This is a genomic window from Corticimicrobacter populi, from assembly GCF_003123725.1.
GTDB classification, from domain to species: Bacteria; Pseudomonadota; Gammaproteobacteria; order Burkholderiales; family Burkholderiaceae_B; genus Corticimicrobacter; species Corticimicrobacter populi.
Genome location: NZ_QETA01000001.1, coordinates 801108 through 857474, shown reverse-complemented (window position 1 = coordinate 857474; position 56367 = coordinate 801108). Strand labels below are relative to the sequence as shown.

Annotated in this window: 56 protein-coding genes, 1 tRNA gene and 2 pseudogenes (2 of these 59 running past the window's edge); 15 read left to right on the top strand and 44 right to left on the bottom strand. The window is 60.5% G+C overall.

Annotated features, from left to right (window positions below):
* The 12 genes from fabZ to rpsB all read right to left on the bottom strand — a co-directional run.
* Window positions 1-447: the 5' portion of a 3-hydroxyacyl-ACP dehydratase FabZ gene (fabZ, locus tag DD235_RS04100; protein ID WP_109060734.1), read on the bottom strand. Its footprint begins 6 nt before the window's first position; 447 of the gene's 453 nt are visible here — the first part of the coding sequence; its start codon is at window positions 445-447; its stop codon lies beyond the left edge, outside the window.
* 87 nt (window positions 448-534) lie between these two features.
* Window positions 535-1659 (bottom strand): UDP-3-O-(3-hydroxymyristoyl)glucosamine N-acyltransferase, encoded by a 1125-nt coding sequence (gene lpxD, locus DD235_RS04095; protein ID WP_109060733.1) that lies wholly within the window; start codon window positions 1657-1659, stop codon window positions 535-537.
* A gap of 4 nt (window positions 1660-1663) precedes the next feature.
* A complete protein-coding gene (locus DD235_RS04090) occupies window positions 1664-2245 on the bottom strand; it encodes an OmpH/Skp family outer membrane protein (protein ID WP_109060732.1) in 582 nt (193 codons plus the stop codon).
* A 67-nt stretch (window positions 2246-2312) separates the two neighbouring features.
* Entirely contained in the window at window positions 2313-4619 is a 2307-nt protein-coding gene (gene bamA / locus DD235_RS04085; RefSeq protein ID WP_162300401.1) for an outer membrane protein assembly factor BamA, read from the bottom strand.
* A gap of 71 nt (window positions 4620-4690) precedes the next feature.
* Window positions 4691-6022 carry an RIP metalloprotease RseP gene (gene rseP / locus DD235_RS04080; protein ID WP_109060731.1) on the bottom strand — a complete coding sequence of 444 codons (1332 nt, stop codon included), beginning with the start codon at window positions 6020-6022 and terminating at the stop codon, window positions 4691-4693.
* A 12-nt stretch (window positions 6023-6034) separates the two neighbouring features.
* A complete protein-coding gene (locus DD235_RS04075; protein WP_109060730.1) occupies window positions 6035-7222 on the bottom strand; it encodes a 1-deoxy-D-xylulose-5-phosphate reductoisomerase in 1188 nt (395 codons plus the stop codon).
* 5 nt (window positions 7223-7227) lie between these two features.
* Window positions 7228-7905 carry a phosphatidate cytidylyltransferase gene (locus DD235_RS04070; RefSeq protein ID WP_109060729.1) on the bottom strand — a complete coding sequence of 226 codons (678 nt, stop codon included), beginning with the start codon at window positions 7903-7905 and terminating at the stop codon, window positions 7228-7230.
* A 7-nt stretch (window positions 7906-7912) separates the two neighbouring features.
* Entirely contained in the window at window positions 7913-8671 is a 759-nt protein-coding gene (gene uppS, locus DD235_RS04065; RefSeq protein WP_109060728.1) for a polyprenyl diphosphate synthase, read from the bottom strand.
* 22 nt (window positions 8672-8693) lie between these two features.
* Window positions 8694-9254 carry a ribosome recycling factor gene (gene frr / locus DD235_RS04060; protein WP_109060727.1) on the bottom strand — a complete coding sequence of 187 codons (561 nt, stop codon included), beginning with the start codon at window positions 9252-9254 and terminating at the stop codon, window positions 8694-8696.
* 20 nt (window positions 9255-9274) lie between these two features.
* Window positions 9275-9991, bottom strand: coding sequence for a UMP kinase (gene pyrH / locus DD235_RS04055; protein WP_109060726.1), 717 nt, complete (start codon window positions 9989-9991; stop codon window positions 9275-9277).
* Between the two features lie 135 nt (window positions 9992-10126).
* The gene (gene tsf / locus DD235_RS04050) at window positions 10127-11005 is read right to left on the bottom strand and encodes a translation elongation factor Ts (protein ID WP_109060725.1); all 879 of its coding nucleotides are present in this window, start codon (window positions 11003-11005) and stop codon (window positions 10127-10129) included.
* Window positions 11006-11160: 155 nt separating this feature from the next.
* On the bottom strand, window positions 11161-11916 hold the full coding sequence (gene rpsB / locus DD235_RS04045; protein WP_109060724.1) for a 30S ribosomal protein S2: 756 nt from the start codon (window positions 11914-11916) through the stop codon (window positions 11161-11163).
* A gap of 222 nt (window positions 11917-12138) precedes the next feature.
* Here rpsB and map point away from each other — a divergent pair, with 222 nt between their 5' ends.
* The 3 genes from map to DD235_RS04030 are packed head-to-tail and all read left to right on the top strand — an operon-like array spanning window position 12139 to window position 16088.
* A complete protein-coding gene (gene map / locus DD235_RS04040) occupies window positions 12139-12948 on the top strand; it encodes a type I methionyl aminopeptidase (protein WP_109060723.1) in 810 nt (269 codons plus the stop codon).
* Between the two features lie 27 nt (window positions 12949-12975).
* A complete protein-coding gene (locus tag DD235_RS04035) occupies window positions 12976-15591 on the top strand; it encodes a [protein-PII] uridylyltransferase (RefSeq protein WP_109060722.1) in 2616 nt (871 codons plus the stop codon).
* A gap of 5 nt (window positions 15592-15596) precedes the next feature.
* Complete coding sequence (locus DD235_RS04030; RefSeq protein WP_162300416.1) at window positions 15597-16088, top strand: disulfide bond formation protein B; 492 nt, start codon at window positions 15597-15599, stop codon at window positions 16086-16088.
* A 51-nt stretch (window positions 16089-16139) separates the two neighbouring features.
* Here the strand turns inward: DD235_RS04030 and purF are convergent, their stop codons facing one another.
* The 5 genes from purF to DD235_RS04005 form a co-directional block, all read right to left on the bottom strand.
* Window positions 16140-17654, bottom strand: coding sequence for an amidophosphoribosyltransferase (gene purF, locus DD235_RS04025; protein ID WP_109060720.1), 1515 nt, complete (start codon window positions 17652-17654; stop codon window positions 16140-16142).
* Between the two features lie 12 nt (window positions 17655-17666).
* Window positions 17667-18188 (bottom strand): CvpA family protein, encoded by a 522-nt coding sequence (locus tag DD235_RS04020; protein WP_109060719.1) that lies wholly within the window; start codon window positions 18186-18188, stop codon window positions 17667-17669.
* Window positions 18185-19105, bottom strand: coding sequence for an SPOR domain-containing protein (locus DD235_RS04015; protein ID WP_109060718.1), 921 nt, complete (start codon window positions 19103-19105; stop codon window positions 18185-18187). Before DD235_RS04015 ends, DD235_RS04020 begins: the two co-directional genes overlap by 4 nt.
* Window positions 19106-19165: 60 nt before the next feature.
* Entirely contained in the window at window positions 19166-20494 is a 1329-nt protein-coding gene (gene folC, locus DD235_RS04010) for a bifunctional tetrahydrofolate synthase/dihydrofolate synthase (RefSeq protein WP_109060717.1), read from the bottom strand.
* Window positions 20495-20576: 82 nt separating this feature from the next.
* On the bottom strand, window positions 20577-21296 hold the full coding sequence (locus DD235_RS04005) for an ABC transporter ATP-binding protein (protein ID WP_109060716.1): 720 nt from the start codon (window positions 21294-21296) through the stop codon (window positions 20577-20579).
* Between DD235_RS04005 and DD235_RS04000 the strand changes: the two genes are divergently transcribed.
* Window positions 21295-21936 (top strand): arylesterase, encoded by a 642-nt coding sequence (locus tag DD235_RS04000; RefSeq protein ID WP_109060715.1) that lies wholly within the window; start codon window positions 21295-21297, stop codon window positions 21934-21936. The genes DD235_RS04005 and DD235_RS04000 overlap by 2 nt on opposite strands.
* 21 nt (window positions 21937-21957) lie before the next feature.
* On the opposite strand, the gene DD235_RS03995 is transcribed toward DD235_RS04000, so the two are convergent.
* On the bottom strand, window positions 21958-23919 hold the full coding sequence (locus DD235_RS03995; RefSeq protein ID WP_109060714.1) for a SurA N-terminal domain-containing protein: 1962 nt from the start codon (window positions 23917-23919) through the stop codon (window positions 21958-21960).
* Between the two features lie 62 nt (window positions 23920-23981).
* On the opposite strand from DD235_RS03995, the gene ugpQ reads away from it, so the two are divergent.
* Window positions 23982-24731, top strand: a complete 750-nt coding sequence (ugpQ, locus tag DD235_RS03990) for a glycerophosphodiester phosphodiesterase (RefSeq protein ID WP_109060713.1) — start codon at window positions 23982-23984, stop codon at window positions 24729-24731.
* A gap of 31 nt (window positions 24732-24762) precedes the next feature.
* On the opposite strand, the gene DD235_RS03985 is transcribed toward ugpQ, so the two are convergent.
* Entirely contained in the window at window positions 24763-25494 is a 732-nt protein-coding gene (locus DD235_RS03985; protein ID WP_109060712.1) for a pseudouridine synthase, read from the bottom strand.
* 27 nt (window positions 25495-25521) lie between these two features.
* On the opposite strand from DD235_RS03985, the gene DD235_RS03980 reads away from it, so the two are divergent.
* Window positions 25522-26094 (top strand): chorismate--pyruvate lyase family protein, encoded by a 573-nt coding sequence (locus tag DD235_RS03980; protein WP_420810442.1) that lies wholly within the window; start codon window positions 25522-25524, stop codon window positions 26092-26094.
* Window positions 26095-26420: 326 nt separating this feature from the next.
* A complete protein-coding gene (locus DD235_RS03970; RefSeq protein WP_109060710.1) occupies window positions 26421-27119 on the top strand; it encodes a hypothetical protein in 699 nt (232 codons plus the stop codon).
* A gap of 18 nt (window positions 27120-27137) precedes the next feature.
* On the opposite strand, the gene DD235_RS03965 is transcribed toward DD235_RS03970, so the two are convergent.
* The 7 genes from DD235_RS03965 to DD235_RS03935 form a co-directional block, all read right to left on the bottom strand.
* Window positions 27138-27674, bottom strand: a complete 537-nt coding sequence (locus DD235_RS03965) for a WG repeat-containing protein (protein ID WP_146193420.1) — start codon at window positions 27672-27674, stop codon at window positions 27138-27140.
* 74 nt (window positions 27675-27748) lie between these two features.
* Window positions 27749-28426, bottom strand: a complete 678-nt coding sequence (locus DD235_RS03960; protein WP_146193418.1) for a hypothetical protein — start codon at window positions 28424-28426, stop codon at window positions 27749-27751.
* Window positions 28427-28431: 5 nt separating this feature from the next.
* The gene (locus DD235_RS03955) at window positions 28432-28809 is read right to left on the bottom strand and encodes a Rap1a/Tai family immunity protein (protein WP_109060707.1); all 378 of its coding nucleotides are present in this window, start codon (window positions 28807-28809) and stop codon (window positions 28432-28434) included.
* A gap of 145 nt (window positions 28810-28954) precedes the next feature.
* Complete coding sequence (locus DD235_RS03950) at window positions 28955-29350, bottom strand: hypothetical protein (RefSeq protein ID WP_109060706.1); 396 nt, start codon at window positions 29348-29350, stop codon at window positions 28955-28957.
* A gap of 7 nt (window positions 29351-29357) precedes the next feature.
* Entirely contained in the window at window positions 29358-29696 is a 339-nt protein-coding gene (locus DD235_RS03945; protein WP_109060705.1) for a P-II family nitrogen regulator, read from the bottom strand.
* A gap of 66 nt (window positions 29697-29762) precedes the next feature.
* Window positions 29763-31559 (bottom strand): NAD+ synthase, encoded by a 1797-nt coding sequence (locus DD235_RS03940; protein ID WP_109060704.1) that lies wholly within the window; start codon window positions 31557-31559, stop codon window positions 29763-29765.
* Entirely contained in the window at window positions 31556-32881 is a 1326-nt protein-coding gene (locus DD235_RS03935; RefSeq protein WP_420810439.1) for a mechanosensitive ion channel family protein, read from the bottom strand. The genes DD235_RS03940 and DD235_RS03935 overlap by 4 nt, the downstream gene beginning before the upstream one ends.
* Window positions 32882-32946: 65 nt before the next feature.
* Here DD235_RS03935 and argH point away from each other — a divergent pair, with 65 nt between their 5' ends.
* Window positions 32947-34368 carry an argininosuccinate lyase gene (gene argH, locus DD235_RS03930; protein WP_109060702.1) on the top strand — a complete coding sequence of 474 codons (1422 nt, stop codon included), beginning with the start codon at window positions 32947-32949 and terminating at the stop codon, window positions 34366-34368.
* A gap of 368 nt (window positions 34369-34736) precedes the next feature.
* On the opposite strand, the gene DD235_RS03925 is transcribed toward argH, so the two are convergent.
* Window positions 34737-35279: a hypothetical protein gene (locus tag DD235_RS03925; protein ID WP_146193416.1), complete on the bottom strand. Its 543-nt coding sequence runs from the start codon at window positions 35277-35279 to the stop codon at window positions 34737-34739.
* A 79-nt stretch (window positions 35280-35358) separates the two neighbouring features.
* Window positions 35359-35607: pseudogene (locus DD235_RS03920) on the bottom strand (integrase core domain-containing protein); the annotation flags it as partial.
* A gap of 82 nt (window positions 35608-35689) precedes the next feature.
* On the opposite strand from DD235_RS03920, the gene DD235_RS03915 reads away from it, so the two are divergent.
* A protein-coding gene (locus tag DD235_RS03915; protein ID WP_109060700.1) for an IS3 family transposase occupies window positions 35690-36837 on the top strand; the annotation gives its coding sequence in 2 pieces (ribosomal slippage) (window positions 35690-35930 and window positions 35930-36837; 1149 coding nt in all).
* A 13-nt stretch (window positions 36838-36850) separates the two neighbouring features.
* On the opposite strand, the pseudogene DD235_RS16955 reads toward DD235_RS03915, so the two are convergent.
* The 9 genes and pseudogenes from DD235_RS16955 to DD235_RS03870 form a co-directional block, all read right to left on the bottom strand.
* Window positions 36851-37279: pseudogene (locus tag DD235_RS16955) on the bottom strand (site-specific integrase); the annotation flags it as partial.
* A gap of 545 nt (window positions 37280-37824) precedes the next feature.
* Window positions 37825-39162 carry a 23S rRNA (uracil(1939)-C(5))-methyltransferase RlmD gene (rlmD, locus tag DD235_RS03905; RefSeq protein WP_109060699.1) on the bottom strand — a complete coding sequence of 446 codons (1338 nt, stop codon included), beginning with the start codon at window positions 39160-39162 and terminating at the stop codon, window positions 37825-37827.
* A gap of 14 nt (window positions 39163-39176) precedes the next feature.
* Complete coding sequence (locus tag DD235_RS03900) at window positions 39177-40451, bottom strand: lytic murein transglycosylase (protein WP_109060698.1); 1275 nt, start codon at window positions 40449-40451, stop codon at window positions 39177-39179.
* A 12-nt stretch (window positions 40452-40463) separates the two neighbouring features.
* Window positions 40464-40985: a peptide deformylase gene (gene def, locus DD235_RS03895; protein WP_109060697.1), complete on the bottom strand. Its 522-nt coding sequence runs from the start codon at window positions 40983-40985 to the stop codon at window positions 40464-40466.
* Window positions 40986-40990: 5 nt separating this feature from the next.
* Window positions 40991-43447 carry an endopeptidase La gene (gene lon / locus DD235_RS03890; protein WP_109060696.1) on the bottom strand — a complete coding sequence of 819 codons (2457 nt, stop codon included), beginning with the start codon at window positions 43445-43447 and terminating at the stop codon, window positions 40991-40993.
* A gap of 172 nt (window positions 43448-43619) precedes the next feature.
* Window positions 43620-44945, bottom strand: a complete 1326-nt coding sequence (gene clpX, locus DD235_RS03885; RefSeq protein ID WP_109060695.1) for an ATP-dependent Clp protease ATP-binding subunit ClpX — start codon at window positions 44943-44945, stop codon at window positions 43620-43622.
* 33 nt (window positions 44946-44978) lie between these two features.
* Complete coding sequence (gene clpP / locus DD235_RS03880; protein ID WP_109060694.1) at window positions 44979-45635, bottom strand: ATP-dependent Clp endopeptidase proteolytic subunit ClpP; 657 nt, start codon at window positions 45633-45635, stop codon at window positions 44979-44981.
* Window positions 45636-45637: 2 nt separating this feature from the next.
* A complete protein-coding gene (gene tig / locus DD235_RS03875; RefSeq protein WP_109060693.1) occupies window positions 45638-46948 on the bottom strand; it encodes a trigger factor in 1311 nt (436 codons plus the stop codon).
* A 72-nt stretch (window positions 46949-47020) separates the two neighbouring features.
* Window positions 47021-48079 carry an AI-2E family transporter gene (locus tag DD235_RS03870; RefSeq protein ID WP_109060692.1) on the bottom strand — a complete coding sequence of 353 codons (1059 nt, stop codon included), beginning with the start codon at window positions 48077-48079 and terminating at the stop codon, window positions 47021-47023.
* Between the two features lie 170 nt (window positions 48080-48249).
* Here DD235_RS03870 and DD235_RS16795 point away from each other — a divergent pair, with 170 nt between their 5' ends.
* Complete coding sequence (locus tag DD235_RS16795) at window positions 48250-48423, top strand: hypothetical protein (protein WP_155574606.1); 174 nt, start codon at window positions 48250-48252, stop codon at window positions 48421-48423.
* 103 nt (window positions 48424-48526) lie between these two features.
* Window positions 48527-48721 (top strand): putative motility protein, encoded by a 195-nt coding sequence (locus DD235_RS03865; protein WP_109060691.1) that lies wholly within the window; start codon window positions 48527-48529, stop codon window positions 48719-48721.
* A gap of 126 nt (window positions 48722-48847) precedes the next feature.
* On the opposite strand, the gene DD235_RS03860 is transcribed toward DD235_RS03865, so the two are convergent.
* The 7 genes from DD235_RS03860 to DD235_RS03830 all read right to left on the bottom strand — a co-directional run bounded on the left by DD235_RS03860 (window position 48848) and on the right by DD235_RS03830 (window position 52397).
* Window positions 48848-49285, bottom strand: a complete 438-nt coding sequence (locus tag DD235_RS03860) for a GFA family protein (protein ID WP_239990018.1) — start codon at window positions 49283-49285, stop codon at window positions 48848-48850.
* Window positions 49282-49683, bottom strand: a complete 402-nt coding sequence (locus DD235_RS03855) for a DUF1090 domain-containing protein (protein ID WP_109060689.1) — start codon at window positions 49681-49683, stop codon at window positions 49282-49284. The genes DD235_RS03860 and DD235_RS03855 overlap by 4 nt, the downstream gene beginning before the upstream one ends.
* 127 nt (window positions 49684-49810) lie before the next feature.
* The gene (locus DD235_RS03850; RefSeq protein ID WP_109060688.1) at window positions 49811-50329 is read right to left on the bottom strand and encodes a TIGR00645 family protein; all 519 of its coding nucleotides are present in this window, start codon (window positions 50327-50329) and stop codon (window positions 49811-49813) included.
* Between the two features lie 175 nt (window positions 50330-50504).
* Window positions 50505-50969 carry a S8 family serine peptidase gene (locus DD235_RS16900; RefSeq protein WP_204524183.1) on the bottom strand — a complete coding sequence of 155 codons (465 nt, stop codon included), beginning with the start codon at window positions 50967-50969 and terminating at the stop codon, window positions 50505-50507.
* 53 nt (window positions 50970-51022) lie between these two features.
* Complete coding sequence (locus DD235_RS03840; protein ID WP_109060687.1) at window positions 51023-51481, bottom strand: 6-pyruvoyl trahydropterin synthase family protein; 459 nt, start codon at window positions 51479-51481, stop codon at window positions 51023-51025.
* Between the two features lie 7 nt (window positions 51482-51488).
* Window positions 51489-52124: a 7-carboxy-7-deazaguanine synthase gene (gene queE / locus DD235_RS03835; RefSeq protein WP_109060686.1), complete on the bottom strand. Its 636-nt coding sequence runs from the start codon at window positions 52122-52124 to the stop codon at window positions 51489-51491.
* 186 nt (window positions 52125-52310) lie between these two features.
* Window positions 52311-52397, bottom strand: a tRNA-Leu gene (locus tag DD235_RS03830).
* Window positions 52398-52478: 81 nt separating this feature from the next.
* On the opposite strand from DD235_RS03830, the gene dapC reads away from it, so the two are divergent.
* The 4 genes in view from dapC to DD235_RS03810 are tightly spaced (at most 24 nt apart) and all read left to right on the top strand, a layout consistent with a single transcriptional unit that may run on beyond the window.
* Window positions 52479-53684: a succinyldiaminopimelate transaminase gene (gene dapC / locus DD235_RS03825; RefSeq protein ID WP_109060685.1), complete on the top strand. Its 1206-nt coding sequence runs from the start codon at window positions 52479-52481 to the stop codon at window positions 53682-53684.
* Between the two features lie 24 nt (window positions 53685-53708).
* Window positions 53709-54530, top strand: a complete 822-nt coding sequence (gene dapD, locus DD235_RS03820) for a 2,3,4,5-tetrahydropyridine-2,6-dicarboxylate N-succinyltransferase (protein ID WP_109060684.1) — start codon at window positions 53709-53711, stop codon at window positions 54528-54530.
* A gap of 2 nt (window positions 54531-54532) precedes the next feature.
* Complete coding sequence (gene prmB, locus DD235_RS03815) at window positions 54533-55423, top strand: 50S ribosomal protein L3 N(5)-glutamine methyltransferase (RefSeq protein WP_239990017.1); 891 nt, start codon at window positions 54533-54535, stop codon at window positions 55421-55423.
* A gap of 12 nt (window positions 55424-55435) precedes the next feature.
* On the top strand, window positions 55436-56367 hold the 5' portion of the coding sequence (locus tag DD235_RS03810) for an ATP-binding cassette domain-containing protein (protein ID WP_109060682.1). It continues 1015 nt past the right edge of the window; only the first 932 of its 1947 coding nucleotides appear in the window; it begins with the start codon at window positions 55436-55438; its stop codon lies off the right edge, out of view.

The window sequence follows — 56367 nt, the reverse complement described above, 5'->3', positions numbered from 1 at the left end:
GGAAAGAGAGCGGATTGCACACATCAGCTTGGCCTCGGCCACGACCTGACCATCGACCAGTGCCTTGCCGCGGTATTTGCACATGACACGACTGATGCGCTCGGCCTCGACCTCAAGGCGCAACTGGTCGCCTGGCACAACAGGCCGACGGAAACGGGCCTCGTCAACGCCGACCAGATAGTAGGCCGTATCCTGGCCCGCATCGTCGGAACCGCTGACCTCGGGGAACGAGAACAGCGCCGCTGCCTGGGCCAGGGCTTCGATGATCAGCACGCCCGGCATGACCGGCATATGCGGGAAATGGCCCTCAAAGAAAGGTTCGTTGATCGAAACGTTCTTGATGGCAATGACCCGTTCACGCGGCACCAATTCGAGCACGCGATCGACCAGCAGCATCGGGTAGCGATGCGGCAAACGTTTCTGAATTTCCTTGATGTCCAGTTCCATGGTATGCACTCTATTTTAATTATGGCAGGGGAGCCGCCAGCTGTACGTTCTGCACAGCATGATGGCGGGCTCCCGCCGCAATGATGATCACGATTCCGAGGATGCGCCCTGCTCCAGGCTGCGCACCCTGCGCCGGATCTGGGCAAGTTGCTGCAGAACGGCGGCATTGCGCTGCCAATCGGCATGCTCGGCATAGGGAAAGACGCCAGTGTAGCGCCCGGGCTTGAGGATGTCGGACGTTACGGCGGTACCACCCGAGATATGGACGTCGTCGCCCACGGTCAGGTGACCGGAGAACATGGCGGCCCCTCCAAGGGTACAACGCTGGCCGATAGTGGTTGAGCCTGCAATGCCCACGCAGGCGGCAATGGCGGTGTGGTCGCCAATCCGGCAGTTGTGGCCGATCATGATCTGGTTGTCGATCTTGACGTCGTTGCCGATCACGGTGTCTTCGAGCGCGCCACGGTCGATCGTGGTGTTGGCACCGACTTCGACATCATCGCCCAGCACCACTCTGCCGAACTGCGCAATCTTGCTCCAGCCACCGCGAGCCTGATGGTGGTCGGGCGCAAAACCAAAACCATCGGCTCCCAGGACCACTCCGCTATGAAGAATCGCGCGGGCACCGATCTGCACGCGCGCATACAGCGTAACCCGGGGGTGCAGCAGAGAGTCTTCGCCGATATCCACATCGCGACCGATGAGGCAGGCGGCTTCCAGCACTGTGCGGGCACCGATTTTCGCGCCCTCTTCCACCACGCAACCTGGTCCGATGCGAACACCTTCGCCAAGCTCGGCCGTGGGTGCCACGACAGCAGTAGCGTGTATGGCCGGCGCTGAGGCATCTACAACAGGCTGGCGTGCACGCTCGAACCATTGCGTCAGACGTGCATAGAGCAGGTAAGGATTGTTGCAAAGCACGCGAACACGGTCGAACCAGCCAGGCTCTGCCTCCAGGCAGGCCTGGTCGATCTCGGGCGTGACGATGACTGCGCAGGCCTGGCTGGTCAGCAACGCCTGCAGATACTTCTTGCTGACGGCAAAGCTGATTTCGCTTTCACCGGCACCAGCCAGCGAACCAATACCAGCGATTGTCGGCCAGGCACTCTGTGCGGCATGTCCCTGCAGGCTCCATTCGAGCCCCCGGGTATCGGTTTCAGCCATCAGGCGGTCCAGTGCAGGCGCCGCCGACAGGTTGAGCAGCAACGGCATGTGATTACTTGTCCAGCGCCTGAATGATCCGGTCGGTAATATCGATGCGCGGATTGACCGTAACGGCATCCTGCACGATCAGGTCGTAGTTGTCCTGCTCGGCAATCTGCTTGATCGCAGCATTGGCCTTCTCGACGATGGCCGAGAACTCTTCGTTGCGGCGACGGTTGAAGTCTTCCTGGAACTCACGGCGCTTGCGCTGCAGATCCATATCCAGATTGGAGAGTTCTCGCTGACGGCGCACCCGATCCGACTCGGACAGGACGGGACCATCCTTTTCGAACTTTTCGGCTTCACTGCGGAGGTTGTTGGCCAGACGCTGGAGTTCGGTGTCGCGGCGGCTGAATTCGGACTCGATCTTGGCCTGCGCATCCTTGGCCGGTTTGGAGTCACGCAGAATCCGCTCGGTGTTCACGAAGCCGACCTTGGCGCCCTGCGCATGTGCCGGAGCAGTCATCATGCCCGCCGACACGGCCAGGGCACACGCTGCCAGCAGCCCGCGCCCGCCAGCCGACAGGAGGCCGGTCCGGCGACCGGGCTGCGATGCGGCGGACTGATTGGATTGCAGGGTAATTGCTGACTTCATAAAAGTATTCACCTTTGAAAAAGATGTTTTTAGGCTAAACGCTTATTGTGCCACCATTCGGGTCGCATCAGAAGGCGGTACCGATCTGGAATTGGAAACTCTGCTTTTCATCGCCATCCTTGGCGTTGAGCGGCTGGGCCCACGAGATCTGCAGAGGTCCCATTGGAGAGCTCCATGACAAGCCCAGGCCTGCCGAGTAGCGCAGCTCACTAAACTCAACCTTCTGTCCATTACCGTAGACCTGACCGCCATCGGCGAAGGCAAACCAGCGCAGCGTACGGTCGCGCCCTGCCCCCGGGATGGGCAGATAGAGTTGAATGTTACCGACGATACGCTTGGAGCCCCCCAGGTAGGTTGTACCGCTCCAACTGCCGGTACGTTCTTCCTTGGGCCCCAGCGACGAACCCTCGTAACCGCGCACGGTACCCATGCCGCCGGCATAGACGTTCTTGATCAGCGGGTAGCTCTTGCCACCGTAGCCATTGCCCCAGTCCACCAAGCCGTTGAAGGCCAGCGTGTAGTCACGCCCCAGCGGCAGGTAGTACTGCTGCTGTGCGCTCAGCATGGTGTACTTCAGATCCATCGTCGACAGGTCAGCCTTCAGGCGGGTGTACGAACCCTCGTTCGGTACCAGTGCGCTGTCGCGGGTATCGTTGGACCAGCCCACCGAGAAGATAATGGCATTGGCCTTGTTGCCATACTCCTGCACGAACTGTTCATACGACGGTGGCGAATCCGTGTAGGTCGTGATCTCGTTGCGCTCGAAATCAGCACCCACGAAGACACGATCGTTTTCGGAAATCGGCACGCCGAAATGCATGCCCAGGCCCATGGATTTGATGCGGTAGTTACCGTCGTTGTTGTACAGCGGTTCGGTCTGGCGATAGAACAGCGACGTGGTGCGGCTGATGCCATCCAGCGTCCAGTACGGATCGGTATGCGAAATGACGGCGGCGCGGTTCGACTTGCTGGTGTTGAACTGGAACGTCAGGTTGGTGCCGCTGCCGAATACGTTGTCTTCACTGATCCCGGCCGACAAAATCGCCTTTTCGGACGAGCCGTAGCCAACGCCGAGGTTGATCATGCCAGTCGGCTTTTCCTTGACGTTGACGTTGACATCGACCTGGTCGGGAGAGCCCGGTACAGGTTCAGTGGTGACGTTGACATCCTGGAAGTAGCCCAGGCGATCGACACGGTCGCGCGAGTTCTTGATGTCTGCGGCGTCGTACCAGGCCGCTTCCTGCTGACGCATTTCACGCCGGATCACACGATCGCGAGTACGCGTATTGCCACCGATGTCGATACGGCGCACATAGACACGGCGGCTCGGATCGACATAGAACGTCAGGTCGGCCGTGTTGTTGTCGCGATCCAGAACCGGATTGGGATTGACGTTGGCAAAAGCATAGCCGAGATCACCCAGGTAATCGGTGATGCTCTTCGAAATCTCGTTGGTCTTGGCAGCCGAGAAGGTTTCGCCCGGCTTGACCGTGATCAGCTGCTGGATTTCCTCGTTCAGGCCCAGGAGTTCGCCAGCCAGCTTGACGTCGCTGAGGGTATAGGGCTTGCCCTCGTGGATCGTCACGGTGATATGGATTTCCTTGCGATCCGGCGAAATGGCCACCTGTGGCGGCTCGACCGTGAACTCAAGATAGCCGCGATCCAGATAGTAGGAGCGCAGGTTTTCGATATCGCCCTCGAGTTTTTCGCGGGAATACTTGTCGGCATCTGTATACCAGGTCAGCCAGCCCGGCGTGCTCAACTGGAAAGTGTCGAGCAGGTCGCTTTCGGAGAAAGCCTCGTTGCCGACGATGCTGATGCTGCGGATGCGGGCGACATCGCCTTCGAAGACGTCGAATTTGATGCCGACGCGGTTGCGTGGCAACGGCGTGATCGTGGAGGTGATTTCGACGCCGTACTTGCCCTTGGAGAGGAACTGCTGTTTGAGTTCGAACTCGGCACGTTCCAGCATCGAGCGATCAAAAATCCGCCCCTCTCCGAAACCCACGCCCTTGAGCGATTCGGTGATCGCCTTGGTATCGAAGGATTTCATGCCCTCGAACTCGATGGCTGCGATAGTCGGGCGTTCCTGGACCACCACGACCAGCACGTCATCGGTCGTATTGATCTGGACATCGCTGAAGAAGCCGGTAGCGTAAAGCTTGCGGATGGCATCGGCAGCATCGTCCTCGGTGAAGGACTCGCCGACCTTGACCGGAAGGTTCGCGAAGATGGTGCCGGCGTCAGTACGCTGCAGCCCCTCGACCCGGATATCGCGCACCACGAAAGGCTCGAATCCGTATGAGGGCAGCGGGGCCAGCACTGCGGCCGCAAGCGCCAGTATGGTTGCCTTGCGCCGGAATTGGTAGAACATCCTGTCGATCCTTCTTGGTCGTCAATATGAATGTGAATGGATATGGTCGGCGATTTTAAGCCAGAACACGGTCAACTTAAAAGACGCGTAAAGTCGTTGAACAGTGCCAGCATCATCAACGCTATCAGCAGCGACAGGCCGATACGCTGACCAATATCTATCCAGCGATCCGGCGGCGGGCTGCCCCGGACGATTTCGATCAGATAATACAGCAGATGCCCGCCGTCGAGCATCGGAATGGGCAAGAGATTGAGTACGCCCAGGCTGATGCTGACCAGCGCCAGGAAGGAAACGTAGGATGCCAGCCCTATCTTGGCACTCTGACCGGCATAGTCCGCGATGGTGACCGGACCACTGATATTGCGCCAGGAAACATCGCCAAGCAGCATGCGTCCCAGCATGCGCAACGAAAAGATTGCCGTATCCCAGGTACGCTGAACACCCATCAGCACAGCATCGATCGGTCCATAGCGTACGTCCACCATCGGCACGTCTGCCCCAAGGCTGGCACCGATCCGTCCCACGGCCTCACCCTGCCCGTCGAGCGCTTCGCGCGGTACGATGGTCAGCGTCATGGGCGCGCCATCGCGCAGAATATCGAAGCGCATGGATTCACCGGGGCGTGCCTGGATGGCAGTGACCAATTGCCCGACCGTAAATTCACCGCTGTCGATCGCATCCGTGCCCACGATGGTGTCTCCCTCGCGCAGGCCCGCCTCTGCCGCCGCTGAGTCATCGAAGACCTCCTGTACCCTGGGGGTGGCACGCAGGCGAATGCCTGCCTCGGCAAGAATGTCCTCATCGGCACGATCATGCCAACCCGGCAATGGTGCCAGGGAAACGTCGTAGCTGCGTTCTTCGGGGGAAACCAACGTCAGCCGTGCGTCCTGGTCCGCCGTCCAGGCATCCAGCATGGCCCAGCGGACTTCATCCCAGCTGCGAATATCACGATTATTGATCTGCTCGATGCGCGAGCCCGGCAGTATGCCCACCTGCGCAGCACTGCTGCCGGCAACCGGGGCCGCCAGAATGGGCTGGGGTTGTTGCGTACCGGCCAGATTGAGGCCCGCATAGAGAAAAACAGCCAGGATCAGATTGAAGACCGGTCCGGCTGCGACGATGGCGATCCGCTGCCAGACCGACTTGGTGCGAAAGGCACCATCCGGCCCAGGCAGTGACGGGTCAGGATCGTCCTGCATCTTGACATAGCCGCCCAGTGGAATGGCAGACAGCGCCCACTCGGTGCCATTGCGATCCGCCCGCTGCCAGAGTACAGGTCCGAAACCGACCGAGAAACGCAGTACGCGTACTCCGCACCAGCGGGCCACACTGTAGTGGCCGAATTCGTGAAACGTAACAAGAATGCCGATGGCAACGGCAAAGGCAGCAAGCGTCGTCAGCATTCAGAATGTCGCTCAGGCAAGGCCCAGATTACCAGCGTAATGGCGGGCACGTTTATCGAACTCAAGAATATCTTCCAGGGATCCCAGTTGCACTTGCGACAGCCCAGCCTGCCATTCGAGCACAGCCTCAAGCACACGTGCGATCCAGGTGTAACGCAGATTGCCTGCCAGGAAAGCCTCGACAGCGATTTCGTTGGCGGCATTCAGGGCAATGCAGGCCGCCTGACCGGCACGCAGTGCCTGCATGCACAGTGACAGGCATGGAAACCGCAGCGGGTCCGGCTGCTCGAAATCCAGTCGGCCTGCCGCCGCCAGATCCAGCAGCCCCACACCACTGGCAATGCGATCCGGGTAGGCCAGTGCCTGGGCGATGGGCGTACGCATATCAGGATTGCCAAGTTCAGCCAAAACCGAGCCATCGTCATATTCGACCAGAGAATGAATCAGGCTTTGCGGATGGATCAACACTTCCAGGCGGTCAGCGGGCATGCTGAACAGCCAGTGTGCCTCGATCACTTCCAGCCCCTTGTTGACCATGGTGGCCGAATCGACGGAAATCTTGCGACCCATGCTCCAGTTCGGATGGGCGCAGGCCTGCTCAGGTGTGACCCCTTCAAGCTGCTCAGGCCAGAAACGCCGAAACGGCCCGCCCGATGCAGTCAGTACCAGACGCTTCACGCCGGGTGCCGGCACGGTTGCCGAACAATCGGCATGTTGCGCCGGCAGGCATTGAAAAATGGCGTTGTGCTCGCTGTCGATGGGCAACAGGGTTGCACCATGTTCGCGCACGGCCTGCATGAACAGGTTGCCGGCAGCAACCAGCGCCTCTTTGTTGGCCAGCAGGATGCGTTTTCCGGCACGCGCTGCGGCCATCACTGAAGGCAGGCCTGCCGCACCCACGATGGCGGCGACAATCGTGTCGCTGGCGGGATCGGCGGCAACATCGGCAAGTGCCTGTACACCCACGCGGATTTCAGGCAATACTCCGCCCGGCCAGGACTGACGGAAAGCATCTGCAGCGGCCGCGTCGGGCACCGCGACCACACGGGCCCGGCTGGCGGCAGCTCGCTGGGCCAGGATATCCATGCGGCGATGACCGCTCAGCGCATGAATGGTGAAACGGTCGGGATGGCGGGCAATCACATCCAGCGTACTGGCACCGATCGAGCCGCTGGCTCCCAGAATAGTAACGTGACGCATACTGCTCAATGACTCCAGATGCTCAGCACCCATGCCAGCGGTGCGACCGGCAGAATGGCATCGATACGATCCAGCACGCCGCCATGCCCGGGCAGCAGCCGGCTGGAATCCTTGGCTCCGGCACGCCGCTTGAGCCAGGACTCGAACAGATCGCCGGCAATCGACAGGGCCGCCAGCACGACGGCCAGTACGATAGTCAGGGTGACCCCGAAACGTGCCACCAGCGCTGCGCCAAAGGTTTCCTGACTCCAGAGCGCCGTCAGCAACACCCACAGCACGGCAGCGGCAATACCTGCCACTGCACCCTCGCGTGTTTTTCCGGGGCTGATGGAGGGAGCCAGCTTGTGCCGACCGAACGCCTTGCCGGCGAAATAGGCACCGATATCGGCGATCCATACCAGCGCCAGCACGGACAGCAGATAGATCGCTCCATGACGGCTGTACATGAAGTACAGGGCGCAGCCCGCAAAGGTCAGCACGGGCACCGCCAGCATGCCCAGCGGCACACTGTAATAGGCGGGTCGAGGATACGTTGTCAGGCCGGTCAGGCGCAGCCATTCCCACAGGGCGCAGCCGATGGTCAGCAGAATGAAGGCCGCCAATGCCAGCGTGCCCGGAGCCGCCAGCACGGCTGCCACGATGGCAAGCAGAATGATGGCGGTAATGACTCGTTCTCGCAGCATGAAAGCCTCAGGGAGAATGTTTCAATTGTGCACTGGTACGGCCAAACCGTCGTTCACGCGACGCATACCAGTCGAAGGCGCGCTGCAATTCATCACGATCAAAATCTGGCCAGTAGGCATCCGTGAAATACAGCTCGGTATAGGCCAGTTGCCAGATCATGAAATTGGAAATGCGCTGCTCGCCACCTGTACGGATGAACAGGTCGGGTTCCGGTGCCCAGGGCATCGCCAAATGTGGCAACAAGGCAGCCTCATCCAGCAGCGAAGGATCGGCAGCCAGCTCCGGGCGCTCTGCCAGCACAGTGCGCATGGCATTGAGAATGTCCCAGCGACCACCATAATTGGCTGCGATGGTGAGATGCATGCGCGTATTGTCGCGCGTGAGGTTCTCGGCCGCTGCTATGCGCTGACGCAACGAGGCGTCGAAGGCACTGAGGTCGCCGATTACATGCAGGCAGACCCCCTGCTCGTGCAGGCGCCCGACTTCGCGATCCAGCGCCTGCATGAAGAGGCGCATCAACAGCGTGACTTCCTCGATCGGCCGGCGCCAGTTTTCGGAACTGAAGGCGAACAACGTGAGATGCTGCACGCCCTGCCGTCCGCAGGCTTCGACGATACGGCGCACGGCCTGCACGCCCTTGGCATGACCTGCCGTGCGCGGCAGATGCCGGGCGACCGCCCAGCGACCATTGCCATCCATGATGATGGCGACATGACCTGGCACCTTGCCGGTGTCGGGAATTGCCAGCGTTGAACTCTGGACCATGGCGTTCGACACCGACCGTCGCTCAGACGGTCATGATTTCAGCGTCTTTCTGGGCGACCAGCTTGTCGACTTCCTGCACGAAACGGTCGGTCAGCTTCTGGATGTCGTCCTGGGCACGACGCTCGTCGTCTTCGGAGATATCCTTGTCCTTGACCAGTTTCTTGAAGGCTTCGTTGCTGTCGCGACGCAGATTGCGCACGGCGATCTTGGCGTCCTCGCCGGTGGACTTGACCACCTTGGTGAGGTCACGACGACGCTCTTCGGTCAGGGCAGGCATCGGCACGCGAATGGTATCGCCCATCGGCACCGGGTTAAGGCCGAGGTCGGACTCACGGATGGCCTTTTCGATGGGGCCTGCCATGTTCTTTTCCCAAGGCTGCACACTCAGGTTGCGAGCATCCACCAGATTGACATTGGCCACCTGGCTGATCGGCACCGGAGAGCCGTAGTACTCGACCGTGACGTGATCCAGAATGCCGGTATGGGCGCGCCCCGTACGGATCTTGGCCAGATCCGTCTTGAGGGCTTCCAGGGTCTTGGTCATGCGGCTTTCGGCCGATTGCTTGATCTCTGCGACACTCATTGCGAATTCCTTGTCAGCTGTCAGACATGTACCAGCGTGCCCTCGTCCTCGCCACCGATGACGCGTTTGAGAGCTCCTGGCTTGTTGATGGAGAACACCTTGATCGGCAGCTTCTGGTCGCGGCACAAGGCAAACGCCGTGGCATCCATGACTTCCAGGCGACGCACGATGGCCTCGTCGAAGCTGATGCGGCTGTAGCGGGTTGCCGTGGGATCCTTGTTGGGATCGGCACTGTAGATGCCATCGACCTTGGTCGCTTTGAGGACGACCTCTGCACCGATCTCGGCACCGCGCAGGGCGGCTGCCGTATCCGTGGTGAAAAACGGATTACCTGTCCCGGCCGCAAAAATCACGACCTTGCCTTCTTCGAGGTAGCGCAGAGCCTTGGGACGGATATAGGGTTCGACCACCTGGTCGATGTTGAGTGCGGACTGCACGCGGGTATCGATCTGGCGGTGCTTGAGGGCATCCTGCAGGGCCAGCGCATTCATCACGGTGGCCATCATGCCCATATAGTCGGCGGTGGCGCGATCCATGCCCTGGGCACCGGGTGCCACGCCGCGGAAAATGTTGCCGCCGCCAATCACGATGGCCAGTTCGGTACCCTGGCTGGCGACTTCTGCGACTTCTTCGGTCATGCGCAGGATGGTGGCGCGATTGATGCCGAAGGCGTCCTCGCCCATCAGGGCCTCGCCGGACAGCTTGAGAAGGACGCGTTTATATGCTCGGGTTGTCATGTGCTTGCTCGCAGGAACCATCCAGCTTGGGAGTTTAAAACAAAAGTACGATAAAAGAATGGGCCGCCTCCAGGGCGGCCCATGCCGCGCAAGACTTTCGCGCCGGCCCACAGGCCGGCGCGAAGCAGCACGGTATTACTGAGCGGCAGCCTGGGCGGCAGCCACTTCGGCAGCGAAGTCGTCAACACGCTTCTCGATGCCTTCGCCCACGACGTAAAGCACGAAGGTCGTGATCGAGGCCGACTTTTCCTTGAGCATCTGCTCGACGGTCTGCTTGTCATTCTTGACGAAGGGTTGCGACAGCAGGGTCACTTCCTTCAGGAACTTCTGCACCGAACCCTCGACCATCTTGGCGACGATTTCTGCCGGCTTGCCGGATTCGGCAGCCTTCTGTTCGGCCACAGAACGCTCGGTGGCGATATCGGCAGCAGGCACACCAGCGGCGTCAAGCGCCTTGGGACGGGTCGCGGCGATGTGCATGGCCAGATCCTTGCCCACTTCGTCGGCACCGGCGTACTCGACCAGCACGCCAATGCGGCCACCGTGCACGTAGCTGGCCAGCTTGTTGGCCGTTTCGATGCGCTGGAAGCGGCGGATGGTGATGTTCTCACCGATCTTGCCGATCAGGCCCGAACGCACCGAGTCAACCGTGCCTTCTTCGAACGGCAGCGCCGACAGGGCAGCCACGTCGGCCGGGTTCTTGTCGGCCACCAGACGGGCGATGTCGGCGACGAACTTGACGAAGTCGTCGTTCTTCGCGACGAAGTCGGTTTCGCAATTGATTTCGATGACAGCACCCAGCTTGGCGTCGTCAGCGATGTACAGGCCAACCAGGCCTTCTGCGGTCACGCGGGCGGCAGCCTTGCTGGCCTTGCTGCCCAGCTTGACGCGCAGCAGTTCTTCGGCACGGGCCATATCGCCTTCGGCTTCGGTCAGGGCCTTCTTGCACTCCATCATGGGCGCATCGGTTTTCTCGCGCAGCGTCTTGACCATTGCGGCGGTAATTTCAGCCATGTTGACTCCATATACGTTGAGGCACCGCACCAGGGCAGTGCCGGACAATCAGGGGGCCGGGCAGATGCATGTTGCACCCACCCGACACGAAACGAGCCGGTGCACCTGTTTGGTTACCGGCTCGACATTCAGCAACCAGAATACCCTGCAGGGGCTCAGGCTTCTTCCTGGCTCACTTCGACGAACTCTTCAGCGCCGTCGTCGGCGAGTTCTTCGACCAGACCCTGCACAGCCTGTTCACGGCCGGCGATGATGGCATCAGCCACGCCACGGGCATACAGGGCGATGGCACGTGCCGAGTCGTCGTTGCCGGGAATGACATGGGCCACGCCGTCGGGCGAGTGGTTGGTATCGACCACGGCGACGACCGGGATACCCAGCGTACGGGCTTCGGCCACGGCGATCTTGTGGTAACCGACGTCGATGACGAAGATGGCGTCAGGCAGCGTGGTCATATCCTTGATGCCGCCGATCGACTTGTTCAGCTTTTCGAGTTCGCGCTGGAACAGGAGCGCTTCTTTCTTGCTCATGCGCTCGGTGCCGCCTTCTTCCTGCAGCGCTTCCATGTCTTTCAGGCGCTTGATCGAGGTCTTGACCGTCTTGAAGTTGGTCAGCATGCCACCCAGCCAGCGGCTGTCGACATAAGGCACGCCTGCACGCTGGGCTTCTTCGGCGACGATGTCGCGAGCAGCGCGCTTGGTACCGACGATCAGCACCGAGCCACCCTTGGCAGCGATCTGCTGGATGAACTTGGTGGCTTCCTGGAACTTGGCAACCGTCTGTTCGAGGTTGATGATGTGGATCTTGTTACGCTGACCGAAGATGTACTGAGCCATCTTGGGATTCCAGTAACGGGTCTGGTGGCCGAAATGGACACCGGCTTCGAGCATTTCACGCATGGACACGGACATAATGTTCTCCGAGGGTTGGGTCCTGCAACACACCCGTATCGACAAGCCTGACACAAGATCAGCCTGCGACACCCTGGTTGGTGTGCTGCGCTATTTGCCGCAAGATCGCGGCGACACTATCTGCAGCCTTTCTCTGATCGACTGCACTTTACCCACAAAAGCATGCTTTCGCAGGCAAGACTATAATTCTACTATCTTCTTTCAGAAACACTCAAGTCCATTATGTCTCTGGTTACCGATTCCGCCGAACTCGACCAAATGCGTGCCGCCTGCCAGGCTGCCGCCCAGGTTCTTGACTATATTGCGCCCTTCGTACAGCCCGGCGTCACCACGCTGGAGCTGAACGAACTGTGCCGCGCCTATATGACGGACGTGCTCAAGGTCAAATCGGCCACCATCGGCTATGCCCCGCCTGGACACACCCCCTATCCCGGCCACGTCTGCATCTCGGTCAACCACCAGATATGCCACGGCATTCCCAACGACAAGAAACTCAAAAAAGGCGACAGTCTGAACATCGACGTGACCGTCATCAAGGATGGCTGGTTCGGCGACACCAGCCGCATGTTCTATATCGGCGAACCGTCCATCCTGTGCAAGCGTCTGGTCGAGACGACCTATGACTGCATGTGGCTGGGTATTCAGCAGGTGCGTCCGGGGGCCACGCTGGGCGATATCGGTCACGCCATCCAGCAGCATGCCGAGGCCCAGGGCTTTTCAGTGGTTCGCGAATTCTGCGGTCACGGCGTGGGCCGCCAGTTCCACGAAGATCCGCAGGTACTGCACTACGGCAAGCCGGGTACCGGTGTACGCCTGCAGGAAGGCATGATCTTCACCATCGAGCCAATGATCAACGCCGGTCGCCGCGAACTGCGCCAACTGGCCGACGGCTGGACCATCGTGACCCGCGACCACAGCCTGTCGGCGCAATGGGAGCACTGCGTGCTGGTCACCGCAACCGGCTACGAAGTCCTGACCGTTTCGCCCGGCATGCTGCCCCCGCCGGCCTTCATTCAGAAAACAGGCGCCTGACGGCCACTCTCTCTCCCAGGAGCCGACATGCAGACCCCCTCCCACCTTTCCCTGCCCCTGTCGGACCTGCGCAAGGCGCTGCAGGACAGCCGGGCAGCCGCCATCGAAGTCTTCCGCCAGCAGCGCCAGCCCAATGTGCTGCTGCGCAGCCTCTGCCGCATCGTTGACCAGACCCTGCGCGGCCTGCTCCAGATTCACCCCCTGCCCGCCGGCTCGACACTCGCGGCCCTCGGCGGCTACGGCCGTGGCGAACTGTATCCGTACTCGGATATCGACATACTGATTCTCCTGCCCAGGGCACCGGACGCACAGGCGGAAACCGCCATCGGCGAATTCCTGACCGCCATGTGGGACATCGGTCTGGAACCCGGCCACAGCGTGCGAACCATTGATGAGTGCATCAGCGAGGCACGTGGCGACATCACGGTTGAAACCGCCCTGCTCGAATCACGCTGGATCGCCGGCAGCCGCAATCTGATGCGCGATTTCAGCCAACAGATACACCAACATCTGGATGCTCCGGCCTTTTTCCTCGCCAAGCGTGCCGAAATGCGGCAACGCCACAGCCGTTTTCGCGATACACCCTACTCGCTCGAACCCAATTGCAAGGAATCCCCCGGCGGCCTGCGCGACTTGCAGGTCATTCTCTGGATGGCTCGCGCCGCCGGATTCGGCGATAACTGGCGGGCCATCGCCCGGGCTGGCCTGCTCACGCCCCAAGAAGCCCGCGACCTGAACCGGGCCGAGCAGGCCTTCAAGCGGCTGCGCATCGAACTGCATCTGCTGGCCCGCCGACGCGAGGATCGCATCCTGTTCGACTGGCAAAGTCAGCTGGCCACCGTCTATGGCATCGAGCCCAGCCCCACACGTCGCGCCAGTGAACTGCTGATGCAGCGTTACTACTGGGCAGCCAGACTGGTCACGCAACTCAATACCATCCTGGTGCAGAACATCGAAGAACGGCTGTTTCCGCGTCCGGACGAACCCGCCATCCCCATCGACGACAGTTTCTGCAGCGTGCACCAGCGACTCGACATCTGCCGCGATGATGCCTTCGAGCGCAAGCCCGCGCTGCTGCTGCGAGCCTTTCTTGTGATGCAGCAGCACCCCGAACTGCAGGGCATGTCGGCCCGTACCTTGCGCGCCCTCTGGCACAACCGTGACCGGATTGACGCGCAGTTCCGCAGCAATCCGATCCACAAGAAGATTTTCCTGCAGATCCTGCAGCAGCCTCGTGGCATCGTGCATGCACTGCGCGATATGACCATGCTCAACATTCTGCCCCGCTTCATTCCGGCCTTTCGCCGGATCGTCGGGCAGATGCAGCATGACCTGTTTCACGTCTATACCGTGGACCAGCATACGCTGATGGTGATTCGCAATCTGCGCCGTTTCACCATGCCGGAACATGCCCCCGAACATCCGCTGGCCAGCCAGCTGATCAATGACTTCAGTCGTCACTGGCTGCTCTATGTCGCCGCCCTGTTTCATGACATTGCGAAGGGGCGTGGCGGTGATCACTCCGAACTGGGTGCGCGCGAGATCAAGCGCTTCGCACGCGAGTTCGGCCTGGCCCCCGCCGATGCAGAGCTGGTCGAATTCCTGGTCCGCCAGCATCTGAGCATGTCCAACGTGGCACAAAAGCAGGACCTTTCCGACCCGGACGTGATCCACCGCTTTGCGGCCCTGGTCAAGACCAAGCGCCAGTTGCAGGCGCTTTACCTGCTGACAGTCGCCGACATCCAGGGCACCAGCCCCAAGGTATGGAATGCCTGGAAAGGCAAACTGCTCGAAGATCTTTACCGTGCAGCGCTGGCCATTCTGGGCGGCGCACGCCATAACCGCTCGTCGATGCTGCACAAGCGCCGCCAGGAAGCCGAAAAACTGCTGCTGCAGACCGGACTGCCGGCACACACCTGGGATACGCTCTGGGACAAGCTCGATACCGGTTATTTCCTGCGCCACGAAAGTGACGAACTGTCATGGCACGCCCAGCAACTGCATGCCGGTGGCAAGCTGGCCGACACCCCCGTGGTGCGGGCCCGAGCCACCGAACATGGCGAAGGGCTGCAAATTCTGGTCTGGATCCGCGACGTGGCCGACCTGTTCGCACGTATTTGCGCCTACCTGGACCGCAGCCGTCTGAGCATTCTCGATGCACGCATCCACACGACACGCGATGGCTGGGCACTGGACAGCTTCATCGTGCTGCCGCTGGATGAGGAGATCGCCCCACAAGCGCTGGCAGCCGAGATCGAACAGGGGCTGGGTGAAACACTGGCACAGTTGGTCGGCACGGCACCGCAGCCAGCCAGTGTGCCTGATGGATCGCAACGCCGACCACCGCAGTCGCGCCGCTCACGCACCTTCCCTATCGCACCGCAAGTGGAACTTCACCAGGACGAGCAGGGTCAATTGTGGAGACTGTCGCTGACTGCGGCGGATCGGCCCGGGCTGCTGCATGACGTCGCCCGTATTTTCGGGGCACACGGACTCAATCTGCATACTGCCAAGATCATGACGCTGGGCGATCGGGTCGAGGACGTCTTCGTCCTGAGTGGTGCCGCTTTCGAAAACCCCAGACAATGCCGGCAGTTGGAACGCGATCTGCGCACCGTCATGTCTGCCGAATCCATGTCATAACGAGAATAACCATGCTGCAAAACCGAACGATCTATCTGCTGATTTCCCTGCTGTCCCTGGCCGCCGTGGGCGCGGCGCTGATTTCGCAGCATGCCTTCGACATGCTGCCCTGCGCCTGGTGCGTACTGCAGCGTCTGATCTACCTGGGAATCGCATTGTGGGCCGGACTGGCCTGGGCATTTGGCAAGGAGCGTGGTGGCCGCCCCTGGCTGGCCTGCGGCGGCATCCTGGTTCTGTCCGGTGCCGGCATTGCCTCAGCCTGGTTCCAGTACAGCGTGGCCTCGCAGTTGTTTACCTGCGACATGACGCTAGCCGACCGCATCATGCGTGCGACGGGGCTCGATGAAAGCATGCCTGGTGTCTTCGGCATCTACGCCAGTTGCATGGATGCCGCTGTCGAATTCCTGGGAATGGAATATGCACTCTGGAGCCTGAGCCTGTATGCAGTACTGGCAGCACTGGCAATTGCAGGACTTGTTCGGAAGCATTCCACCTGATGAACGAGATTGCAGGGCAGCACCCACTGGATCGCTGCCCCGCCTGTTCGATCAGTTATCGTTGGCTGCGTAGCCCATGTTGAACTGCAGGCCACTGGCCTCGTCTTCAAGGTCCTGGGTACGACCGGTAGACAGGCGCTTCAGGTATTCGGCCGTGATATCGCCCGTGACGTAATCGCCGTCGAAGCAGGACGCATCAAAGCGGTCGATGGCAGGATTGATTTCGCGCACTGCCTGCTGCATCGAAGCAATATCCTGATAAATCAACGCATCGACCCCGATCTGACGGGCGATCTCTTCGTCACTGCGACCCGTGGCGATCAGATCCTTCTGATCCGGCATGTCGATGCCGTATACATTCGGGAAGCGCACCGGCGGCGCAGCCGAGGCAAAGAACACCTTGTTGGCACCGGCATCACGAGCCATTTCGACAATTTCACGGCTGGTCGTACCGCGAACGATGGAGTCATCGACCAGCAGCACATTCTTGCCCTTGAACTCCACGCCGATGGCATTGAGTTTCTGGCGCACTGATTTTTTGCGGACGGCCTGCCCCGGCATGATGAAAGTGCGACCGACATAGCGGTTCTTGATCAGGCCTTCGCGGTAATTCAGGTTGAGCCTGGAAGCCAACTGCATGGCTGCCGGCCGCGACGAGTCGGGAATCGGCATCACAACATCGATGTCACCCAGGCGCATATTGCGCGCCACCTTGTCAGCCAGATGCTCGCCCATGCGCAGGCGGGAACCGTATACCGACACGCTGTCGATCAGCGAGTCGGGACGGGCAAAATAGACATACTCGAAAATGCAGGGTGACAGTTGCGGCTGATCCGCGCACTGACGGCGCGTCACCTTGCCATCGAGACTGATGAAGACAGCTTCGCCGGGCGCAACATCACCCTGCAGCACAAAGCCATTGCCTTCGAGCGCCACGGACTCCGACGCCACCATCCACTCGGGACCGGCCTCGGTATCATGACGGCCCAGACACAGCGGACGGATACCGTTGGGATCGCGGAAAGTCAGCAGGCCGTAGCCCGCAATCTGTGCTACCACTGCATAGGCACCGCGCACGCGACGATGCAGGCCTGCCACGGCATTGAAGATGGCATCCTCGTCGAGTGTCTTGCCGTGCACCGACTCCTGCAGCTCATGCGCCAGCACATTAAGCAGCACTTCGGAGTCGGAATTGGTGTTGATATGGCGCTGATCGACGGCAAACAGCGATTCGCGCAGTTCACGCCAGTTGGTCAGGTTGCCGTTGTGGGCGAAAGTGATGCCGAACGGTGCGTTGACGTAGAAAGGCTGAGCCTCTTCGACACTGTTGGAACCCGCTGTGGGATAGCGCACATGACCGATCCCGCTGTTGCCCGGCAGCGATCGCATATTGCGGGTGCGAAACACGTCGCGCACCAGACCGTGCGCCTTGAACATGTTGAAATTCTTGCCGTGGGCGGTGGCAATGCCGGCCGCGTCCTGACCGCGATGCTGCAGCAGCAACAGACTATCGTACAGCAGTTGGTTCACGGGACCGCGTCCAACCACGCCTACAATTCCACACATGATAAATTCGCCTCAGATTTCTGTTTGAGCAGGTACGACTGGCTGCGGATACGGCAGCCAGTCAGCCACCGAAGCCGGTAGCCAGTTTTTGAGATGCAGGATGGCCCGCACGGTGCTGTCCGCAAACAGCGAATCGCGCCACCAGGGTTCCTGCGGCAAGGGGGTGTAACCCGCCAGGGCTACCAATGCCAAGATGATCAGCAGACCGCGCAGGAATCCGAACAGCGCACCCAGCCCACGGTCGGTAGACGTCAGTCCGGTCTGGCGCAGGATCGCACCGATGGTCATGCTGACCAAGCCGACCACGATAAGTACCACAATGAAGACACTGCCATAGGCCAGCGCCATGCGCAGCAGCGTGAATTCGATGACACTGGAAAGCCAGTCATAGACCATCGGCCCCCACAGGATAGCCATCACAAACGCCAGCGCATACGCAGCCAGCGAGAGGGTTTCCTTGACCAGGCCACGTACGGCCCCCAGCAGGCTGGAGGCGATGAGAATGGTCAGCGCGACGAAATCGAAGCCGGTCACTGTGCGGTAATGAAACTGTTGTTGTAGCCCAGCGTACGCAGGCGGGTCTGAGCCGCCTGTGCCGCGTCCCTGGAAGAGAATGGCCCCACGCGCAGCCGGAAAGCCGGTTTGCCATTGACCATGACGCGCTGCACGAAGGCATTGGTCACGCCGGCCTCGTACAGATTGCGGCGCCGGGCCTGGGCATCCTCGTCGGTGGAATAGGCCGCGATCTGCAGCACCAGCTTTTCCTGGCTGGCAGCAGGCGCAGCGGCCTGGCTCGTACCACGGCGCTGTGCCGCCAGACGTGCCGCTGCCGCATCGGGGTCACGCGCTTCCAGCAGCGAGGCAACCAGGGCCTCCTGGTCATCCGCCGGTGCGGTATTGCGAGCCGGCGGCGTACTGGGCTGCGTAGCCGCAGCGGGTGGCGCATTGGTAGTTGGCGGCGTCGTGCGCGCCGGTTGCTGAGCCTGTGTGGCAGTCGCCGAATTCTGTGCGGGCGTACGGGGCGGCTCGGCGGCAGACTGTGCCGGCACAGCCGCTGGCGGCGTCGAGGGCTGGGCAGTTGCCGGCGCAGTCTGAACCGGTGCCGCTGCAGCACTTGCATCGGGATTTGCCGTTGCAGCATTGCTCTGGGCCGACGGCTCAGGCATGCCAAGACCTGCCGTGGCAGCCGTTCCGGCACTTGCCAGGGGTGGCAGTCCGGTGCCGCGCTCGGGAATCGCGATGATATCGTCAGGAATGGGCACGGGCTCGGAATCGAGCACCATGGGCAGCACGATAATGGCCGCCAGTACCAGCGTAACCGCGCCGATCAGGCGCCGTCGTGCCTTGATCCGCAACTCATTGGCCTGCACTTCGCTGGACATCGGAACACGCCGGGGCGTGCCCTCATGGCCATCCTCGGGTGCTGCGCCTCGACGACTGAAAAAACCCATGTATATCCCTTACTGGCTGGATGCCGCAGCCATCCGTAAAACCCGAACCTGCATGCTGGCCTACGCCTTGCGACCCAGCAATTCGAGCACGGCAGCCACGGTCAGGAAAGAACCGAACACGACGATTCTATCACCCTCGCCAGCCGCTTTTACAGCCGCTTCCCAGGCCGATGCCACGTCGTCATGCGCGGTAACGGAATGATCCTCAGTGTTGCCTGATTGCGTCGCAGGAGACACATCCTGAAGCATCTCCACCAGTTTTTCGCCGCGCATGCCACGCGGCCCGCCCAGCGTGGCGCAGTGCCAGTGGTCGATCCGCTTGTCCATGCGCTGCAGGACGGTACGCGCATCCTTGTCGGACAGCATGCCGATCACCGCATGGGTATAGGGATGAAACCCCATGTTGTCGAGGTTTTCAGCCAGAACGGCGGCAGCATGGGGATTGTGGGCAACGTCCAGGATCACCAGGGGCTGCCCCGGCAGGATCTGGAAGCGTCCGGGCGGTGCTGCCTGCAGCAAGCCCTGGCGCACTGCCTGCTGAGGTACGGGCAGACGATCCTGCAGGGACTCCAGTGCAGCCAGCGCAGCCGAGGCATTGAGTAATTGATTGGCTCCGCGCAGCGCCGGATAGGCCAGCGCATTGCGGCGTTGCTGACGGCCACCGTAGCGCCATTGCTGCCGGTCGCCCGAGTAATTGAAATCGTGCCCGAAGCGCCACAGGTCGGCTCCGATGGCTGCGGCATGCTCAACCAGCGAATCCGGCGGAACCGGGTCGGCACAGATTGCCGGCCGGCCAGGTCGATAGATGTGCGCCTTTTCCAGTCCGATGGCTTCGCGGGTCGAACCCAGCCAGTCGGTATGATCGATATCGACGCTGGTGATGATGGCGCAGTCGGCATCAATGATATTGACGGCATCCAGACGGCCACCCAGACCGACTTCCAGCACAACGGCATCCAGATTGGACTGCGCGAACAGGCGCAGGATCGCCAGCGTCGTGAATTCGAAGTAGGTCAGCGAAATGTCGCCGCGCGCGGCCTCAACGGCACGAAACTGTTCGATCAGGGCGGCATCGCTGACCGTCTCGCCATTGATGCGGGCGCGTTCGTTGAAGTTCAGCAGGTGCGGCGAGGTATAGAGCCCGACCCGATAGCCTGCGCACAACAGGATGGATTCGAGCATGGCACAGGTCGAGCCCTTGCCGTTGGTCCCACCGACGATGATGCGCACGCATGGCAGGTCGAGTTGCAATGCCTGCGCGGCCTGTTTGACACGCTCCAACCCCAGTTCGATGGCTTTTGGGTGCAGTGATTCAAGATAGCCCAGCCATGCATCCAGGCCGGCGGTCGCGTCGGGCGCGGCCAGATGATCGGAACAGGTAGAAGACATGAGGTTGTTGCTGTGATGGACGGGCCGATTTTAGCAGGGTATGCCTTGTTAAACACGCGCCAAGGCCAAGGATATGCACGGGCTAGCCCTGTACCTGCCTCCCGGCTTCCAGCACCAGCTGCCGGTCGCAACGTCGGGCCAATCCCAGATCGTGGGTGACCAGCACCAGCGTGGTGTGTCGTTCGGCCTGGAGCGCGAACAGCATGTCGATCACACGGGCACCGGTCTCGCTGTCGAGACTGCCGGTGGGCTCATCGGCGAAAAGAATATCGGGCTGCACCACAAAGGCGCGTGCCAGCGAGACACGCTGCTGCTCGCCGCCCGAAAGCGTGGAAGGATAATGACTCAGGCGATGTTCCAGGCCCACGCGCTGCAGCATGGCTTCAGCCTCACCTCGGGCTGATCGTCCCAGCAATTCAAGTGGCAGCATGACATTTTCGAGCGCTGTCAGGTTGGGCAGGAGCTGAAAGGACTGAAAAACGAAGCCGACATGGCGTGCCCGCAAGCGGGCGCGGGCCTCCTCGTCCATCCCCGTCAGATCATGCCCGGCCAGTGTGATCCGACCCGCCGTCGCCACATCCAGGCCGGCCATCAGCCCCAGCAGCGTGGACTTGCCGGAGCCTGAGCGGCCCGTCACGGCAAGAGACTCACCTGCGTTTACCGAGAAGGAAATATCTGCCAATATGTCCAGCGGCGGCTGGCCTGCCTCCTGGATCGTGCGCCGCAATGCAGAGACCTGCAATACTGGCTGGCTGGCTGTACGCTGTGTTTCGCCCCAACTGCTGTCTTTCGGAGTATTCATGCGTTTCCTGTCAAGAATCATGTCCATCTGGCTGCTATGCGTGGCCTGGTTGCCCGCTTCTCACGCCCAGACCGCGCCGGGGCCGACCATTCTGGTGGTGGGCGACAGCCTGTCGGCCGAATATGGCATTGCGCGCGGTACCGGCTGGGTGGCATTGCTCGAAGAACGGTTGCAGACTGATTTTCCAGCCTATCGCGTGGTCAATGCCAGCATCAGTGGTGACACCACACAATCCGGGGTCAACAGGCTGCCGCCATTGCTGCAGCGCCACCAGCCTGCAGTCGTGATCGTGGAACTGGGTGCCAATGATGCCCTGCGCGGCCTGCCGCTGGACAGCACCCGCGATAACCTCATGACCATGAGCAAACAGGCCCGGGCCGCAGGCGCACAGGTTGTGGTGGTGGGCATGGAAATCCCGCCCAATTTCGGCCCGGAGTATGCTGCCCAGTTCCGGCAGCTGTTTCGCGATACTGCCACGCAAACCGATGCCGCACTGGTGCCATTTTTGCTTGATGGCATCGCCACCGAACGGCGCTGGTTCCAGGACGACGGTATTCATCCTACCCGGGAAGCCCAACCCCGCTTGCTGGACAATGTCTGGCCGGCGCTGCATTCTCTGCTGACACCGGCCGGGCATTGACATTTTTCAGCGATCCGAAGGTCAGACCGTATCGTCGTCCTGACCTTCGATGGCATCGCTGGCTGCCGGCAGCACTTCTACCTGGTACTGCTTGCGCAGCGCCTGCAGCAGCGCCTGATCCTGGGCCTGCGACCAGGCATCACGCAATTCATTCTTGAGCAGCGCCACATCGTTGTCCGACATCAGCGCTTCGCCCACGGCATTGACGCGCACCAGCACCTGATCATCACCGTCCTGCACGCTGGCATAGACCGGCAGCACATCGGTCGCCGGAGCCAGCATGGCGGCCTGCAGCACCGTACCCGGCAGCGCATTGCCAGACGCATCACGGCCACCCTGGCGGGTAATATCGATCGCCTCGCCAAACACTTCGGCCTGATCCTTGCCTTCCTTGAGTTCGGTCAGCAGTTTCTGGGCCTGCGCCTGAGCCGCCTGGACAGCCTGCTCCTGCACCAGCGTCGCACGCACGCGATCCTGCACCTCTGCCAGAGCCGGAACATGCTCGGGCTTGAGTTCATCCACGCGTACCACCACCATGGTATCGGGAGAAATTTCGATCAGGCCGGAGTTGGAGCCTTCACGCAGTACTTCCTGGCTGAACAGCGCCTGGCGCACACGCGGATTGTCCAGCAGCGGACGATCGGCGGCAGGCACCGTGTTGCCTTCGAGCAATTCGGTACGGGCGATGCCATCTGCCTTGCGGATCTGCAGTTGCAGCGCATCGGCAGCAGGTTGCAGGCTGTCACGCTGCTCATAGATCAGACGCGTCAGCGTGGTCGCCATGTCGGCAAAGCGCTGGGCCGCCACCTGCTGGCGAATATCCTGCTCGATTTCGGCACGGATCTCTTCCAGCGGTTTGACCTGCTCAGGCTCATATTGAGTCAAACGGAGGATATGAAAGCCGAAGGGGCTCTCGATCACACCGGAGATTTCGCCAGGCTGCAGCCCATAGACCGCATCCTCGACCGAGTTGAACAGAGTATTGCGTGCGATCCAGCCCAGGTCGCCACCCTGCCCGGCCGAACCCGGATCCTGCGAACGGTTGCGGGCCATATCTGCAAAACCCTCGGGATTGGCACGAGCTTCCTGCAGCAGCGCATCGGCTTCGGCACGCGCCTTGGCCTTGGTCGCCTCATCAGCCCCCGAAGGCAGCGTTACCAGGATATGGCTGGCGCGACGACGCTCGGGACGGGTGAACTGCGACTTGTTCTGAGCGTAGTAATCGGCGATGTCCTGGTCGGTCACCGTCACGCCCTGCGTAGCGGCCGGCTCATCCAGTACCAGGTATTCGATGGCAACCTGTTCGGGCTGGCGCAAAGCATCCTGATTGGCATCGTACCAGGCCTTGATCTGCGCTTCGGTCGGTTCGCTGCTGCCCACGAAATCCGCTGCCGCGATCCTGTGCAATTGCACATTGCGCTGTTCGCGGTAGGCCTTCTCGACACGGTTCGCTACATCGGCCGGCACCTCGGCGCTGGCGTTGACGGGGTCCAGGACACGAGCCAGGGCCAGCGTGGAGCGCATGCCGTTTTCGAAGGCCTGCGGCGTCATGCCTTGCTGGGCCAGCGCATCACGGTAGCGTTCGGGCGAGAAACGACCATCGTCGCCCTGCACAAACGGCAGCGATGCGATTTCGCGACGCAGGGCTTCGTCGGACACGTTGAGCTTGGCATCTGCAGCCAGCATGGCCACCAGTCGCTGGTCGATCATGCGATTGAGCAGGGCTTCGCGCATCTGCGGCGTGTCGATCAGGGCAGGATCAAACTGGTTGCCCAGCCGATTCATGTAGCGATCCAGCTCGACGCGACGAGCCTGGTCGAACTCGGCCTGCGTGATGGATTGCTGGCCCATCTTGACCAGCTCGACATCGTTTGAAATAAACGTGGTGTAGCCTTGGACGCCGACGAAAACGAAGGACGGCAGAATCAGAATCAGCAGGATGAACTGCAGCCAGCGCTGATGATTGCGTATGATGTCAAACATGGATGGATTCGAGACTTGGGTCCGGTAGAAAAAAACTTCGCTGAGTGTATCATCAACACGCCATGAGACCATTGCCTAATTGGCCCTACCCCTTCTGGATAGCACATCGCGGCGGCGGCCGCCTGGCCCCCGAAAACACCCTGGCGGCCATGCGCACCGCTGCACGCCTCGACTACTGCATGGTGGAATTCGATGCCAAGCTCAGCCGGGACAACCATGTGATCCTGCTGCACGATGACACCCTGGCACGCACCACAGGCGATGCACGCCCGGCTGCTCAGGTTGACTACCTCGACCTGGCGCGACTCGATGCGGGGGCCTGGTTTGCCAGCGAATTCGCTGGCGAGCCGGTACCGTTGCTCGAATGGATTGCGCGCCACAATCTGGCCAATGGCATCGCCTGCAACATCGAGATCAAGCCCTGCCCTGACCGCGAAACCGAAACCGGCACGCTGGTTGCCCGCGAGGCGCTGCGGCTGTGGGATGGTGCCACGCCGCCACCGCTGCTGTCGTCCTTTGCCGAGGCAGCCCTGGAAGCTGCCCGCGCCGAAGCGCCCACCCTGCCCCGTGCCCTGCTGCTGGAAAACCTGCCTGCAGACTGGCGCCTGCGCGCCGCGCGGCTGGAATGCATCGCCATCCATCTCGATGCACAGTGGCTGGACGCCCGCGTAATTGCCGATATCCATGCAGCCGGCCTGCGCGCCGTGGCCTGGACCGTCAACGATCCCGAGCAGGCCCGAGCACTGGCGCGCTGGGGTGTGGATGGCATCGTGACCGACGCGCTTGACAGCATGGCGGTGCAACAGGCCTGAGCGGGCTGCTGCGCCGCCTCTTCTGCACAAATCAGATAAAGGACTCTTCGGGCCGCAGGTAACGCCATTGTCCCTGCGGCAGATCACCCAGCATCACTTTGCCGATGCGAATGCGCTTGAGCCCCACCACTTTCAAGCCAACCAGTTCGCACATGCGCCGGATCTGGCGCTTCTTGCCCTCCCTCAGCACAAAGCGCAACTGATCCTGATTCTGCCAGGCCACCTGCGCCGGGCGCAGCGCCTTGCCATCCAGCGACAGACCGTGATTGAGCAGCGCCAGGCCTTCGGGCGACAGCCTTCCCTGCACACGCACAAGATACTCTTTGTCGGTCGTGGAGTCCTCACCGATCAGTTGCCGGGCAATGCGACCGTCCTGCGTCAGTACCAGCAGGCCCTGTGAGTCGATATCAAGTCGTCCCGCCGCCGCCAGCCCGCGCAGATGGCTACGTTCGAAGCGCCAGTGGGCCGGGTCGGCACGCCAGTGATTCTCCGGAACGATCAACGTGACGGCCGGCTTGTAGCCATGTTCGGCCTGCCCAGACACATAGCCGATTGGCTTGTTCAGCAAAATGGTGACCTGTCGTGCCTGGGTGCGCCGAGCCTGGGTATCCAGCTCGATTTTCTGCGTCGGCAGCGCGCGCTCGCCCAGCGTCGCCACCACGCCATCGACCTTGACCAGCCCTTTCTCGATATAGGCATCGGCCTCGCGGCGGGAACACAGCCCCCGGTCGGCCAGGATTTTCGATACTCTGATTTTTTCCATGGGCGATAATGTAACCCCATGAAGAACGTGAATGCACCTGTTTTCGCCGACCTGTGGCGTCCGCACCCTGCCCCCTCCCTTCCCCGGTCCCATCGTCTCTGGCTGAGCCGTCCCGGTGCCCTGACTGCCGGCCTGCGCCAACTGGGCACAGTAGAGTTGAGCGTGCTGAGGGAATGCGTGGAGCCTGCCCCTGCCGAAGAGGCCTGTGCATTGGGGATTCACCCACGTGCGCCTATCTGGGTGCGTGAAATATTGATGCGTATTGATGGGGTCCCATGCGTGGCGGCCAGAAGCTGCACCCCATTGCAACATTCCAGGGGGATCTGGCAGGCCATGCGGCGACTGAAGAACCGGCCGCTGGCGGACATGCTTTATCACGACCCGACGGTAACCCGATCTGGTTTTGCCGTGGCCCGGCTGGATGGGCGATCCGGGTTGTATGGGGTTGCAGTGAGTACAGATTCGCCAAAAATGGAACCGGGGCGTCCCGGAGAAATACCTCTGTGGGCCCGACGATCAGTGTTCTGGCGAGCGGGCGCGGGATTGGTGGTCGCCGAGTGCTTCCTGGCGGGTTTCTGGACCTTGATCCCAAAGCCATAAAGATGCCAGCAATCAAAATAAAATGGCAAAGCACTGATGCAGGCGGCAGGAAACACCCCCCTCCTGCTGGCAAGTACTTTTCAGTCGCCCGCTTCTCCGATGACTCGAAGTGGCAGGATCATGCCTGGAGCGTTGTGTTTCAGCTTTCCCGCCATGAAACGGTAGAAGGTCATGATTTCAGCTCGGGAACCGTCGAGTTCCTGATGCCGGATGCGCCAAGACACAAATTTGACATCCTTCGATATTTACGAAGGTCCGCACAAGGTGGGCACGGTACACATCCAAAGCCTGTCCTGAGCAGCATTGTTGCCTAGACGTTATCCAAAATGAAAAACAAAATTTTCTGGGACTTGCCTGGCTTCAATGTCTTTCTCAAAAGCCGATATACAGACCTGTATGCACTGGAAGCAGATATGGGCAACCATGTCGGCAGCAGCAATTTCAGCGCGATGGACACGTTGGACTGGCTGCTGGCAGACAAGGCGACAGACGAGATTTCCTTCCTGATGCTGACCGTTCCCTCGACGATCAAGGTCTCGCCAAACGGATCGGAAATCGATACGGGCATCCTTGAAAACCTGGCACTCTCAAGTTGCCTTGAACACTTCATCCACGATGTCGCCATGCAGCACGACGCCATCTACAGCATTGGCGACGACACCCTGACAGTCACCTCAAACGCCTCATCCGTTTCCCATACGACACAGGTCGCTGATGGCCTGTGTCTTTTGCTGGATCAGGCCGACCAGTATCAAGGTTTTTTATTGAAAGACGCAAAAAGTCATATCCCGGGCCAATTCAGGTCGTCCAACAGCGAGGTGTTCGATACGCGACTGCTCGACATGTTTCGCCTTTGTACCCATGAAGCCTACGACTCAATGGATGACCAGAGCCAGGAACAGTTACGCAACATAGAAAATCTGGAATCGGCCTGCCATGCAGCCAAATCAGCCGATTCCAGGCTGGAACAGATCATCGCGTTCACACAACAATTGAAAGTCACGTTCTACGACATGGGCACCTGAGCCAGCCTCACGCCAGCATCATGGCAAAAGATCAAGGCGGCTGAGCGCATCCTGCAAGCTCAATTCAGGTGCCACCACTACCTTGCCTGCCCGATCAATCACCCCCCAGGTATCGCCCACCCGTTCGCGGTGTTCGCCTGCCGACACTGACTCCACGCAATCCACACACACCAGCGCATGGCCGTCCTGAAACGGCATGCCCCAGGCATACGGCAAATCCAGAACCCGCTGCAGGTTGTGATCAAAGTACGCCACACCCTGCGTGCCTGGCCCACGCGTCAGCCCCTCCGAGAAGGGATCAGCACCATTATCGAAAGTCAGAACCGCTTGCATATGGCCATCCGGCCGTACCCAATGCCAGGCTTTGTTCACATGAATCTGGGCCAGTCCGCCCTCTTTTTCATCAAACAGCAGATCGTCAAAAACAGCGGAATTCAATACAGGTTGCCCATTTTCCAAAGATGCGCAGGCCTGCACCTGGTGTAATTCCTGCTGCGATCTTGAAAGGTACGTGCAGGGCAGATCCGCTGCCGGCGTGACCAGCGAAGCCAGCAAGGCCAATATCGTCACCATGAAAACCTCCTTTTTTCTACGTTTTACGATCCGGGCTTAACCTCATCAAACCGGGCTCATGGAGCCGGGGCGGCAATCGCCTCCAGCTTTTTTTCATACTGTTCACGATCCGAAGCCGACAGCACTTCACCGTACGCGGCCAGGAAATCCTGCAATGCCTGCCGATACTCCTGTGCAAACATGGCATTGTCAGGGCTGGCTTCATGCAGATTGCGCGCGCGCTCGACAGGACGACGTGCATCATTCAGCAACCATCGTTTGCCATAGGCTGACTCGTCGCTCATGATCACGATGTTGCGCGGAAAACCGGGCACATACTTGACGACGAATGGGTCATTGAGCGCCGGGATCAGGATCAGGTTACGAGGTGGCCAGATGGATGCACTCATGTCGTCGAACTGCGCGACCACATCCCTTCCGTCAGCCATGCGCACCAACACATCATATTCATCGACCCGCTGTTCATTGAGCAGCCATCCGGCATCACGTTTGTCCACGATAATCGCCGTACCGGGTGTGCCGAACCAGTTCAGGAAAGCGGCATTGACCCACTGGCCTGTGAAAATATTGATCATGGCCAACGTGAAGACCGTTGGAATCAGGAAATATCCCCAGCGCTTGCCTCGGTAAAGATTCAGTAGCACTGCAAACACCAGGCATGCCAATGGCAGGGCAAACATCAGCAGCAACCGATGCTGTGCCAGTATGTACATACAGACAGACAAAAACGACATGCCGCTCAACCCCTGCACGGAAAACGCTGGGCCAGTACAGCACTGACGGCAGGTGCGGCACGCTGGGACAGGGCTTCACCCTGCAACTCCCGCAATTGACCATAGACTGCATCACGCAGTGTATCGATCTTGAATTGCCGGTAGTCGCACCAGACAGTCCCTTCGGTCTGGTCAAAAATGCCCAGCAGATACATATCGATGGCATCACTGCGCGGTTGCGAAGGCTCTGCCATTTCAATCAGAAGTTGTCCGACAGTGATATGGGTCGTATTGGGTGTAACCGGCAATGGCTGCGCCTGCGCCTGCATGAGGCACCCCTGGCCCAGCAACAGTGACAGCACTCCCGGCCCGAGGCAACGCCGCACAACAGCAGACATGGGCATGGCAGATCCTGAAGAAATGGAAACCGCCAGAGTTTACCGGACACACCCGACAATCAAATGCTTTTCAATCAGGATTTACGCCCTGAAACAGTGCATAACACACGCTGTCAGTCGAAGATCCGAAAGTAGCGGTTTGGAATTTGTTTCAGCCGCCTTGGCACATACTTCTTTCCGCCGCCCAGTCCCTTATCCTGAAGCGCAAGTTCAGGTTTCCCAGGAATGTCAGCACTTCGTTTTCCCGTATGCCAGCATCGTAGTCAAAGTCCTCCAGCGCAAAGATATATGTAATCTGCGCGGGCCCCATGCGTTTTTCACATGCGGCCAGGACATCTTCCACCATGTACTCGAAGCCGGCCATATTTCCCTCAGGCAGCCACAGGGAAACAGCATGATCTTCATCCACGAAGCGGTTCCGTATCCTGAAATCTTTCTCGAATCCGGAGCCGCCCTTTTTCTTGATGAAATTCGCCCTGATCGTCTCAAACGAATTTTCTGTCGATACCCATACTGCGTGTCTCGACTCAATTGTTTTATAGATCACTGCTGTATCAGAGCGCGTCGTCGCCGCTCTCGCCGGTACGGATGCGGATCGCCTGCTCCACTGGCGTGACAAAAATCTTGCCGTCGCCGATCTTGCCCGTGCGGGCCGCACGCAACACGGCTTCGATGGCACCATCGACCATGCTGTCGGGAATGACCACGTCCACGCGAATTTTGGGCAAAAAATCGACCACATACTCGGCACCGCGATAGAGCTCGGTATGGCCTTTCTGCCGGCCAAAGCCCTTGACCTCGGTCACGGTCAGCCCCATGATGCCGACCTCCGACAGGGCCTCGCGGACTTCGTCGAGTTTGAAGGGCTTGATGATGGCGGTCAGCTGTTTCATTGATGCTCGCTTGTCTCTGGAAATGAATATCTTATTTTGACACGATCAGTGCCAGGATGGCCCCGATCAGCCCTGGCCATTATCGCGGAAGCGGTTGGTGATCGGGTAGCGCCAGTCGCGACCGAAGGCCCGTGGCGTGATGCGCGGTCCCGGCGGGGACTGGCGGCGCTTGTATTCGTTCAGGTGCAGCAACCGGGTAAAGCGGTCGATATCGGCCTGGACATAACCGGCCTTGCGCAGATCGTCCACCGAGGCGTCCTGCTCCATGTAGCGGGCAATCATCCCATCCAGCACCTCGTAGGGCGGCAGGCTGTCCTGGTCGGTCTGCCCCGGGCGCAGTTCGGCCGAAGGCGCGCGCGTGAGGATGTTCTCCGGGATCGGCGGCGGGCCATCGAGACCATTGCGCCACCACCCCAGGCTGTACACCAGGGTCTTGGGCACATCCTTGAGCACGGCAAACCCTCCGGCCATGTCACCATACAGCGTGCAGTAGCCGGTACTGAACTCGGACTTGTTGCCGGTGGTCAGCACCAGCCAGCCGGTCTTGTTGGACAGCGCCATCATCAGCACGCCGCGTGAGCGTGCCTGGATGTTCTCTTCCGTGGCATCCTGGGTCAGGCCGGCAAACTCGGGGGCCAGCACTGACTCAAAGGCATCCATCATCGGGGCGATGGGCAGTACCCCGTAGTGCACCCCCACCCGCCGTGCCATATCCTTGGCATCGTCCAGCGACATGTCCGAGGTATAGGGCGACGGCATCATGTAGGTACGCACACGCTCCGGCCCCAGCGCATCCACCGCCAGCAGTAGCGTCAGCGCGGAGTCCATGCCCCCTGAAAACGCCAGCAGCACACCCTTGAAGCCATTTTTCTCGACATAATCGCGCACGCCCAGCACCAGCGCCTGCCAGATTGCGGACAGTGCAACGCCGTTGTCATCGGGCCAATATGCATCGGTCTTGCCGGGAGGCTGTTGTTCTGCGGCCTGACGGGTAGTGGTCGAATCAGCGCGGTAGTCCGGCAATTGCGAACCGGGTTGCAGCACGGCCACTGCCGTTGCGGCGGCAGCGGACCAGTCCTCGCCGTCCAGCGTCAGCACACGGCCCCCCTGCACGTGCCCCTGTGCATCGAAATCCACCAGCCCCAGCGCCTCGCCGAATGCCGGCAGCACCATATGCGGCGTGCCTGCAGCATCCTGCACGAACGAAGCACCATCGAAGACCAGTTCATCCTGCCCACCCACCAGGTTGACATAGACCAGCGGTACGCCCAGTGCCGCCACGGGTTGCATCACATGTTCGTGGCGTGCCTGCCAGTGGCCTGCATCAAAAGGCGAGGCATTGAGTGCCAGCAGAACATGTGCGCCCTGCGCCACCGCCTGGCGCGGTGCGCCGCCCGCCCAGAGGTCTTCACAGACGTTGACGCCAAAGCGCAGCCCACTCACCTCGAACAGGCAGGCCTGTGTGCCGGCAGCAAAATAGCGCTGCTCATCGAATACGCCATAGTTGGGCAAGGCCTGTTTGCCATACCAGCCGATACGCGCACCCTCGCGCAAGACGACAGCGGCATTGAACAGTCTGTCGTCCACTCGCAACGGCGTACCCACCACCACGCTCAGATCGGGCAACCCTGCCAGATCGGCAGTCAATTGGGCCAGAACCGCCTCGCAACGTCGCAGGAATTCCGGGCGCAGCAACAGATCCTCGGGGGGATAGCCGGTCAGTGCCAGTTCGGGGGTCAGCAATACCCGTGCGCCTGCCCCGTGGGCCCGGTGGGCAACCGCCAGGATACGGGCCGCATTGCCGGCCAGATCGCCCAATACCGGATTGATCTGCGCCAGCGCCACTGTGATGGCATGCGTCATGCCGGGTTCTCCTGTTCGTCATGCAGTGCGTGCCGCCACGCCTGCGATTGGGATATGCCATCCGCCATGCCGCGCATGTCATGCCCGGTAGGCGTCTGGTAGAGGCGCAAGCCCAGCTCGGGCAGCAGCGCCAGGATGTGATCGAAGATATCGCCCTGGATGCGCTCGTAGTCGACCCAGGCCGTCAGCGCGGTAAAGCAGTAGATTTCGACGGGTACGCCGTCGGACTGCGGCTCCATCATCCGCACCATGGTGATGACATCATGATGCTTGATTTCCGGGTGGCGCTGCAGATAGGCCAGCACATAAGCCCTGAAAGTGCCGATATTGGTCAGGCGCCGGCGGTTGGCCGGCACATGGGCGCGCTCGCCCAGCGTCAGGTTGGTCTGCTCGACCGCCCGGCGCTTGTCACCCAGGTAGGACTCCAGCAGGCTGAAACGCTGCAGGTCGTCGCATTCGGCATCGGTCAGGAAACGGATGCTGGTCGCATCGATGCGCACCGTGCGCTTGATGCGCCGCCCGCCCGACTCGAACATGTAGCGCCAATTGCGATAGGGTTCAGAAAACAGCTTGTAGGTCGGGATGGTGGTGACGGTCTTGTCCCAGTTCTGCACCTTGACCGTATGCAGCGCGATATCGATGACGAAGCCATCGGCGTTGGACTGCGGCATTTCGATCCAGTCGCCGATGCGCAGCATGTCGTTGCTGGTCAGTTGCGTGCTGGCCACCAGAGACAGCAGCGTATCCTTGAACACCAGCATCAGCACAGCCGAAATCGCACCCAGCCCCGACAGCATCAGGATCGGCGAGCGGTCGGTCAGCACCGAGATCACCAGTACCGCACCGACGCCCAGCAGCACGATCTTGCCCAGTTGCAGATAGCCCTTGATGGAACGCGTCTGCGCCCGGGTGGTGGCGGCGTAGGTTTCCTGCCAGGCGCTCAGGACCGTGCGCAGGGTCTTGATCACATAGATCCAGAACAGCGCCAGGCTGACGCGATGCAGCAGTGTTTCCAGTTGCGCGTAATGCGGCAGCAGAATGCTCATCACGGCAACGGCCAGCCAGCCAGCGGTAATGGCCGCATAGCGGTAGCTGCGGGCACGCCGGAAGGCACGGTCCCAGTTGCGATGCCCGGCCAGGGTCAACAGCCGGTTTGCCACGGCAGACAGGATATAGGCACCTGCCACCCGGATCATGAAAGACACCAGCACGATCAGGCCGAGCGCCAACAAGGCCTGCATCCAGTGGGCCTCGGGCAGGTGGGCGGTCAGCGACTGGATCCATGTTTCCAGCTCGACCATATTTGATTTCAGGGACTCCATGCAGCCAACCGTATTAGAATCGTGGTTTCGCGAATCGCGCCATTTTAATTGCTATCCATCCCCGCATGTCCAATACGCCTGCATCCACCCAGAATCAATTTGACAACAAGGCCCAGGCCTGGTCGGCCCGCTTCTCCGAACCCGTCTCGGATCTGGTCAAGCGCTACACCGCCTCGGTCTTCTTCGACAAGCGCTTGGCTCCCTATGATATCCAGGGTTCGCTGGCCCATGCCGACATGCTGGCGGCCGTCGGCGTGATCTCCACGCAGGACCTGCAGGACATCCAGCGCGGCATGACGCAGATCCTCTCCGAAATCGAGGCAGGCCAGTTCGAATGGCTGCTCGATCTCGAGGATGTGCACCTCAATATCGAAAAGCGCCTGGTCGAACTGGTGGGCGATGCCGGCAAGCGCCTGCATACCGGCCGTTCGCGCAACGACCAGGTCGCCACCGACATCCGCCTGTGGCTGCGTGCCGAGATCGACGTCCTGATCGGACTGCTGGGCGAATTGCGCCACGCGCTGGCTACCACGGCACTGCAGCACACCGACACCATTCTGCCCGGCTTTACCCACCTGCAGGTGGCACAACCCGTCACGTTCGGCCATCACCTGCTGGCATATGCAGAGATGTTTGGCCGCGATGCCGAGCGCCTGCAGGACTGCCGCCGCCGCGTCAACCGCCTGCCGCTGGGTGCCGCCGCCCTGGCCGGCACCAGCTACCCCATCGACCGTGAGCGCGTGGCCCGTACCCTGGGTTTCGAAGAAGTCTGCCGCAATTCGCTCGACGCCGTATCCGACCGCGATTTTGCCATCGAATTCTGCGCCGCTGCTGCATTGGTCATGACGCATATCTCGCGCCTGTCCGAAGAGCTGGTCCTGTGGATGAGCCCCCGCGTCGGCTTCATCACACTGGCCGACCGTTTCTGCACCGGCAGCTCGATCATGCCGCAGAAGAAAAATCCCGACGTCCCTGAACTGGCACGCGGCAAGGTAGGCCGGGTCAACGGCCACCTGATGGCCCTGCTGACCCTGATGAAAGGCCAGCCGCTGGCCTACAACAAGGACAACCAGGAAGACAAGGAAGGCCTGTTCGACTCGGTCGACACGCTGCGCGATACGCTGACCATCTTCGTCGACATGGTGCCGGGCATCAGCGTCAAGCCCGAAGCCATGCGCGCCGCCGCCCTGCAGGGCTACGCCACCGCCACCGACCTGGCCGACTACCTGGTCAAGCGCGGCACGCCTTTCCGCGATGCCCACGAAGTCGTGGCCCTGGCCGTACGCGAATGCGAACAGCGCGGCTGCGACCTGGCCGACCTGAGCCTGGATGAACTGCGCGCCTTCCACCCTGCCATCGAGTCCGATGTACACGCCGTACTGACGCTGGAAGGCTCGGTCGCTGCGCGCAAGCACATCGGCGGCACGGCCCCGGAACGGGTGCGCTTTGAGGCCAAGCGTATTCTGGAGTTGCACGGCAAGGGTTGATCCTGACTCGCAAGGGGATTCCCCTGATACACAGTAGCTGATGTACAAAAATGGCCTGCGTACAAGATGCGCAGGCCATTTTTTTGGAGTTTTACCTTTGGAGCAATGGATTAAAAGTTTGTGATGGAAAGGTGGTGCTTGGGGGAATGGGGTGTAGGGGTACGGAGGTAATGAGAGGGGAAAGTATTTTGGTGACAGTAGGTTAGCGGAGTTTTAGTGAGGCGGTGAAAACGGATGGGTGTACCGGGAGTGTACCGAGGGTGCGTACTAGGCACACTGTCTGCAAACGGCCAGTAGCGGGCGTTCAACTCTGGAATTAAGCCGACCCGCGAAGCGGGTTCGGCTTGAATGAATTGTTAGGCCGCGACCTACCTAATGCGACCATGCGGCACCCGAAGCGATGCTGCTAACCTTGCAAAACAAACTTGATCAAGGTGTTCTATTTTTTCAGACAGGGACTTGAACACTTCTGGCTCCCCAAAGGGCAGCATGATGATCATCGGATCTGCCTGATCAGGAATTGACTTTATATTGAGTGCTGCAAGGATCTCTGTCTCCTTGCGGGAATTACTAGGCCGATAGAGCATGTAATCACGACCTCCTGATACATGGGCATGGCCGATCATATTTCGAACGTGATAAATCTCGTCTATTTCTTTGAGCTCTTGTTCTGTGAGCTGATCAGAGAACACCTCCAAGAACTCTCTCTTTACATCTCCGAACTGGCGCTCCCAGTAGCTGACTCGTAGTTCGTGATATGCGGCAGGAATTTTGCCTGGGTCAGCTACAAAATCTGCTATCAGTTCCGGATTTTTCTTGAGGATGACGAGATCTGACATCTGTCCCTGAAGCCAGATCGAATATATAAAAATCAGGCCCGCGTTTAGCATTGTTTCTTGTGGACGATCCATATACCCTCTTTAGCGACCTAACTACCTAATAGACGGACCCGTGGACTGAATTGCTCCGGGAATCGAGGAGGCTGTGTGGTTAAGGTACAGCGTTCATCGACTCAGCGTCAGAGTGGGTACGGTGATAGAGCTCTTCCGCCTGTACAGGAGAAATGTACCCGATGGACCCGAGCAGACGTTGATGGTTGTACCAGACGACCCATTCCAACGTTGCCAATTCCACGGCAGCCCTGGTTTTCCAGGGAGCTCGGCGATGAATCAGTTCGGCCTTGTACAACCCGTTGATGGTTTCAGCCAGGGCATTGTCGTAACTGTCGCCACGGCTGCCACGGACGATTCGATGCCTGGGGTTCTACCCCGTTAAGACGGACACTTCAGAAACGCGTCATACAGGACGCAAAGGAGTGTGAGTGATGAAACGCAAGAAATACAGTGCCGAATTCAAAGCGGGAGCGGTTGAACAGGTGCGCCGGTCGGATGTCAGTTGTGCCCAGGTCGCTCGGGAGTTGGGTATAGCCTCGGACTTGCTCTCTCGCTGGAAGCGGGAGGCTGATACGCAAGCCTCCAAGACCTTTATTGGTAGTGGAGCTGCGCGTGATGAGGAAGTAGTGCGACTAAAGCGGGAGTTGGCCCGAGTTCAGAAGGAGAGGGATTTTTTGCGCGCAGCGGCAACGTTCTTTGCCAGGGAGTCGTCCTGAGATATCAGGCCATCGAGCGTTGTCGCCATGAGTTTCCCATCCGAATGATGTGTCGTCTGCTGCGGGTATCACCAAGTGGTTTTTATGACTGCTTATTGCGCACGGTCAGCACGCGCCAGAAGGAAAACCAGCGCTTGCTCATCCTCATTCGTCAGATACACGCAGATAGCCAAGGCGCGTTAGGGGCTCCTCGCATGCATGAAGACCTGGTGGAGCGAGGAGAGACGGCCAGCAAGAATCGCATTGCACGCTTGATGGCCGGCGATGGTCTTCAGGGCTGGCCGCGCAGAAGAAAACGGGGGCAGCGTGGGAAGCAGGAAACACCGATGCCTCAGGTCGAGAATATTCTTGCGCGAGACTTCAGTGCGCAAGAGCCAGAGACCAAATGGGTGACGGATATTACGGAGATCAAAACCGGAGAGGGCGTACTTTACTTGTGCATCGTGCTGGATCTGTACAACAAATTGGTGGTTGGCTGGTCGATGCATCACCGCCAGGATCGTCAGATGGTGATGCGTGCAGTGGAGATGGCTATTTGGCAACGCCAAGGCGTTGGCAGAGTTATTCTGCACTCGGATAGAGGTAGCCAATTTCGCAGTGGTGACTATCAGGCGTTGCTGGTACGCAATTGGCTGATCTACTCAATGAGTGCTGTGGGCCATTGTGGCGACAACGCGGCCTGCGAAGGATTCTTTGGCATGCTCAAACGTGAGCGAGTCAATCGCAAGACATACCGGACGATGGATGTCGCCAGGGCCGATGTATTCAACTACATTGAATGCTTCCATAATCCGCGTATGCGGCGCAGAATTGCCAGGATTGACCAGCAGTTTTCCGATCTTTTAGAGGCGTCCGTTTAATCGGGGTAGAACCCCCCATCAGTGCCAGCTCCAAACGCACGGTGTTGGCGGCGCGAGGCTGCGGCACGCCATCCACGCAACGATCTTCACCCGACAAGCGCCGGTCGCGGAAGGTAGCGACCATATCGGGCGTGATCCCTGCCAGCGAATACTTGCCAAAGAAGTTGACCAGCGCCGTCGAGCGCTTGCGCTCGGCATTCTACGTCATGGGCCGCTTGGTGGGCGTCACTTCGTCCAGGTAGCGCTCCATGGCGGTGGCGAAGGTTTGCCGCTCGGCAGGCGCACGCTGGATGAACAGGCCACGCACCATTTCATCTTCGGTGCGCCGCGCCCAGTCTTCCGCATCGCGCTTCAGGCGAAATGTCTTGATGGTGGTGGAAAAGCCGGTGCGACGGATGACGGCTTTCCATGTGCCAGAAGGTGTTTTTACAAGGGTGGCCATAGTGCTTCGGTACAGTGTCTGCGTAGGGCCACTGTACCGAAACTGTACCGCAGCGCAACTTTTGTACCGACGCAAAGAAAAAAGGCCTGCTGAAGAATCAGCAAGTTTTTGATATAAAACAGAAATTCCGGTGTGTCCTGAGGAACTCGAACCCTCGACCAACGGATTAAAAGTCCACTGCTCCAATTTTCATGCCATGACTATTGATGGGCACTTATACAAACCATCCGCCACAACAACCCCTCCCTGCCAACGCTCAACGCAGCCATGAGCCGAGGGTGGTCAGCCCCTATCCGGTCGCTTTGTGCAATGCCGGAGATCTGCGATGCAGGCGGGAAACAAGGCGGAATTGTCTGAGGGCGCAGCCCGAGTTTTCCGCCGCCCGCCTGCATCGCAGATCTCCGGGAAGTCTGGCCGCGCCAGGGGCCAGACCATTGCGCAGGCGACCGGATAGGGGCTGACCACCCTCGGCGTCTTAGCAGCGAGAACAGCAGCCCCAAAAAGCCTAAGCCGCCTCAGAAACCTCAACCACAGCCTCATCCCCCTCAACCGGCAAGACACGCTTCGTGCCCCCCCGGCTCGAACACCGCAATCGACTCCACATGCCCCGTATGCGGGAACATATTCACGACTCCCGCCTTGAGCAGGCGATAGCCGCCCTCATGCGCCAGAATGGCAGCATCACGAGCCAGGGTCGCGGGATTACAGGAGACATACACAATCCGCTTGGGCCGCTCTTCCGGCTCAAGCGCCGCCAGAGCACGCGATACCGCTTCTGCCCCTTCACGCGGCGGATCGATCAACATGCGATCGAAGTGACCCAGGTCACGCAGCCAGTCCACATTGATCTCGAACAGGTTGAGCGTCGCAAAAGACGTCTTGCCGGCCAGCCCGTGGCGCGCAGCGGCATCGCCTGCACGTGCTGTCAGCGTGGCGCTGCCCTCGACCCCTACGGCCTCGCGGGCGCGCGTGGCCAGCGGCAGGGTAAAGTTGCCCAGGCCACAGAACAGATCCAGTACCCGATCTTCCGGCTGCACATCCAGCAGGCCCAGGGCACGCGAAATCAGCACCCGATTGATGCCGAAATTGACCTGCGTGAAATCAATGGGCCGGTACGGCATGCGCAGGCCGAATTCGGGCAAGCTGTAGCTCAGGCTGTCAGCATGTTCACGCTCCAGCGGATGCACGGTATCCGGCCCCTTGGGCTGCAGCCACCACTGCACCTTGTGCGCGGCAGCAAAGGCACGCAGGCTGGCGATATCCGTATCGGTCAACGGCTCCAGATGGCGCAGCACCAGAGCAATCACGTCATCGCCCACCGCCACTTCGATCTGCGGCAGGCGATCCGGTGTGGACATGCTGCCGATCAGCGCGCGCAGCGGCATCAGCAGCGCAGACACGGCGGGCGGCACCACATGGCATTCACGCATATCGGCCACGTAGCTGCTTTTGCGCTCGTGAAAACCGACCAGCACCCCACCCTTCTTGGGCACATTGCGCACCGAAAACCGGGCACGATAGCGATAGCCCCAGGCCGGCCCCTGCATGGGCGGCAGTACCTGGGCCGGACGCAGCTTGCCGACGTGCCAGAAGGCGTCTTCGAGCGCCCGCTGCTTGATGGCGATCTGGGCCTCGGGCTCCATGTGCTGCATCACGCAGCCACCACAGACGCCGAAGTGCGGGCAACGGGGTGCCGCGCGCATACAGGAGGCACGCAGCACGGCTTCGGTGCGGGCGTTTTCGTAGGAGGGTTTGCGGCGGGTGATGCTGGCCTCGACCGTCTCGCCGGGCAATGCGCCCTCGACGAAGATCACTTTGCCGTCGCGATGGGCGATGCCCCGGGCCTCAAGGTCCAGGGACTCGATGTACAACCTTTCCGTCATGTTTTGGATATCCGTTATTGTGGCGCCAGCGCATTGTAAACGCGCCGCCCTGCGCGGCCATCTTCCGGCAATCCCAGACGTTGTTGTTCTGCACTGATGGCCTCGCGTGTCTTCAGGCCGGGAATACCGTCAGGGGTACCCACATCGTGGCCCCGGTCGAGCAGCCACTGCTGCAACTGACGGATCTCGGCACGCGACAGGCCGCCATCGTCGGTCGGCCAGTCGTGTACCAGCACCTGCTGGCCCTGCAGGCTGTTGGCCAGCAGGCTGACCGCCAGCGCATAACGACGCGACTGGTTGTAGTGCAGGATGGAATTGAAATTGCCCGTCGTCAGAAAGACCGGCCCATTGCGGCCAGCCGGTGCGAACAGATTGGCCGGCTCTGCGCCCAGCGTACTGGCCGAGATTTCACTTCCCGTATGCCAGGCGCTTTGCAGCAGATCGGCACCGGTTGCCTGCGTGACGCCCGCATCGCGCCATTGGGCCAGGGTGCGGAATTCCTTGTTCAGGACTTCGGCATCCGGACGCTCGGGCAAGGTCTGTGCCAGCGCAGCCGGCAGGCTCACCTCGATCACCGGTGGCACGTTGTGCGCCCAGCGTACACCCCGCTTGCGCAGATGACTGGCGCTGGAGGCCAGCGCGTCGGCAAACGAATTGTAGAGATCGATATGGCCGTCACCATCGCCATCGGCTGCCAACTCATAGAACGAGGTCGGGATGAACTGAGTCATGCCGAATGCCCCGCTCCAGGAGCCGACAAAGCCCTCCTCGGGCACGATGCCATCGCGCAACAGCCGGATGGAGGCATAGACGTTCTTTTTCCAGAGCGGATTGCGCTCGGTGCACGCCCGGGTCAGCCAGGCATCCAGCACCTTGGTACGGCCCATCTGCCGACCATAATTGCTCTCGATACCGAAAATCGCCACCAGCGCAGCCGGATCGACGGCATAACGCTGGCCGATATCCTGCAGCGGCTGCGTCAGGTCGGGACGTTGCAGCACGGCACGACCATCGGCGATACGCTCGTCATCGACCGTCTTGGCCAGATAATCCCACCAGGCTTCACGCCCTTCAGGCTGGCGCCGGGCCGAACTGACTGTCGAGGCCAGCAGCGTGGCCCCTTGTGTATAGCGATCAAAATCCGCCAGGGAAACACCGTTGGCCACAGCCTGGGGCCGCAATTGCTGCAGGCAGGCAGCCGTATCCATGTCGTCGGCCCAGGCGGGGGCAGAGGCCACCGCCAATACGGCGGGCAGCAGAGCCCGCACCATTCTGCTCATGCTGCGCATGGTAAAAATCCTTCAGTCGCGTCGGTCGGGAAAGAGTACGTCGGTAAAGCCGAAATGATCGAAATCGCGGATACGGGATGGATACAGGCGGCCAATCAGGTGATCGTGCTCATGCTGGATCACCCGTGCATGAAAGCCATGTGCCTCGCCTTCGATGACGCGCCCCTCGGCATCCCTACCCTGGTAATGAATGTGCGCGAAACGCGGCACCTTGCCGCGCAGGCCGGGAATGGACAGGCAGCCCTCCCAGTCTTCTTCGATGTCTTCTGACAGCGGCGTGATCACGGGGTTGCACAGCACCGACAGCGGCACTGCCGGCGCATCCGGATAGCGTTCGCTGCGCTCGAAACCATAGACCATCAGTTGCAGGCTGATGCCGATCTGCGGTGCGGCCAGACCCACCCCGCCTGCCGAGCGCATGGTGTCGAACATGTCGCGCACCAGTGCCCGCCAGTCGGGGCTGTCGAACACCTCGACCGGGCGAGCCTGCTGCAGCAGCACCGGCTCGCCCATCCTGACGATGTCGCGGATCATGGCGTTCAGTGCTTGATTGCGTTGCCGGCTTCGCTGGACGCAGCGCGCGCAGCTTCGGCAGCGGCGGCCACCGCAGCCGCCTCGGCCTCGTCGCTCAGGGGCTCGGGCATACGCTCAAGCGCCTGCTCCAGCACCTGGTCGATCCACTTGACCGGCACGATTTCCAGGCAATTCTTGACGTTGTCCGGGATCTCGGCCAGATCCTTGACGTTCTCTTCGGGGATCAGCACCTTCTTGATGCTGCCGCGATGGGCCGCCAGGAGCTTTTCCTTGAGTCCGCCGATGGCCAGCACTTCGCCACGCAACGTGATTTCGCCCGTCATGGCCACATCGGCACGCACCGGGATGCCCGACAGCGCCGACACGATGGCCGTGGTGATGGCGATACCCGCAGACGGGCCATCCTTGGGCGTGGCTCCTTCCGGAACGTGCACGTGCATGTCGCGCTTGTCGAACAGCGTGGAAGCCAGGCCCAGCCGCTTGGCGCGCGAACGCACCACGGTGCGGGCTGCTTCAACCGATTCCTTCATCACGTCGCCGAGCGAACCGGTCCGCTGGATCACGCCCTTGCCGGGCATGTCGGCAACCTCGATGGTGAGCAGGTCACCGCCGACTTCCGTCCAGGCCAGACCGGTAACCTGGCCAACCTGGTTTTCCTTTTCGGCCATGCCGAAGGTGTAGCGACGCACGCCCAGATACTTTTCGAGGTTCTCGGCCGATACGACCACGCGAGCCGCCGCCGGCTTGTCCTTGCCCTTGCTTTCTTCCTGCAGCAGGAGCAATTCCTTGACGACCTTGCGGCAGACCTTGCCGACTTCACGTTCAAGCGCACGCACACCCGCCTCGCGAGTGTAGTACTGCACGATATCGCGCAGTGCGCTGTCCTCGATTGTCAGCTCATCCTCACGCACGCCGTTGTTCTTGAGCAGCTTGGGCAACAGATGCTGGCGGGCGATATTGATCTTCTCGTCCTCGGTGTAACCCGACAGGCGAATGACTTCCATCCGGTCCAGCAATGCCGGCGGGATGTTGAGCGTGTTGCTGGTCGCCACGAACATCACGTCGGACAGGTCGAAATCGACCTCGACATAATGATCCTGGAACGTGTGGTTCTGTTCCGGATCCAGCACTTCGAGCAGCGCCGAAGCGGGATCGCCACGGAAATCCATGCCCAGCTTGTCGATCTCGTCGAGCAGGAACAGCGGATTGCGCACGCCGACCTTGCTCATGTTCTGCAGGATCTTGCCCGGCATGGAACCGATGTAGGTGCGGCGATGGCCACGGATCTCGGCCTCGTCGCGCACGCCACCCAGGGCCATGCGCACGAACTTGCGGTTGGTGGCCTTGGCAATCGACTGACCCAGCGAGGTCTTGCCCACGCCCGGAGGGCCGACCAGGCACAGAATGGGAGCCTTGACCTTGTCCACGCGCTGCTGCACGGCCAGGTATTCGGTAATGCGTTCCTTGACCTTTTCCAGACCGTAATGGTCGGAATCGAGCACTGTCTGGGCGTTGCCGATGGAATTGTTGACGCGGCTCTTCTTGCGCCACGGCAGGTCGATCAGCGTGTCGATGTAGTTGCGCACCACGGTGGCCTCGGCCGACATGGGCGACATCAGCTTGAGCTTCTTGAGCTCGGCATCGGCCTTCTTGCGGGCTTCCTTGGGCATCTGCGCGGCAGCGATCTTTTTCTCGAGTTCCTCGAGATCGGCACCCTCCTCGCCTTCGCCCAGTTCCTTCTGGATGGCCTTGACCTGCTCGTTGAGGTAGTAATCGCGCTGGCTCTTCTCCATCTGCTTCTTGACGCGACCGCGAATGCGCTTTTCGACCTGCATGATGTCGATCTCGGTTTCGAGTTGCGACAGCAGGGCCTCAAGGCGCTCGGTTACCGGCACGATCTCGAGAATGGCCTGCTTGCGCTCGAGCTTGAGCGGCAGGTGCGCAGCGATGGTGTCGGCCAGACGGCCGGGTTCGTCGATGCCCGTCAGCGAGGTCAGGACTTCGGCCGGGATCTTCTTGTTGAGCTTGACGTACTGGTCGAACTGAGCCAGCACGGTTCGGCGCAGGGCCTCGATCTCGGCCTGAGGCTCGCTATCGACCTCGACCGGCTCGACCACGCAGCGGAAATAGTCTTCGGCATTGTCGATGCTGCGCACACGGGCACGCTGGCTGCCTTCGACCAGAACCTTGACGGTGCCGTCGGGCAGTTTGAGCATCTGCAGGATGCTGGCGATGCAGCCGATTTCGTAGACATCCTCGGGAGTCGGGTCATCCTTGGTGGCGGACTTCTGGGCGGCCAGCATGATGCTCTTGCCCGATTCCATGGCCGCCTCGAGTGCGCGGATGGAGCGCGGGCGTCCCACGAACAGCGGGATGACCATGTGCGGAAACACCACCACGTCGCGCAGCGGCAGCAGCGGCAAGGTGGTCAGTTCCGGAGTCTGGTTCTGGTTCGCTGACATAATGTGAATTCCTTGGTAAATCAGGCTGTCAAGAATACCTGAGGCCTGTGGCTGATGCCACTATAACCCTGTGCGGCATACAGCCATGAATGGACGCATAGTGTGCATATGAGGGCGTCCGCATACAAATCAAGCCTGTCTTCACAAAAAAAGACAGGCTTGCTGGCATGCATCAGTCGGCAGTACCGCTTGGTCGGAGCGGTGCCGGACTGGCATCGCCATCAGGCGGTGGCTCCACCTGCGCGCCCGCTTCCTTGTAGACCAGCAGCGGCTTGCAGGCTCCCGGTTCTTCGACGGCCTTGACCGTCAGCACGACCTTGTCCACATTCTGCAGGGACGGCAGCTCGTACATGACATCGAGCAACGCGCCTTCCAGGATGGAACGCAGGCCGCGAGCCCCCGTCTTGCGACGCAGCGCCTTGCGGGCGATGGCATTGAGCGCCTCGGGTTCGACGTCCAGCTCGACGCCTTCCATGTCGAACAGCTTCTGGAACTGCTTGACCAGGGCGTTGCGCGGCTCGGTCAGGATCTTGACCAGTGCCGGCTCGTCGAGCTCGGACAGCGTGGCCACGACCGGCAGGCGGCCGACCAGCTCGGGAATCAGGCCGAACTTGACCAAATCCTCGGGTTCGACTTCGGAGAAGAATTCGCCGGCCGAACGATCCGATTTGGACTGGATGGCCGCACCGAAGCCGATGCCGGATTTTTCGGTACGGTTGCGAATCACCTTTTCGAGGCCATCGAAGGCACCGCCGACGATGAACAGGATATTGGTGGTATCGACCTGCACGAAATCCTGGTTCGGATGCTTGCGGCCGCCTTGCGGCGGCACCGATGCCACCGTGCCTTCAATCAGCTTGAGCAGTGCCTGCTGTACACCCTCACCCGATACGTCTCGGGTAATCGACGGATTGTCTGACTTGCGCGTGATCTTGTCGATTTCATCGATATAGATGATGGCGCGCTGTGCCTTGTCGAGGTCATAGTTGCAGTTCTGCAGCAGCTTCTGCACGATGTTCTCGACGTCTTCGCCCACATAGCCGGCCTCGGTCAGCGTGGTGGCATCCGCCATCACGAACGGCACGTCAAGCATCCGCGCCAGCGTCTGCGCCAGCAGGGTCTTGCCCGATCCGGTCGGACCGATCAGCATGATGTTGCTCTTGGAGAGCTCGACATCATCACCCTTGGCATCACGGTGGCGAATGCGCTTGTAATGGTTGTAGACAGCCACTGCCAGCATGCGCTTGGGCGCATCCTGGCCGATCACGTACTGGTCGAGGAACTGCTTGATCTCGACCGGCGCAGGCAACTCCTTGCGAACGGCTTCCTGCACGCCCGCCTGGAGTTCTTCGCGCACGATATCGTTGCACAGCTCGATGCATTCGTCGCAGATGAAGACCGACGGTCCTGCGATCAGCTTGCGGACTTCATGCTGGCTCTTGTTGCAGAATGAACAATGCAGCGCCTTGCCGTCGGCCGATCCCTTCTTGTCTGACATATATCTGATGGTCTAGGTTGGACGAGTCGAAACTCAGTTTTCTTCTGATCGCGAGGTCAGGACCTTGTCGATCAGTCCATATTTGGCCGCGTCGTCGGACGACATGAAATTGTCGCGTTCCGTATCGAGCTCGATGCGCTCGATCGGCTGGCCGGTATTGGCGGCCAGGATGCGATTCAGTCGCTCGCGCAGATCCAGGATCTCGCGAGCCTGGATCTGGATGTCACTGGCCTGCCCCTGGGCGCCGCCCGAGGGCTGGTGGATCATGATGCGCGAGTTGGGCAGCGCAAAGCGCTTGCCCTTGGTGCCGGCCGACAACAGGAAGGCTCCCATGCTGGCCGCCAGGCCCGTGCACAGCGTGCTGACTTCGGGCTTGATGAACTGCATGGTGTCGTAGATCGCCATGCCGGCATAGACCGAACCGCCCGGCGAATTGATGTAGAGCGAAATGTCCTTGTCAGGGTTTTCCGATTCCAGGAACAGGAGCTGGGCGACCAGCAGGTTGGCCGACTGGTCGTTGACCGGCCCGACCAGGAAGATCACCCGGTCCTTGAGCAGGCGCGAGTAGATATCGAACGCGCGTTCCCCGCGGCCCGACTGCTCGATCACCATCGGGATATAACCCAGTCCCGTCGGCACGACGGCGCTGCCGCCGTGCATGCTCGCGTAGAAATCGGTAAAACGCTGCATGGTCAGTTGCTTCCCATCAGTTTTTCAAAGGGCACGTCTTCTTCGGTGACGTCAGCCTTGTTCAGCACGAAATCAACGACATTGTCCTCGAGGACGATGGCTTCGATCTCGGCACGACGCTGGCGATCAGCCAGGTAATAGGCCACGACCTGCTCGGGCTGCTCGTAGCTCTGCGCGAACTCTTCGATGCGGGCACGCACCTGCTCGGGCGCAGCCTTGAGGTTTTCGGCCTTGACCAGCTCGGATACCAGCAGGCCCAGGCGCACGCGGCGTTCGGCTTCGGCAGCGAAGGCATCCTTGGGGATGTCGATGCTTTCGGCATTGGGCAGGCCACGCTGCTTGAGTTCTTCACGGGCAGCAGCCACGCGATCCTGGGTTTCACGATCCACCAGGGCACGCGGGATGTCGAACGTGGCAGCACCGGCCAGGGCGTCCATGACGCTGCCCTTGGTGCGCATCAGCGAGCGGGACTTGGCTTCACGCTCGATGTTTTCGCGGATGTCGGCGCGCAGCTTGTCGATGTCGCCATCGGCCTGGCCCAGTTGCTTGGCGAATTCGCTATCCAGTTCGGGCAGTTGCGCTTCGGCCACTTCCTTGACGGTGATGGTGAACTCGGCCTGTTTGCCGGCCACTTCAGCCGAGCCGTAGTCGGCCGGGAAGTCGAGCGGGAATACCTTGCTTTCGCCAGCCTTGAGGCCGCGCACGGCGGTTTCGAACTCGGGCAGCATGCGGCCCTGGCCCAGCACGAACGGGAAGTCCTGTGCCTGGCCGCCTTCGAAGGCCACGCCGTCGATGGTGCCGGCAAAATCGAGAATCACGCGATCACCGTCCTGAGCGGCACGATCGGCGCTGGTTTCGTAGCGGGCGCGCTGCTTGCGCAGGATCTCGACGGTGCGCTCGATCTCGGCATCACCCACGTTGCTGACCGTACGGGTCACCTTGAGGCCACCGATTTCCGGCACGGTCACTTCGGGATAGACCTCGAAGGTCGCCACGAATGCCAGGGTGTCCTTGTCGTCACCGTCGGTCTTGGGCTCGAGGCTGGGCATGCCGGCCACGCGCAGCTTGGCTGCATCGACTGCGGCCTCGAAAGCCTGGCCGACCTTGCTGTTGATCACATCGTAGCGGATGCCGGGGGCATGGCTGCGCTCAAGGATGCTCATGGGCACCTTGCCGGGGCGAAACCCAGGGGCCTTGGCCTTGCGCGCAGCGCGCTTCAGTTCGGCCTGGACTTCTTTTTCGATATCGGCCAGGGCAATCGACAGTTCGACACGGCGCTCGAGGCCGGAGAGAGTTTCAACCACGGGTTGCATGTAAAACCTATTCCGTTAGTGTGGAGATTGGAAGATCTGAGATGTGCAAACGAGTTATTCTACCGGAAAAAGTCACCGGGGCTCTTCCTCGCGCCCCGAGAACAGATCCCAGGCCGCTACAAAGAGCGCTGCGATGAGCGGCCCGATCACGAAGCCGTTGATCCCGAAGAGGGTCATCCCCCCCAGCGTCGAGATCAGGATCATGTAATCCGGCAGGCGGGTATCCTTGCCGACCAGGATCGGGCGCAGCACGTTGTCTACCATGCCGATCACCAGCGCCCCGAAGAGTGCCAGCACGATGCCATCAAAATAGGCACCGGTCAGCAGGAAATAGATGGCGACTGGAGCCCAGATCAAGGCGGCCCCCACTGCCGGCAACAGTGACAGGAACCCCATGATCACCCCCCAGAGCAGTGCGCCGTTGACGCCCAACACCCAGAAGATCAGGCCGCCCAGTGTGCCCTGCACCGCTGCCACGGCGACGTTGCCCTTGACGGTGGCACGTACTACCGTGGTGAACTTGAGCAGCAGATGCTGCTTCTGGTGCTCATCCAGGGGAATGGCCTTGCGAATGCGATCCGACAGCGCCACACCATCGCGCAGCAGGAAAAAGAGCAGGTATAGCATGATGCAGAAGCTGATGATGAAATCCACCGTGTTCTGCCCGACATTCAGCGCCTGGGTAGCCAGAAACTGGCTGGCACCGGTGATCAGCGCGGAGAATTTGGCCTGTAGCTCGGCAATGCCGTCTATCCCCAGCATGCCCAGCAGGCGATGCGCAGACGGCGGCAAGGCGGCGACAGCCTGCTCGAAATACAGGCCGAAATTGAGATCGCCCGACTTGATTTGCTGATACAGGTTAATGACTTCGTTGATCAGCGAAGCCGCAATGCCACTCAGCGGCATGATGACCAGGAACAGTACCAGCAGCAGCGTCAACAGCGCCGACAGTGTCGCCCGGCCATTGAGTTTCGCCATCAGCCAGCGATGCAGCGGCAGGAAGATCAAGGCCAGGATCACGCCCCAGAAAATGGCACCATAGAAAGGCAGCAGCAGCCAGACGAAGGCCAGCGACACCAGAATCAGCAGCCCGATGAAAACGCGTTGCTGCCCTTGCTTGGGGTTGGTCATGTATGAGATTCCGCCACAGAGAGGATCAGGCCTGCGAAATGCAAACCAGCGGTCGCCATGTTACCCGAGAGCGGGATGGCACTTTGCACTCCTTGACTCGCCAGGATGTAAGGAGACTCCATACAATATGTCATATATTTTGACGGAAGCACATTTGACGGGGACACATCATGCACGCCTACCGCAATCACACAGAACCTGCCCTGGCCACATCATCTCCCAAGGACCCGCATGCTGCATCTGCCCATCTGATTGCGTCCTTGGAAAAAGAGCTGATCCGCTATATGCAGCAACGCTACGGGCAGCAGCAGGAACACAACCCGACCGGCAAGACTCGGCAATAATACGATACAAAACCAGCCCCTATCGTAGCCTCCCGGTATTGCATCACCCAGCTGTGGCGCATAGAATGCATGGGTAACAGAGCCGACCCATGAGGAGCCGTACATGAGCATGTCGATCGATTCCACCGTCAACGCAGCACAGACGCTCAATGCCGCCAGCACGCAGCAGGAAGTTCAAACGCTGATGCTGCGCAAAACCCTGGATCTGCAAACGCAGATCGTCACCGACATCATGAAGTCCATGCCGTCTCTGGCCACCGAAGGCAGTCTGGGACGCAACGTCAACACCTACGTCTGACCTGATGCAAAAAGTGCGGCCTGTTGGTCGCATATCCAGCGATCGCGCACAAGATACAAGAATGGCCCGGCTTTTGCCGGGCCATTTTCTTGACTGCTTGCCATGCAGCCCTGCTGCTATTTGCCGCTATTTCGCGAACAGGGCGACGACTTGCTCACCTGTCATCTCCAGGGTCTTGTTGGCAAAGGCATAGTTATCCGGCTTGTCATCCACAAACACCTGCAATTCGAACGGCCAGGTGCCGCTCTCATCGAACAGACCCGGCGATACCGAATACCAGTTGCCATCACGCAGGCGGTAGAACAGATGGCTGCCGCAGCGACTGCAGAACCCCCGTTCGGCCCACTCTGAAGAGGCATAGACAGAGATGTGTTCTTCACCCTCCAGGGCTGGCACACCATGACTGTCAACCGACAGCAGAGGTCCGCCGCCCCAGCGTCGGCACATGCTGCAATGGCATGCGCTCAGGGTGGGGCGTTCAATATCCAGAGTCAGCTTGACGGCACCACACAGGCAATATCCGTGGTGGCGATGCGATGCGATCATGGGAGCGGTACTTGTCATGGCTTGGCCGCAATCCCCTGGAGGTACTGCAGCTCCCCCTCCAGATCGCTCAGCTCGGCACGCTCTTCCTCAAGCTTGCGCTCGATCCGCCTCACCTTGTCTTGACGACCCTCGGCTCGCTTTTCGGCCAGATCTTCCTCTAGCTCAAGAATATCCTCGCGCTGGTCGTCGATATCTTCCTGGATATCGCGGATCAAACCTGCATCCGTGCAGTTGGCGCGCAGGTTGGCCAGCGCCCGTTCAAGGCCACGCTGTCGATGTTCATTGCCATTCTGGCGCGCATGGGCAATCTGAGCCTCGACTTCGGCAGCCTTCATATCGCAGGCGGGATTGGCCGCCTGGGCGATGCCTGCCGCCATGGCCAGGCCAACGAAAAGAAAAACACGCGTTCCGCTCATTGCATCAGCTCCTGTCGTGTGGGATCTGCGGACGGGGCATCCGCAGCAACCGATGTTCTTTTGAACCCAGGTCATCCTCACCAGTTTAGGGCAAGTCGCCGTGCGTGTATCTGGGATTTTTCCCAAATCAGAGCTTTGTGCCCTGCCCGTTCTTGTCCTTGGACATGAGACGCTCGAGAAACCCCAGCATCACGGCCGACACCACGAAGGTCAGGTGAATCAGCGTGTACCACATCAGCTTGACGTTATCGTACTGGTTGGCATTGAGGAAAATCTGCAGCAGATGAATCGAGGAAATGGCCACGATCGACGACGCCACCTTGATCTTCAGGCTGCCGGCATCCAGCTTGCCGAGAAAGGATACATCGGCATTGGTATTGTCGAAGCGGCTGACGAAATTTTCGTAGCCCGAGATCATGACCATGACAATCAGGCTGGCCACCAACGCCGCGTCGATCAGCCCCAGCATGGCCAGGATCATGTCTGCCTCGTCGTAGCTGAAGACGTTCTGCGCCACCTTGATGAACTTGAGGGCAAACGAGAAGGCATACAGCGCCAGTGCAGCCACCAGGCCGATGTAGAACGCCACCAGCAGCCAGCGGCTGGACAGGATGATGCGTTCGATGAGGATTTCGAGAGATTTCATGGATGTGCCGTATTGAAAAGACATACGGCCGCAGGCAGGACGGGAACGTTTTGCAGCCGCACGGAAAAGCGGGGCGCAATCATACAATGCGAACGTGGCGCTGTCATTTCACGCCGGTTGCGCCTGCCGCGAGCGTTGCCAGGCAGGCTGAGTGCCCCTTGCCCTATGACATCGCTCAGGACGCCGGGCCAGCCGGTACAGGCTGCACTTGCATCACCTGATCGCGCTCGACGGACAGCACACCAGGCAGTTGCCGGAAATGCACCATGGCCTGATCCACATCCTGCCCCTCCGGCATGCGCAACGCAATCGCCTTCACGACGTTCAGTTGATAAAGCACTTCGGCACCGTACTGTTCTGCCGCAGCCAACACTTGCTGGACGCTGTCCTGCCGGGTGCCGTCATACATGATGATCAGCGTACGCTCGACATGCGCCCGGATATCCGGCCCCGACTCACGGCAGGCCTGCCGCAGCCTTTCCATTGCAGCAGGCGGCATCGGTGCCGTCATCATGTTGCGATAGTTGATGCACTCAGGCGTTTCGGCGCGTTCGCCGAGGGTTTCGGGAGGATGGATCTGGGCGCAGGCGGTCAGCAACGACAGCAGGCCAGCCAAAATGAAATACCGAATGAAATTCATGCTCGAACTCCGCAATCAGGCCATCGCACCATGCAGGCCAGGATGAAAATCGATCAGCCCTGCAGATCGCTGGCATCCACATCCGCCCAACAATTGGGCGTTTCGTACAACCTGACCCTGGCCAGTCTCAACGCATCGCCATAGCGCACATCATAAACCGCTGCCAATATGCGGAACGCCTCGACAGCCAGATTTTCAACGGTAGGGATCCGTGTCAGCACAACGGTTTTATGATCTGGCATCGAGGCAAGAAATTCCCTGACCCGAGTATCGCCCTCATAGACCAGAAAGGCATGATCCCAGATCGCCACCAAATGCGTGGTCGCCAATGCCTTGACGTCGGCAAAGTCCATGACCATGCCTCGATCCGAGGCACCGGGTGTATCGTTGATGTGTCCGCGAAGCGTGATCTCCAGCACATAGCGATGCCCATGCAGGTTGCGGCACTGGCTGCCATGATCGGGAATGCGATGCCCCGCATCGAATTCAAGTTTTCTGGTAATGGTCAGCATGATGGTTTCAAGGAATATTCAGATACTTGTGTGTTTGCATGGACAGACGCCACTGCGGATGACGCTTGCACCATTCGATGGCCAGCCTGGTATTGAGCGCCTGGCTGGGGCCATCCATGGGCTGCATCAAGAAATAATCGAAATCAAGCCGTGCATAGGCAGCCAAAGGTTGGTTTTCCTGGGGAAAAACCACCTTCAGTTCATTGCCACGCTCGACAACCAGGGCAGCATCCGCCTTCGGGCTGACACACACCCAATCTATCGTTTCCAGAACGGGCAGCGTACCGTTGGTTTCTATGGCCACGAAAAAACCGGCCTCATGAAGTGCATCCACCAGTGCCGCATCCATCTGCAGCATAGGCTCACCACCCGTACAGACGACAAAGCGATGCGCATGATCGTCAGCAGGCCACAAAGATGCAATGCGCGCCACCAGATCAGCGGCATGAGGATATTTACCACCATTTTCGCCATCGGTACCCACGAAATCGGTATCACAGAACCGACATACGGCATCGGCTCGATCCTGCTCCCGGCCTGACCAGAGATTACAGCCAGCGAATCGGCAGAACACCGCGGGACGGCCTGCGTTGATCCCTTCACCTTGCAAGGTGTAGAAGATTTCTTTTACTGCGTAGGTCATACAAGTGCTCCATCACATCAGCGAGCAGAATAGCGGATAGCACATGACAAGAGCCATGTGGGGCCTGCATGGGCCCAGAGCAGCGAATTCTGGCAAGAAATGCTATCTGGCACCCCATGGGGCAAGAAAATAACTCATTGATTTTTATGGGATATATTTTTATTCAATGAATCAAATTTGAATCTATGGTGCGAGGGAGGGGACTCGAACCCCTACACCTGTTACGGCGTCAGGACCTAAACCTGGTGCGTCTACCAATTTCGCCACCCTCGCAAGCCAAGCCCGCCATTATATCGCAATCGCTCTTCATGTTGCTAAAATTGGTCTTTGCCCTTCTTTTTTCCCGCGGTCGCCATGAATCCCCGTCTGCAGCAACTCGCTCCCTATCCCTTCGAAAAACTGCGCGCCCTGCTGGGTACCGTCGAGTTGCCGTCCGGAATCCGGCCGGTCAACCTGTCCATTGGCGAACCCAAGCATGCCGCGCCGCAACTGGTACGCGACGCCATGGCCAACAGCCTCGACGGGCTGTCGGTCTATCCCCCCACCAAGGGTGAGCCGGCACTGCGCACGGCTATCGCCGACTGGCTGGCACAGCGCTATCCTATCCCCCGCCCTGACCCGGACAGCCAGATCCTGCCCGTGCTCGGCACGCGAGAAGCGTTGTTTTCGTTTGTGCAGACCATCATTTCACCCTCGCCCGCAGGCGCACTGGTGATCTGCCCCAATCCGTTCTACCAGATCTATGAGGGTGCGGCACTCCTGGCCGGCGCGCAGCCCTGGTTCATCAACGCCGACCCGTCGCGCAATTTCAGCCCCGACTGGAGCACGGTGCCGGACGACGTCTGGGCCCGCACCCAACTGGTATTCGTCTGCTCGCCCGGCAACCCGGCCGGCAACGTCATGACACTGGAAGAATGGCAATACCTGTTCGAACAGTCCGATCGCCACGGTTTCGTGATCGCCGCCGACGAATGCTATTCCGAGATCTACTTCGACGAAACCACGCCACCGCTGGGCGCGCTGCAGGCGGCACAACGGCTGGGACGCAGCGACTATCGCAACCTGGTGTCCTTCAGCAGCCTGTCCAAGCGCTCCAACGTGCCCGGCCTGCGTTCGGGTTTCGTGGCCGGCGATGCCCGACTGCTTGAGGCCTACCTGCTCTACCGCACCTACCATTGCGGCGGCATGAGCCAGGTGGTCAGCCGCGCCAGCATCGCTGCCTGGAGCGACGAAGCGCACGTGCGCGCCAATCGTCGCCTCTATGCCGAGAAATTCGCGGCAGTATTGCCTATACTGTCGCCCGTACTAGACGTGGCGCTGCCCGATGCCTCCTTCTATCTGTGGGCAGGCGTTGCCGGCGACGACGTCGCCTTTGCCCGCGAGCTGTATGCGTCGACCGCAGTCACCGTGCTGCCCGGCAGCTACCTTGCGCGCGAGGCGCACGACCTCAATCCGGGCGCAGGCCGCATCCGGATTGCGCTGGTCGCCCCTGTTGCCGACTGCATCGAAGCCGCACATCGCATCGCGGCATTTGTCGCCTCCCGTCCATCCACCTGCTGATCAACCACCAGAGATATATCAACCATGACCCAATCGCTGCAACACACCATCGAACAGGCCTGGGAAATCCGCGCCGAACTGTCCCCCGCCTCCGCTTCGGCCGAGATTCGCGATGCCGTCGCCCACGCGCTGAATGAGCTCGACAGCGGCCGCCTGCGCGTTGCCGAAAAGCAGAACGGCGAGTGGATTGTCAACCAGTGGCTCAAACAAGCCGTGCTGCTGTCTTTCCGCCTGTCCGACAACGATGTGCTGGGCCAGGCTCCGCTGCAGTATTTCGACAAGGTGCCCCTCAAGTTCCAGGACATGAGCGCTGCCGACTTCCAGCAGGCTGGCTATCGCGTGGTGCCACCTGCCGTGGCACGTCGCGGTGCCTATATCGCCAAGGGCGTGGTGCTGATGCCTTCCTACGTCAACATCGGTGCCTACGTTGACGAAGGCACCATGGTCGACACCTGGGCCACGGTCGGCTCCTGCGCCCAGATCGGCAAAAACGTCCACCTGTCCGGCGGTGTCGGCATCGGCGGTGTGCTCGAACCCCTGCAGGCCAGCCCCACCATCATCGAAGACAACTGCTTCATCGGCGCACGCTCCGAAGTTGTCGAGGGCGTGATCGTGGAAGAAAACTCGGTGCTGGCCATGGGCGTCTACCTGTCGCAAAGCACCCGCATCTACAACCGCCAGACCGGCGAGATCAGCTATGGCCGCGTGCCGGCCGGCTCGGTGGTGGTGCCGGGCTCCCTGCCGTCTGACGATGGCAAGTACAGCCTGGCCTGCGCCGTGATCGTCAAACAGGTCGATGCGCGTACCCGCGCCAAGACCAGCATCAACGAACTGCTGCGAGCCTGATCTTGAAAGACCTGCCGGAACTCCTTACCCTGCGCGACGTGCTGCGCTATGCCGTCTCGCGCTTCAACGCCGCCAGCCTGAGTTTCGGCCACGGCAGCGACAATGCCTGGGACGAAGCCGTCTACCTGGCACTGCACCACCTGCACCTGCCGCTGGACACGCTGGAGCCGTTTCTCGACGCGCGCTTGCTCTCCAGCGAGCGCCAGGGACTGCTCGACCTGATCGCCAAGCGCGTGCAGCAACGCTTGCCGGCCGCCTATCTGACAGGTGAAGCCTGGCTGCGCGGCTACCGTTTCGAGGTCACTGCCGATGTGATCGTGCCGCGCTCGCCCATTGCCGAACTGCTCGACGAAGAACGCGTGCCCGGCCTGAGCCTGTCGGATTCCCCCGGCAGGATACTGGACATGTGCACGGGTTCGGGCTGCCTGGCCATCATCGCCGCGCACCTCTGGCCCGAAGCCGAGGTCGATGCCGTGGATGTCTCCGAGCAGGCACTGGCCGTGGCGCGCCGCAACGTGGCGACCCACGGCCTCGAAAACCGGCTTGAGCTGATCCACAGCAATCTGTTCGAACAGCTTGGCCCCGAGCGGCAATATGGCCTGATCATCTGCAATCCGCCGTATGTCAACAGCCAATCCATGGACGCACTGCCCCCCGAATATCGGCACGAGCCCGAACTGGCACTGGCCGGCGGCAATGACGGCATGGATCTGGTGCGCCGCATTCTGGAGGCTGCGCCACGCCATCTCACGGATGATGGCCTGCTGCTGCTCGAAATCGGCCATGAGCGGCCTTACTTCGAAGCGGCCTTCCCTGAGCTGAACCCGCTCTGGCTTGCCACGCACGGCGCAGAAGATCATATCCTGTTGCTGCGCCGCACCGATCTGGCCTGAGAAAAGCATAACGTGATACGTGCCAACAACCTGACCCTTCGCCGGGGCGTCAAGATCCTGCTGCAAGACGCAGAATTCGTTATCCACCCTGGTGAACGGGTCGGTATCGTCGGCCCTAACGGGGCAGGCAAATCCACGCTGTTCGGCCTTTTTTCGGGCACGCTCGACGCCGATGCCGGCACCCTCGACATGCCGGCAGGCTGGCGCATCGCCAGCGTGGCCCAGGAAGTCGCCTCCAGCGACAAGCCCGCCCGCGAATTCGTCATCGACGGCGACACCGGGCTGCGTCAGCTCCAGCAACAGCGCGCCGAGACCTCACCGGACGACGGTGCCCGTATCGCCGAGCTGGAAAATGCCCTGGTCGAGGCCGATGCCTGGAGTGCCCACTCTCGCGCCGAGCAATTGCTGGCGGGCCTGGGGTTCCGGCCGGATCAGTGGCAACTGCCGGTATCGAGTTTCTCGGGCGGCTGGCGGATGCGGCTTGCTCTGGCACGCGCCCTGATGGCCCCCTCCGAGCTGCTGCTGCTCGACGAGCCGACCAACCACCTGGATCTGGATGCCATGCTGTGGCTGGAGCGCTGGCTGGCCTCCTATCCGGGGACCGTGCTGATGATTTCGCACGACACGGAGTTCCTCAATGCCGTGGCGCGCATCATCCTGCATTTCGACCACCAGAAGCTGGTGCGCTACCGGGGCGACTACGACAGTTTTCTGGAGCAGCGTGCCGAGCGCCTGCGCCAGGCCCATATCGCCCTGGACCGACAGAACCGCGAAGCAGCGCGGCTGCAGAGTTTCATCGACCGTTTCAAGGCCAAGGCCACCAAGGCCAAGCAGGCTCAGAGCCGTGTCAAGGCCCTGGCACGCATGGAAAAACTGGCACCGATCCATGCCGAGTATGGCGTGGACATCCGCATACCTGAACCACAGAGCATGCCCGACCCGTT

Bases quoted from the DNA above. Each gene is read 5' to 3' on its own strand.
- pyrH (WP_109060726.1), bottom strand. From the start codon at position 9,991: ATGACAACCCGAGCATATAAACGCGTCCTTCTCAAGCTGTCCGGCGAG.
- lon (WP_109060696.1), bottom strand. From the start codon at position 43,447: ATGTCAGCGAACCAGAACCAGACTCCGGAACTGACCACCTTGCCGCTG.
- DD235_RS03935 (WP_420810439.1), bottom strand. From the start codon at position 32,881: ATGGAGTCCCTGAAATCAAATATGGTCGAGCTGGAAACATGGATCCAG.
- DD235_RS03855 (WP_109060689.1), bottom strand. From the start codon at position 49,683: ATGAGCGGAACGCGTGTTTTTCTTTTCGTTGGCCTGGCCATGGCGGCA.
- DD235_RS03865 (WP_109060691.1), top strand. From the start codon at position 48,527: ATGAGCATGTCGATCGATTCCACCGTCAACGCAGCACAGACGCTCAAT.
- tig (WP_109060693.1), bottom strand. From the start codon at position 46,948: ATGCAACCCGTGGTTGAAACTCTCTCCGGCCTCGAGCGCCGTGTCGAA.
- folC (WP_109060717.1), bottom strand. From the start codon at position 20,494: ATGTCTTCTACCTGTTCCGATCATCTGGCCGCGCCCGACGCGACCGCC.
- DD235_RS03925 (WP_146193416.1), bottom strand. From the start codon at position 35,279: ATGGATCGTCCACAAGAAACAATGCTAAACGCGGGCCTGATTTTTATA.
- DD235_RS03850 (WP_109060688.1), bottom strand. From the start codon at position 50,329: ATGAAATCTCTCGAAATCCTCATCGAACGCATCATCCTGTCCAGCCGC.
- DD235_RS04075 (WP_109060730.1), bottom strand. From the start codon at position 7,222: ATGCGTCACGTTACTATTCTGGGAGCCAGCGGCTCGATCGGTGCCAGT.
- DD235_RS04005 (WP_109060716.1), bottom strand. From the start codon at position 21,296: ATGAATACTCCGAAAGACAGCAGTTGGGGCGAAACACAGCGTACAGCC.
- DD235_RS04015 (WP_109060718.1), bottom strand. From the start codon at position 19,105: ATGGGTTTTTTCAGTCGTCGAGGCGCAGCACCCGAGGATGGCCATGAG.
- DD235_RS03870 (WP_109060692.1), bottom strand. From the start codon at position 48,079: ATGACCAACCCCAAGCAAGGGCAGCAACGCGTTTTCATCGGGCTGCTG.
- DD235_RS03945 (WP_109060705.1), bottom strand. From the start codon at position 29,696: ATGAAACAGCTGACCGCCATCATCAAGCCCTTCAAACTCGACGAAGTC.
- DD235_RS03940 (WP_109060704.1), bottom strand. From the start codon at position 31,559: ATGACGCATGCCATCACAGTGGCGCTGGCGCAGATCAATCCGGTATTG.
- ugpQ (WP_109060713.1), top strand. From the start codon at position 23,982: ATGAGACCATTGCCTAATTGGCCCTACCCCTTCTGGATAGCACATCGC.
- frr (WP_109060727.1), bottom strand. From the start codon at position 9,254: ATGAGTGTCGCAGAGATCAAGCAATCGGCCGAAAGCCGCATGACCAAG.
- DD235_RS03970 (WP_109060710.1), top strand. From the start codon at position 26,421: ATGAAAAACAAAATTTTCTGGGACTTGCCTGGCTTCAATGTCTTTCTC.
- dapD (WP_109060684.1), top strand. From the start codon at position 53,709: ATGACCCAATCGCTGCAACACACCATCGAACAGGCCTGGGAAATCCGC.
- lpxD (WP_109060733.1), bottom strand. From the start codon at position 1,659: ATGCCGTTGCTGCTCAACCTGTCGGCGGCGCCTGCACTGGACCGCCTG.
- argH (WP_109060702.1), top strand. From the start codon at position 32,947: ATGTCCAATACGCCTGCATCCACCCAGAATCAATTTGACAACAAGGCC.
- map (WP_109060723.1), top strand. From the start codon at position 12,139: ATGTCTCTGGTTACCGATTCCGCCGAACTCGACCAAATGCGTGCCGCC.
- clpP (WP_109060694.1), bottom strand. From the start codon at position 45,635: ATGCAGCGTTTTACCGATTTCTACGCGAGCATGCACGGCGGCAGCGCC.
- DD235_RS16795 (WP_155574606.1), top strand. From the start codon at position 48,250: ATGCACGCCTACCGCAATCACACAGAACCTGCCCTGGCCACATCATCT.
- DD235_RS03900 (WP_109060698.1), bottom strand. From the start codon at position 40,451: ATGCGCAGCATGAGCAGAATGGTGCGGGCTCTGCTGCCCGCCGTATTG.
- DD235_RS04035 (WP_109060722.1), top strand. From the start codon at position 12,976: ATGCAGACCCCCTCCCACCTTTCCCTGCCCCTGTCGGACCTGCGCAAG.
- DD235_RS04070 (WP_109060729.1), bottom strand. From the start codon at position 7,905: ATGCTGCGAGAACGAGTCATTACCGCCATCATTCTGCTTGCCATCGTG.
- DD235_RS03995 (WP_109060714.1), bottom strand. From the start codon at position 23,919: ATGTTTGACATCATACGCAATCATCAGCGCTGGCTGCAGTTCATCCTG.
- purF (WP_109060720.1), bottom strand. From the start codon at position 17,654: ATGTGTGGAATTGTAGGCGTGGTTGGACGCGGTCCCGTGAACCAACTG.
- DD235_RS16900 (WP_204524183.1), bottom strand. From the start codon at position 50,969: ATGAATTTCATTCGGTATTTCATTTTGGCTGGCCTGCTGTCGTTGCTG.
- DD235_RS04090 (WP_109060732.1), bottom strand. From the start codon at position 2,245: ATGAAGTCAGCAATTACCCTGCAATCCAATCAGTCCGCCGCATCGCAG.
- def (WP_109060697.1), bottom strand. From the start codon at position 40,985: ATGATCCGCGACATCGTCAGGATGGGCGAGCCGGTGCTGCTGCAGCAG.
- dapC (WP_109060685.1), top strand. From the start codon at position 52,479: ATGAATCCCCGTCTGCAGCAACTCGCTCCCTATCCCTTCGAAAAACTG.
- DD235_RS03840 (WP_109060687.1), bottom strand. From the start codon at position 51,481: ATGCTGACCATTACCAGAAAACTTGAATTCGATGCGGGGCATCGCATT.
- DD235_RS04000 (WP_109060715.1), top strand. From the start codon at position 21,295: ATGCGTTTCCTGTCAAGAATCATGTCCATCTGGCTGCTATGCGTGGCC.
- DD235_RS03985 (WP_109060712.1), bottom strand. From the start codon at position 25,494: ATGGAAAAAATCAGAGTATCGAAAATCCTGGCCGACCGGGGGCTGTGT.
- queE (WP_109060686.1), bottom strand. From the start codon at position 52,124: ATGACCTACGCAGTAAAAGAAATCTTCTACACCTTGCAAGGTGAAGGG.
- tsf (WP_109060725.1), bottom strand. From the start codon at position 11,005: ATGGCTGAAATTACCGCCGCAATGGTCAAGACGCTGCGCGAGAAAACC.
- DD235_RS03955 (WP_109060707.1), bottom strand. From the start codon at position 28,809: ATGCCCATGTCTGCTGTTGTGCGGCGTTGCCTCGGGCCGGGAGTGCTG.
- rseP (WP_109060731.1), bottom strand. From the start codon at position 6,022: ATGCTGACGACGCTTGCTGCCTTTGCCGTTGCCATCGGCATTCTTGTT.
- uppS (WP_109060728.1), bottom strand. From the start codon at position 8,671: ATGGTCCAGAGTTCAACGCTGGCAATTCCCGACACCGGCAAGGTGCCA.
- rlmD (WP_109060699.1), bottom strand. From the start codon at position 39,162: ATGACGGAAAGGTTGTACATCGAGTCCCTGGACCTTGAGGCCCGGGGC.
- bamA (WP_162300401.1), bottom strand. From the start codon at position 4,619: ATGTTCTACCAATTCCGGCGCAAGGCAACCATACTGGCGCTTGCGGCC.
- clpX (WP_109060695.1), bottom strand. From the start codon at position 44,945: ATGTCAGACAAGAAGGGATCGGCCGACGGCAAGGCGCTGCATTGTTCA.
- DD235_RS03860 (WP_239990018.1), bottom strand. From the start codon at position 49,285: ATGACAAGTACCGCTCCCATGATCGCATCGCATCGCCACCACGGATAT.
- DD235_RS03960 (WP_146193418.1), bottom strand. From the start codon at position 28,426: ATGTCGTTTTTGTCTGTCTGTATGTACATACTGGCACAGCATCGGTTG.
- rpsB (WP_109060724.1), bottom strand. From the start codon at position 11,916: ATGTCCGTGTCCATGCGTGAAATGCTCGAAGCCGGTGTCCATTTCGGC.